The sequence below is a fragment of the Pectinatus cerevisiiphilus genome (assembly GCF_004341685.1).
Classification (GTDB): Bacteria; Bacillota; Negativicutes; order Selenomonadales; family Selenomonadaceae; genus Pectinatus; species Pectinatus cerevisiiphilus.
On record NZ_SMAA01000002.1, the window covers coordinates 115,344 to 173,014 of the forward strand.

Genomic DNA, 57,671 nt, shown 5'->3' on the forward strand with positions numbered 1-57,671 from the left:
GGCATATCTGGGAAATGAAAGACATATTTTCTGGGTCAATGTTTATTGTCCAAACTTGACATGGCAAAATACTAATAATGAATATTTAGAAAACATGGCTAAAGAGCATAGTAATGTAACAATAGTTGATTGGTATAGCCTAATTTCAAATCATCCTGAATGGCTTGTAAATGACCATATCCATCCCAATGATGAAGGAACCGTCCAATATGCAAAATTGCTTCATGATACTATGGCTCAAACATTGGCAGTGCAAACCGAATGATCAGTTGCAGTAGGTGTTTAAAGTATAGAAAGATGGATAAAATGGTTATATATAAAGAGTATTATGGGAATTGGTAACATGAATTTGTATAAGATGTTTTATGTAAGGAAATGATATGGATAAATATTGTAGGAACTGCGGGGCAAAATTATCAGATTCAAGCAAATTTTGTTCTGAGTGTGGAACTAGAGTTAACAATACAGTCGATTCCAAGAGTGACTTTATAGAGACGGATATAAGCGGTAATAAAAAACGTATGTTAATTATGGCAACAGTATTAGTGGCTATTTTAGTAATCATAGGTGTTACAGTTGGTATATTTTGGTATGAAAAGACTAATGACAGTACGCCAGCACCTCAACCAACTGTGGTTGAACAAACCACTGGAACACAAAGTACTCCAGAGTCCCAACCAGAAACTCAAGATTCTCCACCAGAAGAAAATATTCTCGATGCGACACAAAGAATTCTTTCAGGAGCATTAAGGCCAGAGCAAAAGGTAATAGCTTCTACTTTAGGGCATAATGAGAATGGATTTTTGGCATTAGTGAATGACAGTCATGGCAACTATAAGTTTATTATTTATGATAAAAATAATGATAGAATTGCCAAGGTCTATTTTTCAATGAAAACGTATAATTTTTATATTCAAAAATCATATAATACATTTGATCCGCTCATATGTTTATTAGAAATAGATGATGATGTACGTGATAATGATGAAGGTCTAGGTATTTGGAATGGTTCAAAACATACCTTTCCGATATATGCTCTTTTTAAAGTGGATCAATTGGGAAATGTAATACCAGGTATGTTATATAGTGGTTACGGCTTAAAACCAAGTCATTACCATGAAGTTTTAAAGGAACAGAAAAATGTCGATATGGTTAATTTATTATTGACTGAGATGAAAACATTACATCAGTATATTGATGAGCACAATGTTTCAATTCCAGCATCGAATTGATTGAGTAGCAAAATGGTATTTAACTGTTAGAGAAAATAATGGACGTCTTATTAGAAGTGGGTATTATATGCATTTTCATAAATTGTTTTTGGTTCTACACTATGTGTTGGGGTAAGCAAAAATTCGGTTCTATACTAAATGTTGGGGTAAGCAAAAATTCAAGCTTACTCCAACATTATTTTTTTCACTTAATTATGATATTGAATAAATAAGCATTATAGAGGAAACAAATGATTTCATTTTTCTGATATCATTCTATATTATGAGGTGAGCACAATGTCTGCTAGATTAGTGCGAATGATCGGATTGCGGATTGTATATTACAGAAAAGTGCAAGGATATATGCAGCAACAATTGGCACAAAAAATTGACATAAGTTATAGTTGTTTAGGAAAAATAGAGTGTGGCAGATTAAAAAATTGTGCATCATTACCATTATTAATAAAAATTGCTGATGGATTAGATATTAAACTAATTGATTTATTAAATGAGAATAATAAAATTTCATAAATTGAGTATGTATAAGGTTATATTAAAAGCTTTTATTTCTAAGAGTTTTTATTTAAATATTTATCAAAGGGGGACTGAATTATTATGAGTAAATTTTGTCCAAACTGTGGAAAGCCATTACAAGAAGGTAAAATATTTTGTCCAAGTTGTGGTACAAAGGTAGTAATGAATTCATCAGTAGATTCACTTCCAAATAATATTGAAAATGCGGTATCTACATCAGTAACGCATTTTCAGTCTCAAGCAGAAATGGTGTCTATTAATAATGGGGTACCAAAACAAAGTTTATTTGGAAAATTTTTATCTTGGCGTGGACGTATTAGTAGAGGCGATTGGATCATAAGAAAAATTATTATTTTAATTATTCTTATGATATCTATACTTGTTCCTATGGTTACTATTTCTAGTATAGTGTCAGATGGCAATACAGGAATAAGCAATGTACTTCCATGTGTATTAATTGTTTTAGTTCCGTTTTGTTTTCTTTCATCGATAGCATTGGATATTAAAAGATGCCATGATACCGATAAATCAGGTGATTTTTTGTGGGTAGGTTGTATACCATTCTATGGATGGATAAAAGTTCCTCTTTGTTTATGGTTTAAACATGGTACAACAGGAGCTAATAAATATGGACCTGATCCTTTAGCATAGGAGCAATTAATATGAATGCCACAAAATGTGCTGCGTGTAATAGAGAAATAAATATGAATTCTAAATTTTGCCCATACTGTGGTGCCAACCAAACTGGGGTTAGTAATAAAACAGTAATACCATCACCTACTAATACTGATGTACAAGAATCATTTGAATTTGTAAAATTAAAAAAATGGCTTGGGGTAACTCGGTATGGAAAAAGTGTGACTCAGATTGAACTAAATGGTAATATAATGAATATTTATCAATATCAAATATTGGATCCATTTATTAAATATGGTAAAAAAAATTGGCAAATACCTATATCTGATATTCAAGATATTTTTAGTGAAAAAAAAGTAAATATTATTGGGATTGTTATGGTTATCTTATTAATCTTTTTTTCACGTAGTGATTTTCGTATATTATTAGCTATAATTCTAGTAGTGCCTTTTCTTAGAAGTCGTAAAGTAAGTATAAGAACGGGGAATACAGTAATTCCTTTTAACGTGGATTTGAAAGATGATAGTTTTAAAAAATTTGTAGAAATGCTAAGATATAAAAATAGAAATTTCAAATTAAATGAAATGGCATGAAATGAAATGTTAAGTATGAAGGGCGGTTAATGTGGTCTTGATAGTTACACATAAATAAGCAAATAATAATGACCAATGGTATAGAAAATAGATTTGAAGTATACAATTGGGAATGCTTTAAAAATTTATGTTACTTTTATATTTTTATGAAAAATTATAATTATTTTTTAGTATTATAATCTGGGCGATAGATATTATAGCTAAACATTGAATTATAAGTATAATATTTGGTCATTTCTTTACTTTTACAGGCAATAGCTAAAATATAAAAAATGTAATTTTAAAGTGATTATGGATAATCACAAAGTTTATCAAAGGAAGTGTAATAATGTCGAAAAAATGTTCGAAATGCGGCGCTATATTGGAAGATAATAGTGCCTTTTGTACTGAATGCGGTGCCCAGACAGAGAAAACAGATAGTAATGAGGTTAATTTTCAGTCCAATAATAAATTAAATACTCGTAAATGTCCTAATTGTGGCGCAGCTTTACAAGATGACGACATTTTTTGTACTGAATGCGGTACGAAAATACAAGATAAAGCTAATACTAGTGATAAAATTAATCATTCTGAAACAAATAATAATCTAATAAGATGTCCTAATTGTGGTGCAGCTTTACAGAGTAATGCTGTTTTTTGCACTGCATGTGGTACAAAAATTCAAGTAGGACCAGCAAATAATAATGCAGGTCAGGCTAATAATATGAACAATTTTACATATACTAATAATACTCCACCTAAAAAATCAAACTTAAAAAAAGGTATTAGTATCATTGGGACTGCAATAGTAGTAATTTTATTTATACTGAGTAGGGCAGGCGTATTTAACGATAGTGATACTCATACCAATTCAGGTAGTAGTATAACAGTAAAAGCTGAAGATATGGCAAATGACTATATTCGCGATCAAAGTAGTGCAGAAAGTACGTATAAAGATAAAAAAGTAAAAATTACGGGTCAAGTTATTAATAAAGCTCAATTCTTAAATAATCAGGATTATGGCGTGACAATATTCTTTAAAGAAAGTGGAGGAAAAACTTATTCCATTATTGTCGCTATAGATAATAAAAATGTTGATGATGTAAATAAACTTCATGAAGGAGATTTTGTATCGGCTGAAGGTACTTGCCTGGGCATAGTAAAACAGAAAGATCCAACAGATATTACCATACAAATTATGGGAGATAAGATAAATAAATAGGGGAAAGTTATTCTGCCTGATAAAGTTAATCGAGTATATATAATGCAGAGTCACATTTATATAGTTTTATACGAAGTTAATTGTGTCAAATTGTCGGGTATAAGAAAATTTATAAAAATGTGTTCGATTTATAGCATATATAAACTATGCATAGAGAATATTATGGTAATTGGTAACATGAATTTGTTTAAAATGTTTTATATAAGGAAATAATATGAATAAATATTGTAGAAACTGTGGAGCAAAATTATTAGATTCAAGTAAATTTTGTCCTAAGTGCGGAATCGTTGTTGATAATAATACAATAGTTTCTCAGCATACTTGTTTAAAGACAGGCATGAGTGATAAAGAACGTATGACAGTTATAGTAACTGGGGTAGTGTCTATTTTAGCAATTATAGGTATTGCAGCTGGTATATTTTGGTATAAAAAAACTGGTGCCAGTATATCAACACCTCAACCGGTTGTGGCTGAACAAGCTACTGGAACACAAAGCACTCCAGCGTCCCAACCAAAAACTCAAGAGTCTCCACCAGAAGAAAATATTCTCGATGCGACACAAAGGCTTCTTTCAGGAGCATTAAAGCCAGAGCAAAAGGTAATAGCTTCTACTTTAGGGCATAATGAGAATGGATTTTTGGCATTAGTGAATGACAGTCATGGCAACTATAAGTTTATCATTTATGATAAAAATAATGATAGAATTGCTAAGGTTTATTTTTTAATGAAAACGTATAATTTTTATATTCAAAAATCATATAATACATTTGATCCACTCATATGTTTGTTAGAAATAGATGATGATGTACATGATAATGATGAAGGTCTAGGTATTTGGAACGGTTCAAAACATACCTTTCCGATATATGCCATTTTTAAAGTAGATCAATTGGGGAATGTAATACCAGGTATGTTATACAGTGGTTACGGCTTAAAACCAGGTCATTACCATGAAGTTTTAAAGGAACAAAAAAATGTTGATATGGCTAATTTATTATTGACTGAAATGAAAACATTACATCAGTATATCGATGAACACAATGTTTCAATTCCAGCATCAAATTGATTGAGTAGTATTATTACTGTTTAACTAATATACATTAGGCCAAGCGGCAGAATGGTCTTTAACTGCTGGAGAAAAGTTATGAAAAAAGTAATGTTTGTCTTATTAGGATTATGCATTATATCATTATCACAAATTGCTTTTGCTAATCCTTATCCTAAGTATTTAAATGGTGATACAAATTTTGTTATGTGTCTTGGACATAATGGTACCGGTTGGTATGTTGATAAAAGTTCATTAGAAGTAGAAAAATACGCTCCACCGCAGTATATAATAGCAGTTAATGTTGTACGAGTTGATAATGTAGATAAGGGGAATATAGATATATCTGATATACAAACATTACGGTTTTTCTATAATTATAATTTGAGAAGAATGTATGTAGATCAGGATGGTAACTCAGATTGGAGTTATATTAATCCAGATAAAGGAATAGGTGCTACAGCCGTTGATGAAGCAGGTGAAATGGCATTTGAATTAGCTTATAAAATTAAATTTTATAATAAATCTATTTATGAATAAGTTATAAAATAATAAGAAACTGGATAGAATATAATAAAGTTCGCAAAAAGGAATAGGAAAAACCATCGGTAACTCCGAAAAAGATAAGTGACCAAACAAACCTAAAAGGAGTTGAAAACCGATGGCTCATACTTATTCTAACCTACCTTTAGAAAAAATGCTACTACAATTCATGACCGAAGATGATCCAATGCTTGCTATGCTCAAGTGGCTTTGTGAAAAGCTCATGGAAACTGAAGTGAATGCAAAAATCAATGCTGCTATATTTCCTCCGGAGTATTGTAATTCAAGCTTTGATGAAGCCGCTTTTCATTGTAATAGCGGATATATTCATTGATGCCGATACGGGCTTGTCTTGGTGATTCATATTCTTTTGGATACACATTCTCGTATTTTACGGTGCGCCATAAACGTTCAATGAAAATATTATCATAGGCACGTCCACGATGATCCATACTTATTTTGCAACCAGCATCAATAAAAATATTCGTGTACCGTGGGCTGGTAAAATCACTGCCTTGATCACTGTTCATAATTGTTGGTGTTCCTATTTGTAACGCTTTTCGACTCGTTTCTAGTACGAACTCGATATCCATCGTATCATCTAACATTCAAGCAATGACATACCGTGAATACCAGTCAATAATGGCTGTCAGATACAGCCATGAAGAACGAATGGGAATATATGTTATGTCAATACTCCAGACTTGATCAGGATGCTCTATTGATAAGCCTTTTAGTAGATACGGATATATAGGATTTTGTGGATTGGTGCGGCTGGTATTCTGACGAGGATAAATAGCCTGTATGCCCATTTGCTGCATATGTCTCAATACTGCTTTATGATTAATGTGAATGCTTTCATAACGGTTTAACCATGCGCATATGCGGCGATATCCAAACTCTGGATGTGCTGTGTATATTTTATCAATATGTCGTTTAATTTCTAAATCATTGGTATCTGGTAATCTGTGTCGGTAGTATAACGTAGTTCTATTAATTGACAGCAGGCTGGCCTGCTCGACAATAGGAATATCTGCACCAGACCAATCAACCAGTGATTGCCTTGCAGCCGAAGAAAAATCACAGACCAGATTTTTTTTTTCAACCACTCATTTTGAGTAGTCAGTTTGCCAATTTGAGCATAAAGTTCGTCAATTTCGGTCTCGTGTTCTTTTTTCTCTTTACGTTTCTGGGCAGCATCGTTTTCAAAAACAGATGCGAGTCCTGCAATAGCTTCGTTTTTCCATCTTGAAAGCATATTTGGATGAATGCTATGTTCTGAAGCAATTTCGTTGAGCGTACGTTCGCCTTTTAAGACTTCAAGAACCAGTTTTGCTTTTTCGTTAGGTGTGTGTGGATTACGTTTCATAAGAATGTCTCCTTCATCTAAAATATTAGTCAATACCTAACTTAAAAACAACTGATTTTTTGTCTTAATTTATGGGTTCATTATATTTTGCACCAATAGATTTCCGTAAAATTGCCTCTACCAATATGCTTGAGCGGCTCAATCGGGAAATTCGCCGACGGACAACCGTTGTAGGAATTTTCCCCAGTATGGATTCTTATATTCGACTAGTTGTGACATATCTGATCGAATATAGTGAAGACTGGTCAATGAGCCACTGCTATATTAATCCAAATATACTACAACAGGTTAAAGAAAAAAGACAAAATCGGTTGCTTAATTGCTTCGGGGGTACCTTAGATTTTGCGAACTACTATTGACATTAGCAGAAACTGTTATTATATAGGAATAGATAATGACCGCAGACATTATTCAGTAATCAGGTATATTTTCCGGTAAAACAAAAAGGCTTCCGAAATTTCGGAAGCCTTGATTTTCTATATGGAGCTGGCAATAGGATTTGAACCTACGACCTGATCATTACGAATGACCTGCTCTACCAACTGAGCTATGCCAGCAGACAACGTATATATCATAATTGAAAGAGCGTTTTTTGTCAAGAAAATATTAAAACGACAATCCATATTCATATCAGTCTACTTTAGAAAAAGTTAGGCTGTGAAGGATTGCCGCTTGTTTAGAAAACGATAACAAAATAGGATAAAATATTAAGCCTTAAGTTTAGCAATTACATCCTGTGTTACGTCTACTGTACCATAGAATACAACGGAGCTATCGAGAACTGCATCAAGGCCTTTTTCTTTAGCTGTAGCGTCAACTGCTTTAGAGATATTATCGCGAATTGGCTGGAAAAGTTTGTTCTGTTGTTCAGTAACTTGTTGGTTTAATTTGTCGAAAAGGTCTTTTTTGCCTTTATCGTCAAGTGAAGCCGATTTTTCGTTAAATTCGTTTTGAGCCTTTTGACGTGCAAGATCAACAGCAGCGTTAGTGGTTTGCATATCAGGATAATTTGCAATGACTTCGCTCATGTTTACAGAACCAAGCCCAGCAGCTGATGCCTGTGCCGGTGAATAAGCTCCGTAAATGCATATAGCGAATACGACTGCAAAGATAATGCTGAAAAATTTGTTCATGATTCATGACCTCCATTTAGCTATTTATAGCATATTTTTATGTTAGCAGAACTATAGTTAAGTGTACGTTATCAGTTTGTATTTAGCAAGTTTTTTTTCTATTTAGGGAAATTTTCTTTGATTTGGTGCAGGTTTATATAGTAGGTTTCATAAATAAAGAAAGTAGAATTGAAAATGACACTGTAAATAAAAAATGTTATAATATTGGTATAATTTTTTGAGGATGATGAGATGAAAGCTGTAATTTTTGATATGGACGGAGTTATCGTGGATAGCGAAACCATTCACATTAAAATGAAGATACAGGCTTTAAAAGAATATGGTATAGAGTGCTCACCAAAAGAATGCATGGCATATTTTGGGCGTTCTTCCAATGCTTTTTTTAGTGATTTTATAAAAAAGGCATCTGCGGATATTCCTTTACAAGAGATTGTTGCGCGGAAACACCAGTTGTTTTTGCAATATGCGTCTGATAATGGGGCGGTAGAGCCTATCGATGGGGCATTAGACCTTATTAAAGAACTTCGTAGTAAAAATATACCTTTAGCTTTGGCTTCTTCATCTGTGCGTTATAATATAGAATGGTTTTTGAAAAAATTTGGTGTTTTTGATTGCTTTGATGTTATCTTGAGTGGTGCAGAATTGACGGAGAGCAAGCCAAATCCTGAAATATATTTATTGGCAGCGCAAAAACTTGGCATAAAACCTCAAGAATGTGTAGTTATAGAGGATGCTGAGGCTGGTATAAAAGCGGCAAAAAGCGCGGCATGTTACTGTATTGCGTACTGCAATCCGGCATATAAAGACTGTGGACAGGATGCTTCTGCGGCTGATATGCGGGTAAATTCTTTGAAGGACATTTCCATAGAAAAAATAATGAATATATAAACTTTGGAGGAGTATATTATGAAAAGTTTTGAATATTGCTGTCCTACTGAGATTATTTTTGGTAAAGATGCAGAACTAAAGGCAGGAAAAAAGATAAAAGCATGCGGAGCTAGTAAAGTGCTTGTGGTATATGGCGGCGGCAGTGTGAAAAGAAACGGTCTTTTAGATAGAATAGGTACAAATCTGACTACTGCTGGTTTGCAATATATAACCTTGGGCGGCGTGAAACCAAATCCTGTTGTGTCTTTTGTGCGTGATGGAATAAAGTTGGCTTTACGGGAAAAAGTGGATTTTATTTTGGCTGTGGGTGGCGGCAGTGTCATTGATACTGCGAAGGCTTTAGCACATGGAGTGGCTAATAGTAAATATGATATATGGGACGATATATGGCAGAAAAAAGTAGAAATTCATAAGACTACGCCATTGGCTTCTGTGCTGACTTTAGCTGCAGCGGGAAGTGAAACAAGTGATTCAGCTGTTTTAACCAATGAAGAAACAGGGCAGAAACGCGGTTTAAGTATGGTACTTAATAGACCTAGAATGGCTTTTATGAATCCGGAATTGACCTATAGCGCACCTAAATTTCAAGTGGCTTGTGGGATTGGCGATATCCTTATGCATACGCTGGAACGTTATTTCTCCAAGGATAAGGATAATTATATGACAGATTTCATAGCAGAAGGTTTGTTAAAAAATGTTATTGCTTTCAGCCATGATGCATTGGAAAAAGAAAATGATTATTTGTCCAGAAGTGAAATAATGTATTGCGGCAGCTTATCCCATTGTGATTTGACGGGCTTAGGCAGGCAAAAGGATTTTAGTGTCCATAAACTAGGACATGAATTGAGCGGTAAATTTGACGTAACACATGGTGCTTCACTCACAACTATGTGGGCATCGTGGGCACGTTATAGTTATAAAACAGACATTGCACGTTTTGCAAGACTGGCTAATGTCCTTTGGCAGATAGATGAAAAGGACGCGGAAACAGCTGCACTTAAAGGGATTGATAAAATGGAAGAATATTTTCATTCTATTGGTTTGCCGACATGCTTTAGTGAACTGGGAATTGGTGTCCAGGATGAAAAGAATATCAGCTATCTGGCTGATATGTGTACTGATGGTGGCAGTAAAACGGTGGGAAATTTTAAGCCGATTGCCAAACAAGATGCGATTAACATGTATAAAATGGCTAATCATTGATATTTAGGAGCGATTGCTATAAAAGATAGTAAATGTTTATTATGTCCGCGTCACTGTGCCGTAAACCGCAGTCAAAATGAACGAGGTTTTTGCGGGGCAGGAGCACAAGCTAAGGTGGCGCTGGTCAGTGTCCACAAATGGGAGGAACCGTGTATATCAGGCAAAAATGGAGCCGGTACGGTGTTCTTTTCTAATTGTAATCTAAAATGTGAGTTTTGCCAGAATTATACGATAAGTGCTCAGGGGTACGGTATTTCAGTAGATGTAGCACGGCTGGCAGAAATTTTTTTAGAACAGCAGCAGAAAAATGTGGAGTGTTTGGAACTTGTGACGCCGACACATTATGCACCAGTGGTAATAGAGGCCTTGAAGAGGGCACGTGCTGCTGGTTTAAAGCTGACTGTGGTTTACAATACAAATGCTTACGAATCCATTGCAGTTATTGACCAACTTAGTACATATGTAGATGTGTTTTTACCGGATTTAAAATATTTTGATGATGCTGCGGCGCAAAAATATTCTCATGCGCCAGATTATTTCCATTTCGCTGCGGCCTCTATAAAAAGGATGGTTGCGGCTGTCGGACCACTGGTGATGGAAAATAATCTTATGAAAAAGGGCGTTTTAGTAAGACATTTAATCTTACCCTGGCTGTATAAGGACAGTATAAAAATAGTGGAATGGCTTTGGTCAACGTTTGGTGACAAGATTTATATAAGCCTGATGAGTCAATATACCCCAGCGTATAATGCAGCGGCCTTTCCTAAAATTAACAGGAAACTCACCACCTTTGAGTACCAAAAGGTAGTGGATACTGCTCTTGCGTTAGGCATTAAAAATTGTTTTGTTCAGGAAAAAAGTGCTTCTTCAGTGGATTTTATTCCTGTTTTTGATGGGAGTGGAGTCCTGCGGGGTAAGATGCAAAAACAAGGAAATACAAAGTCAGTGTAATTTATCTTTAGGAAGTGAAGCTATGCCAATAAAAATACCTAATAATTTACCAGCCGCCCAGATCTTGGATAATGAAAATATATTCGTCATGGATGCTGAGCGTGCATATAAACAGGACATACGTCCTTTGCGGATTCTTATTTTAAATTTGATGCCGCTTAAGACAGTTACCGAAACACAGGTACTGCGACTTTTAAGTAACACACCACTGCAAGTCGAAGTGGATTTTATATATACACAGTCTTATACACCAGCGCATACTTCAATGGAGTACTTGACAGAATTTTACGGAACGTTTGAAGATGTGAAGGATAAAATATACGATGGTTTTATTATGACAGGTGCTCCTGTAGAACAAATGGAATATGAAGACGTGGCCTACTGGCAGGAAGTCTGCCAGATAATGGAATGGACAAAAACACACGTGTTTTCTTCTTTTTATATTTGCTGGGGTGCACAGGCAGGACTTTATTATCATTATAAAATACCCAAATATCATGTGGAACCCAAAATTTTTGGCGTTTATAAACATCATTTGCTGGTTGAAAATGAAAAACTTTTTAGGGGCTTTGATGATGAATTTTATGTGCCGCATTCACGCCATACAGAAGTTCGGCGCAGTGATATCGAAAAGGTACCAGAACTGACACTTTTGGCAGAATCAGACAGCCGGTGCGGTGTATATGCAGTTGCCAATTTACAGAAACGGCAGTTCTTTATAACGGGACATGCTGAATATGATCCGCTTACTTTAAAATGGGAATATGACCGTGACGTTAGCGCAGGGCTTGATATTCAAATTCCCTGCAATTATTATCCTAATGACGATCCATCGCAAAGGCCTGTGGTGAAATGGCGCAGTGTGGCAAATTTATTATTTGCCAATTGGCTCAATTATTATGTATATCAGGAAACGCCATACGATTTGTCTAAGTTGCAGAATGTTTCCGAGCACTGGAGTAATGGTATTCGTGAGATTTGATATATAACATATTTTATACGGCAAAGAAAAAGGCTTCCTATGTTCATTACATGGGAAGCCCTTTGTCATGTTTTATTTATGTGGTTTTATAAGTCTTTATAAAATTTCTAATTGACTAGCTATACCCATTTCAAAATCATGGATACTTTTGTAGGTGCTTTCTATTTGGCTGCGAATGGCATTATCTGTATAAAAAGCAGTATGGGGTGTCAAAATTACGTTTGGAAAAGACCGTAAAATAGCTAAATCATGATTTTTTATAATGGCGCCGATTTTATTTGAAGAGTAAAAGTCTTGTTCGTTTTCTAATACATCAAGGGCGGCACCACCAATTTTTCCGCTTTCAATTCCTTGGATTAAGGCTTTGCTATCGATCAGAGCACCGCGCGCTGTATTTACAATGATTACCTTATCCTTCATTTTTTGGATGGTCACCGCGTTGATCAGGTGATAGGTGTCTTGGGTAAATTGGGTATGGATAGAGATAATATCACATTCAGCTAAAAAAGTATCAAAGTCAACATATGTGGCATAGCGTTTTGCTTCTTCGTTTTGATGGACACTGTAAGCCAATAAACGAGAGCCAAAGCCATGTAAATGTTTCAATACTGTACAACCGATTCTCCCTGTGCCAAGTACACCAATTGTGCATTGGGACAGCTCCCGGCCTATTTTACCTCTTAGCGTATAATTTTGCAGTCTGGCCTGATCTATAATTTGGACAATATTTCTGCAGACCATGAGCATCATTAAGATGGCATAATTGGCAACGCTGTCTGGTGAATAGCGGGCGTTGCTGACTCTCATGCCAAGCTTGTGGGCGTAGGTTATATCGATATGCTCATAACCTATTGAGCGGGTAGAAATATATTTGACACCCAATGCATGGAATTTATCTAATAAGGGCGCATCCATACGGCATGGAATAATGCTGATCGCGTCACAGCCTTTAGCCAAAGCTGTATTTTCCAGAGTAGGAAACGCTGCTGTAGAGGTGTATTCGTATCCATAGGATTGGCTAAAATGGTCAAAATATTGTCTTTCGTCAAATTCTCTTAAGTTGTAAACAAATAATTTCATGCTTTTCCCCTAAAAAATTAAAATTTGCTAAAAGTAGTTTCCTAATTGAAAGGCAAAATATAATCTAATTTGAATTATGAATGCTTATGAGAGCATACCGACTACGCTGAGGATAACGGGCATTGTGACCAAGCTGGAAACAGTCGATAGGGACATAACTTCGCACGGAAAGCCAACGTCTTTATGTGCCATTTTTGAAAATAATACGGAAAAACCTGCAATCGGGCAGGCTGCCGGAATTATGCTGCAAAGGAGAAGTTCACCGCGTATGCCTATTGCATAGAGGAAAAAGAGCAAAGCAAAAGGCAGTATCACATTACGCATTATGACACCTAACCATGAATGTACGTTGGTAAATAATCTATTGAAGGATATCTGTGTCATGGTAGTGCCAATTATAATCATTGAAAGTGCTGTATTTAATTGCGCAAGATATTTAACGAATAAATAAATTGGACCGGGAAGTGTGATAGAAGAACAATAAAGAATCAAACCAACAATTGACACAATGATATTTGGATTTAAAAATGCTTTTAAGATAGATCTTTTGCTGATTTTTCCAGAAAAAAGCATGGCACCATGTGTCCAGATAAAAAAGCCATAAACGGTATTATAAGCTGAGCCGTAGAATAAGCCAGTCGTTCCAGCTAGGGCGTCTAACAAAGGGAAACCCATAAAACCGGTGTTGGAATAAGTACCGGAAAAACGCAAAACATTTCTTTGGTGCTCATCGGGGAACATTTTTTTGTTGAAGACGAGTGTTGAAACGAGAATATTAAAAATGTGGACACCAAAAGTTATAGCACACATGATGATAAAATTAATCATCATACTGCTTGTAAATTTCATCTGGAATGAGTAAAGAATGGCACAAGGTAGAATAATGTAACATAACAGCGATGTCATCTGGTAAGAAGTCTTTTGGTCAATCTTACCAGTCTTTGAGAGAATAAAACCAAGCCCCATAAGTAAAAATAATACAAAAACCTGAGTTATCATCGTTAAAATAGCCATTCATTTTCCCTGAATGCAAAAACATAAAAATAATATGTATTGTGTAGCGCAGGATGTCCCTCCTTAAAAATAGATTATGTATAGATAAATAAATAGAATAAAATACGATTATCATTATCATAGTAGCTACTTGTTTAGTCACTAGAATTATGATAATCTTTTTGTATACCTATGTCAAGTATTTGGTGTTATACTGTCTACTATATTAGAGATAGAAAAGGATTGGAAATTATGGATACTGATATTTTAGCTGTACTACAAAGACTGGATTTTACAGAGTACGAGGCGAAAGCATATTTGGCATTGCTTGAAAAAGCACCTCTTTCTGGATATGCAGTTGCATTAAATTCCGGTGTACCGCGGTCAAAAGTATATGAAGTTTTGGGTGGATTGGAAAAACGGGGAGTGGTATTGGTAAACCATGAAAATACAGCATTATATTCTCCACTGCCACCGCAGCAATTGCTTGCCAAGAAAAAACGCTATGCTGAAAAGTGCTTTAGCATAGCGGAAAAGACTTTGAAAAATTATCCTGTAGTGTTGCGGCATAGAGAAAACATATGGGACATTAAAGGATCTGGAGCGATTATAAATAAGGCTGAAGAAATTATTGATAGAGCCAGACATCGAATACTGTTGGAGATATGTCCGGAAGAGGCTGAGATTGTCAAGAAAAAGCTTAAAATGGCTGCCAATAGAGGTGTAGAAGTTACCATCGTTGCGCTTGGGGAAGTATCGTTAAATTTTGCACATGTATATTCACATGATTCCATAGATAAAATATATGCAGAATATGGCGGACGATGGCTTATACTTAGCGTTGATGATAAAGAAATATTGGCAGGTATTGTTTCCTTAGGGGCAGAAAGCCGGGCGGCTACTACCACACATCCGGGGTTAGTAATGCCAATCACGGAGGAAATTATTCACGATCTTTATATTGGTGAGATATTAAAAAAGCATCGTGATATTCTTGAAGAAAGTTTTGGCCCGGATTTGGTGAACCTGCGCAAGAAATATAATATGGGACCGGAAGCTGTAAAGCAATGGCTTTCAATTCTTTAAATTTATTGCTTACAGCTGAAGTTTAAAAGGTATAGTTTTTATGGTTGTAGCAAAGATTTGTGCTGGCAATATTATGAGAAAGCCTTTGGGTAGGGGATTAATTATAGTTTGCAGCCAACTAGGCAAGACTATTTAGTTTGTGCCCAATCTGCACCAGTATTTATATCTATGGTCAGGGGGACTTTCAAGCTAACGATATTTTGCATGGTTGCAAATAAGATTTTTTTCAATATTGGAATCTCATCTGTAGTAGCTTCAATTACCAGTTCATCGTGTACTTGCAGTAGTATGCGGCTTTTTAATTTTTGTTCACGGATTTTTCGCCATGTTGCAATCATAGCCATTTTGATAATATCGGCAGCAGTACCTTGGATTGGCGTATTCATGGCCATGCGTTCGTTTTGCATACGGATGTTGTGGTTTTTGCTTTTTATTCCGGGCAGATAGCGGCGCCGTCCAAACAATGTTGTGGTGTAGCCGTTTTGGTGTGCTTCTTCGACTATGGTATCCAGACATTTTTTTACACCGGCATATTTGGTAAAATAGTTGCTGATATAATCAGCTGCATCTTGGCGGGAAATATGCAGCTCTTGGGCAAGTCCGTAGTCACTTTTACCATAGACAAGGCCGAAATTTATAGCCTTGGCGCGGCGACGAAGCTCAGGTGTCACTTCATCAAGTGGTACACCGAATACTTCCGAGGCTGTTCTGGCATGTATATCCTGTTCAAGATTAAAAGCTTCAATAAAGTTTTTATCACCAGACATATGCGCTAAAATACGCAGTTCTATTTGGGAATAATCCGCGGACAGAAAAAGTGAGTAGTCTTCTGCTGGTTCAAATAGACTGCGAATTTTTTTCCCTGCGTCGGTTCTGACCGGAATATTTTGCAGGTTAGGATCGGAGCTGCTCAGGCGGCCGGTCGCGGTTACAGTTTGATTGAATGTAGTATGGATGCGGTGTGTATCTTTATCAATGAGTTCATACATAGCATCTAAATAAGTGCTTTTTAATTTACTCCACATGCGGTAGTCGAGAATTTTATCAATTATAGGATGGAAAGGACGTAGTATTTCTAATACTTCAGCATTTGTCGAGTAACCTGTCTTGGTCTTTTTTTGGACGGGCAGTTGCAGATGGTCAAAGAGCACTTCGCCAAGTTGTTTCGGCGAGTTGACATTAAACTCAGTTTCTGCAAGAAGATAGATGTCACTGAGTAGATCGGTAATGGTGTTGCCAATATCTGCAGACATGTTTTTTAACTTTTTGCTATTGATATAGACACCGTAATTTTCCATTGAGACAAGTACTTCTTCCAGTGGGAGCTCTGTGTCTTCATAGAGCGGATAAAGCTCTTTGTCGTGTAGTGCAGGGATGAGGATATCAGTGATTTTTGTCAAAGAAAGCATGTTAAGATAATAGGCAGCCTCTTTGGGCAGTGAAGCCGTTTCCTGTTTTGAATCATATGGTGGCAGGTCTTTATCCAGATATTTTGCCGATAGACTGCTCAGTGTGTAATTATTGGCGGCAGGGTCAAGCATATACGCGGCTAAGAGGATATCTATTGTTTTTCCGGTAGGAGAATAGCCACAATGCAGTGTGTTTTTCAGATCATATGTTATTTTGGTAATAGCAGTATCATTGAAAAGTTCTTTAATATAACTGGAATATTCGGGCAAGCAAGGAATATAGACAGCAGTCGAAGTATTTTCCGGGTGCTCAATCATTAGCCCCTGGCAGTTTATATGCGGTACTTTACCCGAAAAAACAGGCAGGTAAGCAAAGCTGCCCGTTGTTTTTATTTGTTTTATTAGAGCGGCAATTGAGGTTTGGTCGACTGTGGTATAAGCACAATTATTTTCTTGTGTACCGCTTTCATCAGTAGAGGTTTCGTTGTAAAGTTTGTTTATAAAACGCCAGATACTTTTTAACTCATATTCATCACAAAAAGATTTTAACTGCGTCATATCAGGTTTTATCATATATTTTTCTGTAGTGAAGGATAAATCCATATCACAATTGATTGTAGCTAATTTGTACGAAAGAAAGGCCATCTCTTTGTCGGTGGTGAGTTTTTCTTTTAATTTTTTAGCGGAGATTTTATCAATGTTTTTGTAGATTCCGTCTAGTGTTTTATATTCTACGAGTAGTTTTAAGGCAGTCTTTTCACCTACACCAAAAACCCCAGGAATATTATCGGATTTATCGCCCATAAGTGCCTTTAGGTCGATTAATCGTTTAGGTTCGATACCATACTTTGCTTCAAAGGCAGCATCATCAAAAATTTCTGTTTCACTGATTCCTTTTTTGGTCATAACTATTTTTAAATTCGGCCGAATGAGCTGTAAGGCATCGTGGTCTCCTGTTATTACCAATGTTTCCAATCCGTCAGAGGCAGCCTTGGTAGCAAGCGTACCAATTATATCATCGGCTTCATAGTTGTCCACTTCAATGAAATTTATGCCTAAAGCATCGGTAAAATCATGGAGTAAAGGAATTTGGCTGATAAGTTCATCAGGTGTTTTATTCCTCGTACCTTTATATTCCTTGAAAATTTCGGTACGGAATGTGTGGCGGCTTTTATCGAAAGCAACAGCTGCGTATTGCGGCTGTAATTCGTCGAGTAATTTTAACGTCATTTTACTAAATCCTAAAATGGCGTTAGTGTATTTACCAGATTCTGTTGTTAAAAGCGGCAAGGCGAAAAATGCTCTATACATCAGGCTGCTTCCGTCGATGATGACAAATCGGTTGTTTTTGTATTTCATGTGATACTCCTGTAAAAATTATTTTTTAATTGCAGCGGTAATTCCTTGCGTACTGTTTTGCGAAAAAAAGCTTTTTTGGGTACTTATATGTTAATTTTTTACATAAACATAGATCTAATATAAAATATATCATATTTAAGCGGTGATTCCAATTATTGTATAGCTGAACTGTTGAGAGAAGCCAGTAAAGCCCGCAATATCTTTTGTGTGGACAATAGAGTTTAAAAATATTATAATAAACGCAAGTTTATTATAATATTCAATGCATTTGCATTGTACGGCAGATAAGCAGCAGATTATATATAACACACAGTACTAATTCTGTTGAAAATAAATGTTAGTATTATAGATATTTTAATACTGTGCATATACCACAATTTTGGGAGGCAATCTGATGAAAAAAAGGCTGGATCCGGATTCTTTTGATTTCCCGGTAGAAAAAATTAAAAAGGGGTTTTACAGCGATATTTATTTTTTACGTACCCAAAACATACTTGAACAGGCTGGCAAAGATGCGCATGTCACAGTACAGGTCTTTCAGCGCGATTACGCAATGCTTTGTGGTATGGATGAAGTCATTGCTTTGATAAAGCAGTGCTCGTATAATCCTAAAGCATTGAAGGTAAGAGCCCTTCATGATGGGGATATGATCGCTCCGTGGGAAACAATAATGACAATTGAAGGTAATTTAGCCGATTTTATACATTTGGAAACAGTCTATCTTGGTATATTGGCCCGTCGTACTAAAATCGCTACTAACTGTCATCGGGCAGTTGAAGCAGCTAATGGCAAGCCTGTATTATTTTTCCCGTCGCGCTTTGATGATTATACGGTACAGGAAGGTGACGGTTATGCGGCTAAAGTGGGCGGCATGAGCAATGTTTCAACACCGGCCAATGCTATGTGTTGGGGTATTGAAGCTGCGGGCACTATTCCACATGCATTGATCGCTGCTTTTGGCGGAGATACTTTAGCGGCAACAAGGGCTTTCGATAAATATATGGATCCTAAAATCAGCCGTATAGCACTTGTCGATTTCAATAATGATTGTGTAAATACGAGTTTGGCTCTGGCTCGTGAACTTGGTGATAGGCTTGAAGGGGTAAGGCTGGATACTTCTGATAAAATGGTAGATGTATCACTTATTGGCCAGATGGGGCATTTTAAACCGACTGGCGTCAATGAACAGCTTGTCCGTAATGTGCGTGAAGCACTTGACCGTGAAGGATATAAACACGTAAAAATAATAGTATCAGGTGGTTTCAATCCGGAACGTATCCGTTTATTTGAACAAAATAAAGTGCCTGTCGATATTTATGCAGTTGGCAGTAATATTTTTTCCACTAATGTGGATTTTACATCGGATGTTGTTCTGCTTGACGGTAAACCGTGCGCTAAAACAGGACGTCATTATATGGATAATGCTCGTCTTGAAGATGTGGAATTGTAGGCGATAGATGTGATCGGATTTGGCGATTTTTTGCTTATTATTTTGTTAATAGCTATGGTTATATATGCATTCGGTGATGATCTTTTCACTTGAGGGGATATTTTCCTATTGACTATAAGTACAATGATTATATATAATACAATATATAAAAGTGAATATGTAATGCAGGACTGACGGATTGTGTGGAAATGACCACATGGACTGCATTATAGTGATAAGCCGACCGTCTGGGCAGGAGAAGTATCAGCTCAGGCGGTTTTTTTATGCGCTTTTGCTGTAATATTTCTCTTTGATGTTTTATAAAAAGGAGAAGATATATTATGAGGAATCGGTGGCTTATCGCTTTATCAGCAGTTGGTATACATATTTGTATTGGCAGCGTATACGCATGGAGTGTGCTTACTAAGCCGATAATGCAGCAGATGGGGCTTTCGTTAAAGGAAACTACATGGGCTTTTTCTATAGCAATTTTATTTTTGGGTATGTCTGCCGGATTTTTAGGCAGCTTTGTAGAAAAATGTGGACCGCGAAAAAGCGGGCTTATTGCAATGGTTTTCTTCGGCACTGGAATGTTCGGGACTGCCTTGGCTATTAGTATGCACAGCTTGGCGTTACTCTACCTTTTTTATGGTGTGATCGGTGGTATTGGGCTTGGCACAGGGTATATTACGCCAGTATCAACCTTAGTAAAATATTTTCCTAATAACCGTGGTTTTGCCACAGGGCTTGCCATCATGGGGTTTGGCTTTGCCAGCCTCATTGCCGGGCCACTCATGCAATATTTGGCTGCCCATTATGGTTTGGTAAATAATTTTTTATTTTTGGGTTGCGCTTATATGGTGATTATAGCAGCATCGTCACTTTATTTGAAACCGCCGGTTGAAACGGCAGCAGGAAAGAATGTAATAAAAAGAAATGAAAAAGGTTTAAAGGCAAGCCAGGCGTTTCATACATGGCAGTTCGGTGCTTTGTGGTGGATCTTTTTTGTGAATATAACTTGTGGTATAGGTCTTCTTGCGGTGGCTTCACCCATGGCGCAGGATGTGGTGAAAATGGATCCAACGGCAGCTGCATCGATGGTGGGGATAATCGGTTTACTCAATGGCTTGGGAAGAATATTTTGGTCCACTGTATCGGATTACATAGGGCGCGGTATGACGTATGCGCTGTTTTTTATCATAGAAATGATTGCTTTTTGGCAACTGGCGGCAATAACAGATGAATTCCTTTTTCAACTTGTAATTTTTATAATAATAACATGCTACGGTGGTGGGTTCTCCTGTATGCCTGCCTATTTGAGCGATATATTTGGTACACGCCAGCTTAGTGCTATCCATGGGAGAATTTTGACTGCGTGGGGAATAGCTGGAATTGTAGGTCCGGTGTTGGTTTCATGGTTGCGTGAAGTCACTAATAGCTATGCAGTGACGTTGCAATTTTTTGCTGGCTGTTTTATATTGAATTTTATAGTAGCAATGGTATTAAAATATAAAGGAACATCATTAGATAAGAGAAAAGTATAAAAGTATAAAAGCGTTCTTGTTGTAAAAATTAAAAGACTATTTCCTGGTATATTGCTGGAAATAGTCTTTTTTGTGCCTTTTCATATAAAAGAAGATTCGATTAGATATATTTACAAATAAAATAATAAAAAAATAATATTATTTAACACTATCTTCAGAAAATTGTATTGAATTAATAATAAATATGATACAATTTGTTTTTCTTATGGTAATAAATATTTTTTTTTGATTTTACAGATAATTTGTCCTGCTTTATACTCATATTTAAAGACTAGGTGAATTTTATAACGTTATATTTTATCAATTCAAATTCATAAGAATATGGAAATTTAAAAATTGACAGGAAGTTGTGGTGAGATTGTGTGAAAAAAAATTACAAATGGATAATTTTAATCACTTGTATTTTAGTGTATTCCTCAGCAAATCTTGTACGATTAAATTACACTGGAATAGCAAGTTACTTAATGACAGAATGGCAAATTGGTAAACCTGAACTTGGCGTTCTGGGGGCTGCATTTTTTTATGCATATGCATTAGGTCAAAGTTCTTGGGGAAGTCTGACTGATTTATTCGGTGGTAGAAAAATCATACCATGCGGTGTGTTTATTACTGCGATACTTATGGGAGTATTTGCTATTACGGATAATTATCATCAGGCTGTTGTAGTGCGAGCTTTATTAGGATTTGTTGGCGGAGCATCTTTTGTACCTTGTGTTGCGGTTATTGGGCGTTGGTTTGGTAAAAAACAGCGTGGCTTAGCAATGAATTTATTTTCTGGACCGGGTGGTGGACTAGGTGAAGTATGGTCTTTCTTGTTATTACCGATTATGGCGTTGTTTTTAAATCAAGGTGTAACTGTTTTTGGTATGAGTTCATGGCATGCAGCTACTTTTATTATGGGAATAATAATTTTAGTGATTGCAATAGTGGCATATGGATTGTTGCGTTCTGATCCAACCGAATTATATACGGATCAGACAGATACTCAAATAACAAAAGAGAATAAATCTGTGCACCAAAAGAATAATTATAAAACAATTATATTTTCTGCTTTAAAAAATCCGTCTTTTTGGATTTTTGTATTGATTTGGCAGGGATTTACTGTTTGCTTGCGTTTAATTCCAAGTTGGCTTCCGCTTTATGCAGCTACTTTTTATCAGGAAATGGCTAATATGAGTAAGGCAGAAGCAATGATTGCTGGTGGGGCAATAGCTTCTTTCTATGTTGCTGGTAGAATTATTGGTCCACCATTTGTAGGAAAATTATCAGATTGGTTACTGAGTAAATATAATATTTCACGTATAGTAATATTAATAGCTAGTTTTAGTATAACGCTTATTTGTTCGTTCTTTTTAACATTGCATATTACTTCTGCGGTTATTTTGGTAGTAATAGCATTTATTCTTGGAACAGGAATAAATTTACTATCAATATTAAATACTGTAATTGCTGAAACGTGGTCCGTTGAAACATCAGGAACTTTGAACGGAGTAGCCAATACTATAACACAATTCATTGGTGCAGCTTCATTGTCATACAGCGGATATATGGCAGTAAATTTCGCTATTAAAGATGGTGGATTTAACTTAGAATATCGTGGTATTTGGTTTTTAGTGATGATTTCTGTGATTATAGCGGTATTAGCATCTATTTTTGCATTTTTTTATAATAAAAAACGGGAAAAAATGCAAAAAATGATTTACTGAAGGAGTAAATGAAAATGGATTATAGTGTTGAAAAAGATCGTATCCCAGAACTTTTGGAAGGCGTTATTGACACGCATATACATACCAATCCAGATGTACGTCTTAGAAGCATCAATGATATAGAATTAGCTAGAGAGGCATTGAGAGTTAAAGCGAAAGCTGTTGTTATTAAATCACATTTAGTTCCCACAATGGATAGGGCTAAAATAGCTGAGTTTGTTGTTCCTGGGATACATGTTTTTGGTGGTATTGTGTTAAATTCTTATGTCGGAGGATTGAATGTGGCGGCCGTAAATAATGCAATTGATATGGGGGCGAAAATTATATGGCTACCAACAGCTGATTCTTTTCATGAAAGAAAATTAAAAGGTAAAAGTGATGGAATTGTAACTGTAAAAAATAATAAAATTTTACCCAAATTAGCACAAATTCTAGAAATAATCGCAAAAAAAGATGTTATATTAGCCACAGGGCATTTGTCATTTGAAGAAAATATTGTAGTAGTTGAGGCAGCAAAAAAAATAGGAGTGAAAAAGATAATAGTTAATCATCCAGAGTGGTGGTCTATAAATATGTCTATAGATGAACAAAAAGAATTATCACAATATGGAGTATTCTTTGAACGGTGTTATGCTACACGACCTCCAGGAGAAAAGTATAAAAAAAATTTTGAGAAGAATCTTGATGCTATAAATAAAGTCGGTTATGAAAGTACTATTTTGGCTACAGATGGAGGACAGGTTGAAAATCCTGCATGGAGTGAAGCTTTGGCGGAAAGTATCGGATTTATGCTTGATCATGGTATTCCTAAAAATGTTGTTGATAAAATGACTAAAGAATATTCAGCAAAGCTTTTGGGATTATTTTAAAAATGTATTGATAGGTATTAATGATAATAAAGTTTAGATGGAAGATGAACTATGGAATCATTAATAACAAGATTTTTACAGAAAATCTAAAATGGGTTTTGTAAATTGGTAGATTTTGTCAGCAAAATTTATTATACGGGGGAGAATACATATGAATATTTTTAAAAACGGTGCCTACCTAATTAATGGGGAACAATTAATTCCTGAAGAACAAATAAAAGATGATAGTAAGGTAGATGGGAAAAAAGAAACAGCATATAAAAATACAATAGCATATCACATTTTAGAAACACATAATACTAGTAATACGATGGCAGACTTGCAAATTAAATTTGATGCATTAGCATCTCATGATATAACTTTTGTGGGAATTATACAAACTGCATTGGCAAGTGGATTAAAAGAATTTCCTATTCCCTATATACTCACTAATTGCCATAATAGTTTATGCGCTGTGGGTGGAACTATAAATGAAGACGATCATATCTTTGGTTATTCAGCAGCAAAAAAATTTGGAGGTATATTTGTACCACCACACCAAGCGGTAATACATCAATTTATGCGTGAAATGTATGCCGGTTGCGGGAAAATGATTTTAGGTTCGGATAGCCATACTCGTTATGGCGCATTGGGGACAATGGCAATAGGCGAGGGTGGTGGTGAATTAGTAAAACAACTATTAAGCCACACATATAATATACAATATCCTAAGATTGTCGCAATTTACCTTAAAGGAACACCTCGTCCTGGAGTAGGACCACAGGATATTGCCTTAAGCATAATCGGTAAGGTTTTTGCATCAGGTTATGTAAAAAATAAAGTTATGGAATTTGTTGGCCCTGGTATACAAAATCTTTCTATGGATTTTAGGAATGGTATTGATGTCATGACTACGGAAACTACTTGTTTGAGTTCCATATGGTGTACAGACAGTAAGACGAAGAAATTCCTTGAAATACATGGGCGCGGAGCCGATTATAAAGAATTAAGACCAGGTAATACGGCTTATTATGATGGCGCAGTGGAAATTAATTTATCAGAAATAAAACCGATGATTGCCATGCCTTTTCATCCGAGTAATATTTATACTATTGATGAAGTTAATGAAAATACAGCTGATATTCTTAATATAGTGGAAAAGACAGCTAAAGAACAATTAGCTAATAAAAAACTTAATTTGGGTTTACAAGACAAAATTGTTAATGGTCGTTTTAAAGTAGATCAAGGTATCATTGCTGGTTGTGCAGGGGGAACATTTGAAAATATAATGAACGCAGCAAGCTCTTTAAAAGGCGCTTCAGTAAAAGATTTCCCACTGAGTGTATATCCGGCTAGCCAACCTATTTTTCTTGATTTATTGAAAAAGCATGCAATAGAAGATTTGGCTGTAGCGGGAGCTACTATTCGTACTGCTTTTTGTGGACCATGTTTTGGTGCGGGAGATGTGCCAGCTAATCAGGGATTTAGTATAAGGCATACGACAAGAAATTTTCCAAATCGAGAAGGTTCTAAGCCTAATGAAAATCAGATCGCTTCAGTTGCATTAATGGATGCTAGATCAATTGCAGAAACGGCAAAAAACGGAGGGTATCTGACAGCAGCTACAGATTCAATAGAAGAACTTCCAGAATATAATTTCGATGATACAGTATATAAACATAAAATATATAATGGATATTTACATAAACATATTGAAGAAAAATTAATTTCTGGTCCTAATATTGTCCCTTGGCCGAAAATAAGAAAGATGCCAGAAAATCTTTTGCTTAAAGTTTGTGCGGTTATCCATGACGCTGTAACCACAACTGATGAACTTATTCCATCGGGGGAAACTTCATCATATAGATCTAATCCGTTACGCCTTGCTGAGTTTACATTATCACGTAAGGTGCCCGAATATGTTAAAAATGCAAAAGCAGTACAAAAAATAGAAAATATACGGCAGAAATATTTAACTGATGATATTTCCCTAAATGAAGTACAACAATATTTTCCTAAAATATTACAAGATGGACCAGATATAAAAAACACAGGGATAGGTAGTGTTATATTTGCGATAAAACCTGGTGATGGTTCTGCTAGGGAGCAAGCTGCATCTTGTCAAAGAGTGTTAGGTGCGGATGCCAACATTGCAGTTGATTATGCAACTAAAAGATATCGTAGTAATTTGATTAATTGGGGAATAGTGCCATTTACTATTGCTGGAAAAGATATAAATAAGATAAGACTTAATGATCAGATATATGTTAAAGGTATAAAACAAGCATTAAGCCAAGGAATGGAATCAATTAATGGTATTATATGGCATGATGAAAAAGAATCGGAAAAAATTGTATTGTATTTGAGCAATCTTTCACATTCTGAACGGGAAATTTTACTATCGGGATGCCTTATAAACCATTATGCCAAACATGAATAATAATTACTAAAAGGATATTAGTAATTATTGAAGTCCGAAAATAGATTTAGAGATAATGTGTTCTAAGATATATTTTAAATAGAGCAGAGAGTTTAAAAGAATAGTAACAGCAACATAAGTCTTTATTGATATTAAATAGGTTAGGATATTAAAAGCACGACAAATGCATAGATATTAAAAATTTGTATACGTGCATTTGTCGTGAATATTAAAATTTTGCGAAAATCATTACTTAAGGACTATTGGATTTAGGGTTTAAATGTTGTTTTGGTTAGATTTTATTATTAGTAACCATCTTAATATAAATGATCTTCCAAAGTAATAAAACCATAAAATTTGAAATATTGTTTATTCTATGGAAAGAAGTGATAATTGTGATATTAATGACTATTTCAGGAATCTTAATTGTAATAGGAACGATATATTGTTTAATAAAACGATATGAAACAAGATTAGTATTATTTTGTTCAGGTCTTTTAATGACATTTATTGGTGGAAATCCAATGGGAACAATGCAGGCATTTTCTCATGCTATGTTAGAAAGTAAATTATTTGAATCAATTATTGCTGTTATGGGATTTGCCATGGTAATGAAATTGACTGAATGTGATAAACATTTGATAAATCTTTTAATAAAGCCACTGCGCAAAGCTGGAACTTTTCTTATACCGGCAGCAGTGCTTGTCACTTTTTTTATAAATATATCGATTACTAGTTCAGCAGGATGTTCTGCAGCAGTGGGAGCAATATTAATACCGCTTATGATAGCAGCGGGCATTCATCCAGCTATTGCCGGTGCTGCTATTTATGCGGGAACTTATGGTGCTATGTTTAATCCTGGTTATCCGCAGGTGGCGTTGATTGTGAGTGTATCTGATTCTAATCCAGTAGCAGTGGTAGCTAACCATTTTTATCCATTATTGTTATGTGGAGTTATTGGAGCAATGAGCCTTTGGGTAGTGGCTAAAATACATCATGAGGACAAAGGCTATAAATTACAAGGAGAGATTGTTAAGCAAACAGAAGATTTCCATGTAAAACTATCACACGCAATTGTACCGCTTGTTCCTATTGTGATACTTGTATTAGGAAGTATGAATATAGTTCCTATTTTTAAACCATTATCTATTTCACATGCAATGATAATAGGTGTCTTTTGTGCATTCTTGATAACAAGAAAAAACCCACAGGATATTTCCAAAGAATTTTGGAAAGGCGCAGGTAATTCTTTTGGTTCAGTTTTTGGTATTATTATCTGTGCGCTTGTATTTGTTAATGGATTGACTTCAATTGGACTTATTCAGCAATTAATTCAGACAATGATAAATATACCATCAGTTGCTAAAATAAGTTCGGCGATAGGCCCATTTTTATTAGGAGTTATGAGTGGTTCTGGTGATGCTGCAGCAGTTGCATTTAACAAAGCGGTAACTATCCATGCAGCAGATTTTGGTATTTTACCAATGAGTATGGGAAGTGTAGTTGCTATTACTGGTGCATTAGGTCGGACGATGTCACCGGTAGCAGGGGGGATGATAATATGTGCTACCTTAGCAGGTGTTTCACCAATGGAAACAGCAAAAAGAAATGCACCAGGGATGATAATAGCTACCTTGGCAATTATGGTAATAATGTTATTTATAGAGTGAGATAAAAGAATATGAATCATTGACGATAAAAAATAGTTATTTTATTTAATTATTATTAGAATTTATAATAATTAAAGATACATTTTTAGAATTATAGAGATGTTATATGAGGAGAAGACGCTATGACAAAAATATTAGCAAAATCTGCTAAGGCAGGATTTGAAGAAAAAAATGATCTTGTGGTCGAAGTTTCTCCACTGCAAAACGGTAGCGGAGTGGTAATTGACCTACAATCACCTGTAAAAAATCAATATGGCAGGCATATAGAAGCATTGATTAAGGATACGGTAACAGCCGAAGGCTTTTTTGATGTTCAGGTTAATGTACTAGATAAAGGGGCATGGGATTATACAATAAAGGCAAGGACAATTGCAGCACTTGAAAGGGGTATGAAGCAATGAATGATCCTAAAACGAGATTACGTCGAACAATGATGTTTGTCCCCGGGAACAGTCCTAAGATGATTAATTCAGCAGATATTTATGGAGCGGACAGTCTTATGTTCGATGTGGAAGACGCAATAGCCATAACGGAAAAAGATACGGCAAGGCATCTTGTGGCCAATGCTTTAAAAACACTTAAATTTCATTCGGAAACGGTTGTCAGAATAAACCATCCCACACAAACTCCTTTTGGCATGGACGATTTGAAAGTAATATTGCCATCAAAACCTGATATGATACGTTTACCCAAAGTGGAAGATGTATCCGAGGTTCAACTGATAACTGATGAGATAGAAAAGGTTGAAAAAGAAAATGGCTGGCCGGAAGGCACCATAAATATTATCGGCGCGATTGAAAGCGTTAAAGGCCTTTATAATGTTAGAGAAATCTGTCAGCAGCCACGTTTAATTGCGATTGCGTTAGGCGCCGAAGATTTTATAGCCAATTTAAAAACGCAACGGACGAAAACAGGCATTGAACTTTATTATGCACGTTCGCAAATATTAATGGCGGCACGGGATGCAGAAATTCAATGTATGGATACCGTTTTTTCTGATGTAAAGGATATGGAAGGTTTTGAACGTGAAGTGACAAACAGCCGTGACATGGGGTTTGACGGCAAGTCTGTTATTCATCCAAAACAAATAACGGCAGTCCATCGTATTTATACACCAAATGATAAACAACTGACACATGCACTTAAAGTCCTTGCAGCCTTTGAAGATTCGCTTAAGAACCATAAAGGGGTATTGGCTGTCGACGGTAAAATGATTGATGGGCCAATTGTTGTCAGGGCACAGCGTATTGTCGACCAAGCAAAAGCCGCGGGGATTGATGTTGAAAAGAAGAGGGAAGAAATATGAAAAATGCAATAGGACGTGATATCCCGGCTCATATTTCGGGAATAAATAATATAAGACTTTACGAAGGCGCAGGCGTTTATAAACCAGAAAAATCCGGCGCTGGTAAAAAGCTTCGTGTGGGCAAACCACATACAAATAAAATTTTACAATCAATTGATGAAGCAATAGAAAAGACCGGTCTAAAAGATGGACAGACGATTTCTTTTCATCATCATTTGCGCAATGGCGATTATGTGATGAAAATGGTAGTGGAACGCATTGCTGCCAAAGGTATAAAGAATATTACTATTGCGGCCAGTTCGCTTAGTCCCTGCCATGATTTTCTGATTGATTATATTAAGGATGGTACAGTGACGGCACTGGAATCGAGCGGACTCAGGGGACAGTTAGGTAAATATTTGACAAGGCATCCTGAAGCTTTGCAAAAACCTACCATAATACGTTCACATGGTGGCAGAGCCAGAGCTATTGAAGCAGGTGAACTGCATATTGATGTTGCTTTTATGGCTGCACCGACATGTGATAGGCAGGGAAATGCTACGGGACGTATCGGCAAGTCTGCATTTGGTTCTATGGGTTATGCGATGATTGATGCTGCATATGCGGATAATGTCGTGCTGATCACCGATAATCTTGTGGATGAACCTGTACATCCGTACAGTATTCCGCAGACACAGGTTGACTATATCGTCCCTGTCGAAGAAATCGGTGATCCTGCGGGGATTGCTTCTGGTGCTATTCGTATTACTAAAAGTCCTACACAACTGCTTATTGCTAAATATGCGGCTGAAGTTATGGAAAAAACAGGTATCCTTAAGGAAGGTTTTTCCATGCAACTGGGAAGTGGCGGAGCTTCTTTGGCAGCTGCAAAGTTCATCCGTGAAAAGATGGAAGCACAAAATATCACGGGGAGTTTCGGCATAGGTGGAGTTACAGGTATATTTTCTGAAATGCTCAAGGATGGTTTATTTAAAGCATGTTATGATGCGCAGACCTTTGATACAACGGCTGTGCAATCATTGGCGGAAAATCCTAACCATATTGAAATATCAGCTTCTTTTTATGCTAATCCGTGGAACGCGGGGCCGATTGTCAATGACCTTGATGTGGTAATATTGAGTGCGACGGAAGTGGATCTTGATTTTAATGTAAATGTTATTACTGATTCCAATGGCGTATGTATGGGCGCGTCGGGGGGACATAGTGATACGGCCGCTGGTGCAGCTTTGACGATCATTGTTATGCCGCTGATTCGGGGCAGGCTGCCAATGATTAGGGATCATGTGCAAAATGTTGTGACGCCCGGAAATGATGTCGATGTAATCATCACGGAACGGGGCATTGCCATCAATCCTAAGCGGACAGATCTCATTGAAAAATTAAGCAATAGCGGGCTGCCAATAATGAAAATTGAAAAATTGCAGCAGATGGCTTATGATTTCGTGGGTAAACCTGATGAAGTGCAGCTGAGTGATGCTGATAAAGATATTGTGGCTGTTGTAGAATATAGAGATGGCAGTATATTGGATGTGATCCGCAAACCGTTGGTTTGATGTATTGCTTTAGGTTTGCAAATTTAAGACTGGTGTGAAAAATTGACTGTTGTTTTAAACGGCTTGGATACATATTAGTAAATTAGGCAGTGCAGTATGTAACGAGATTTGTTTTGGCAACAGTCTTTTTTGTAATGCCAAGAAAGAGATAGTCCATTTTCTGGTTGGTATATGGAAAGGGAAAATATGGCTGCAATTCTCTATAGGAGTGGGTTTCGGCATGGTGGTTTAGACGGTACTTCTATACCAAAGCAGGAATTTGCCGCTATGATACCGAAAATAAAATTAAAGTAAATTATTTGAAAGCAGTTGAGTTTTAAATGGAAGATCGGGATTGGCAAATAATACAGAAGATATATAGCGAAAAAAATATAACTAAAGCTGCACAGGCTTTATATATGTCGCAGCCCGCATTGACTGCCCGGTTACAGCATATTGAACGTGAATTTAATGTCCGCATTGTCCACCGCAGTACGAGGGGAATACAATTTACACCAGAGGGCGAATACCTTGTGGAAAAAGCGGCACAGATGATAGACCAGATGCGGCATATAAAAAACGAAGTACAGGAGCTTTTTAGTGAAAATGCCGGTACACTTGAAATAGGTGCGTCGAACTATCTTACAATGTATGTATTGCCGGCGCTGCTCGAACAATTTAAAAAGAGGTATCCGGCTGTAAAATATAGTGTAGAGACAAACTGGAGCAAAAATATTTTTACCTTACTTTACAATCAGAAAATACAGATTGGTTTTACCAGTATAGATTATGGCGGCTGCAAAAATAAACACCTTATGTTTGAAGAGCCTGTCTGCATTGCTTATCGGGAACCGTTTTCTATAAGCGATTTACCTGAATTGCCGCGGATAGAATATGACAGTGATTATTTATTGAAGGGACAGCTTGATAAATGGTGGCGGGAGAATTTTAAAAAACCGCCCCAAGTAAGTATGCATGTGTCAAATTTGGAGAATTGCAAACGAATGGTAGTCCATGGCTTAGGGTATGCACCATTACCAGCGCATATTATTAAAGAGCATGATAATGTATTACATAAGTTACCTATAGTGGAAAAATCGGGTGAACCGATTACACGAAAGACATGGATGATTTATAGTGAACTTAATAATGATTTACCAATCGTTAAATTATTTGTTGACTTTGTGAAAAAATACACATTATGATCTAATAATAAAAATAAGAACTTCTGGCAGCGATTTCGTTCGCTGTTAGAAGTTCTTATTTTATATTGGGACTTATATGCTAAAAGGTCATAAGATATCTATTTTTCACCGATGAGACGTACTTCCGGATAAAGCTTTATACCATGCTTTTCATAAACCCGGCGCTGTACCTCATCAATTAATTGCAAAACATCTTGGGCAGTAGCCTTGCCGGTATTTACGACAAATCCCGCATGTTTTGTGGAGATTTGTGCGCCCCCGACACGGAAACCTTTAAGCCCTGTTTGGTCGATTAGGGTACCAGCATAGTGCCCAGGAGGTCGTTTGAAGGTAGAACCAGCACTAGGCATTTCCAAGGGTTGTTTGCTTTCCCTTTTTGCGGTAAGTTCATCCATCATGGTGATGATGTCTTCTTTTTTACCTTTTTGCAAAGTAAATTCTATTTCACAGATAGCATTGGCATTTCCCTGAAAAATACTGTGCCTGTAGCCAAAATCAAGCACATCCGCACCATAACGGATCATTTGGCCGCTTTTGTCGACAGCAGTTACGCTTGTTACTACATTTTTTATTTCGCCGCCATAAGCACCGGCATTCATATAGACTGCACCACCGGTACTACCGGGAATGCCCACGGCAAATTCCAGTCCGGTCAAAAGCTGCGCCGCGGCAAACTTTGCCACATCGTGCAAAAGGGTACCACAGCCAGCATAAACTTTTTCGCCTTTACAGTGCATAAAAGACATTTCTTTGCCGAATTTGATTACTACGCCGCGTATACCTTTATCAAGAACTAAAATGTTTGAACCGTTGCCGATTATTGTGCAGGGAACAGAATATTCTTTTATTACTAGCATAATCTTTTTTATTTCTTCCATTGAAGCGGGAAAAATCAAACAGTCAGCAGGACCGCCTATTTTAAAGGTTGTCTGTTCAGACATAGGAGCATTTGTTAAAATTCGTTCCGTAGGAAGAAAGCTTTTTAATTTTGCTATACAATTGTCAAGACGTGGCAATTAACTCATTCCTTACATTTGCAAGTCAAATTTTCTCGAGATAGTCATTGGTCTTCTTCAAGGCCGCAAATGACTGCTGCCTGAGAGCTTCATAAACTACTATGGATACAGAATTAGAGAGGTTTAAGGAGCGTGCTTCTGCGATCATTGGAATACGCACGCAAGAAGATAAATTGGCCTTTAGGATTGATTCGGGAATACCAGCATCTTCTCTGCCAAACACCAGCATGTCATCTTTTCCATAGGTAACATCTGTATATGTGTTTGGTGCTTTTGTGGAAAGATAATGATAAGAAGAATTGGCATAAAGGGAAAGTACTTCATCAAAATTTTTGTGGTAATGTACTTTTAATAGATGCCAATAATCAAGCCCAGCACGCTTTAAATGTTTATCATCTGTTGAAAAACCAAGCGGTTCAACAAGATGCAGTTCACAACCTGTGGCTGCACATAAGCGGGCAATGTTACCTGTATTGGGTGGTATTTGTGGTTCAATAAGTACTATATGCATCTTTCTGGCCTGCCTTACAATAATACCTTATGGGAAAGATTTACACGTCCGTGGCTGTCTATTTCAGTGACCTTGACTTCAAGCTCATCACCGACTTTTACAACATCTTCGACTTTGCCAACACGGTTTTTATCCAGCTGGGAAATATGGCATAAGCCTTCTTTGCCAGGAAGCACTTCGACAAAAGCGCCAAAGTTCATTATACGTGTTACTTTGCCTTTATATACAGTACCGACTTCGACTTCGCGAGTCAGATCTTTTATTATGTCGACAGCTTTCTTAGCGCTTTCCAAGCTTACTGCCGTTATGCGGACTGTACCGTCATCTTCGATGTCGATTTGTACGCCTGTTTCATCAATGATTTTTTTGATTATTTTACCGCCCGGTCCGATAACGTCGCGTATCTTGTCAACGGGAATATTGATAGTAGTGACACGCGGTGCGTAAGGAGAAAGTTCTTTTGCCGGTTCGTTTATTGCTTCCATCATTTTACTGAGGATATGGGCACGGCCGCGTTTGGCTTGTTCGAGTGCCGAAGCGAGGATATCGCGTGTTATACCGGTCAATTTGATATCCATTTGGATGGCAGTTACGCCATCTTCTGTACCGGCTACCTTAAAGTCCATATCACCAAGGGCATCTTCCATACCCTGGATGTCTGTTAAAATGGTATAAGCTTCGCCATCTTTTACCAGACCCATAGCGACACCGGATACTGGTTTTTTTATGGGAACGCCAGCGTTCATGAGTGAAAGTGTGCTGCCGCAAACGCTGCCCATGGAGCTGGAACCATTAGATTCTAAGATTTCAGAAACAAGACGGATGGTATAAGGGAAGTCGTCTACTGTCGGGATGACTGGGACGAGTGCTCTTTCTGCAAGAGCGCCATGCCCTATTTCGCGCCGTCCCGGACTTCTCATAGGACGGGCTTCACCGACGCTGTAGCCGGGGAAGTTGTAGTGGTGGATATACCGTTTAGAGGTTTCGATACCAACGCCATCAATTATTTGTTCATCGCCTAGTGGGCCGAGCGTAGTGATTGTAAGTACTTGTGTCTGGCCACGGGTGAAGAGCCCGGAACCATGCACACGCGGCAGAAGGCCGACTTCACAGCTTACAGGGCGCACTTCGTCAACTGCGCGTCCATCAGGACGTATTTTTTCGTGGGAAATCATCTTGCGGACGATTTCTTTTACTAATTTATGCAGAACGGCGCTGATTTCCATGGAAGCTTCAGGATATTCTTCCAGAAAATGTTCGAGTGCTTCAGCTTTTACCTGCGCAATGTGTTCGTCACGGCGCAGTTTGTCGCTGTCACGTACAGCAGCGTTGAGTTTATCATAAGAATATTCGCGAACCTTATCTACTAATTCTTCTGCTGGCTGGAATAATTTAACATCACGTTTTTCTTTACCGCATTCAGCCACCATATTTTGCTGGAATTCGACAAGTTTTTTTATTTCCTGATGTCCAAACATAATTGCATCGAGAATTACTTCTTCAGGCAATTCATTGGCTCCGGCTTCAACCATCATTACGGCATCATGGGAGCCGGCAATTGTAAGGTTGAGGTCAGATTTTGCTCTTTCTTCCACAGTCGGGTTGACGATAAAGCTACCGTCGATGCGACCAATGCGCACGCCTGCGATAGGCCCTTTAAAAGGAATGTCGGAAAGGGAAAGAGCTGCCGAAGCACCGATCATACCGGCTATTTCGGGTGGGTTATCCTGGTCTACGGATAAAACCGTAGCTACTATCTGGACGTCATTTCTAAAACCTTCTGGGAAAAGTGGACGTATCGGTCGGTCGATAAGACGGCTGCATAAGATAGCAGATTCCGAAGGACGTCCTTCTCTTTTAATGAAGCCACCAGGAATTTTACCAACAGCATACATCTTTTCTTCATAATCGACCGTTAACGGGAAAAAATCAATCCCCTCGCGCGGTTCAGCAGATGCTGTGGCAGTGACAATGACGACAGTATCACCGTAGCGGACGAGAACGGCACCATTAGCTTGCTTGGCCATTTTCCCGGTTTCTACGACGAATTTGCGTCCGCCGAGCGTAGTTTCAAAACTGTGCATAATATACCTCCTAAAACTTATTGCAGCAAATGTGCACAGTAAACAGTGAAATATCTGCTTGAGAAACGCACTCAGGCAAACATTTCACCATCCACTGGACACACTGCAAAATCGTGTAAAATACAAAAAACGGGACCAGTCCATTATACAAATAGACAACAGCCCCGCTTTTTTGATAATTGCTAATGTCGGCTCGTATAACTAATTTTACTTTAAAATTGCCCAAAATTAGATTTTAGATAATTATCTTTTGTTAGCTTTGCCGATATTTAATTTCTTCAAAATAGCACGGTAACGTTCAACATCTTTGTCATATAAATAAGCTAAAAGTCTGCGGCGATGACCAACCATCTTGAGAAGACCACGACGGGAATGGAAATCTTTTTTGTTAGCTTTTAAGTGTTCAGTCAAATAAAGTATACGTGCAGTTAAAAGGGCGATCTGCACTTCCGGTGATCCAGTGTCACCTTCGTGGGTGGAATTGTCTTGAATAATCTGTAATTTTTGTTCTTGTGTAAGCATTAAAATCCTCCTAAATTTTTTCATTCCTATTGACCAGGCAGCCGTTGGAGTTGACGGTAACCGCGCCAAAGGAGATATGATATTTCTTAAAAAATATATCACAAAATAGAGCGGCTGTAAACAGAAATATATTAAATTAAGTTAAATATCCCATTTTATGGACGAAGGCAGCGGCGTCGCCAAATCGATCTGGCGAAGTATCCAGGAAGCGTTGTCATGTGTTGCGCTCATTGCTTCTTCCAAGGCTTTTTTATTTTTTTCAGGCACGTCCATATATGAGAAGGCTTTTTTCATCATTTCGATGGAATCAACAGTATGGAAATTGGCAGCGGCAACCTGTGCCAAAAAACGATAACCATAATATAGATAGCTTATGTGTTTTACAGGCAGGTTGGCATAGGCGGTTATCTTGTCTTCTATTTCGTCAGCGGCAAGGTCTGTTTTCTTCTGGCGCGTTAGGATATTCCAGCGATCGGCCCAAAGCTCGCCGCGCAGAATATATTTGTATAAAAAATCATTTTCTTCGGCTAGCTCTATAGCCATATTTATGTAGTGAAGTGCTGCATCAAGATCTTTTTGGTCACGCAGAATTGTGCTCAAATGTTGCAAGGCGTACAGTTTTTCTTCTACATCTTCACTGCTGTTTTCATTTGGTTCAATATCAACGATGGAACGGAACAGTTCGATAGCTTCGGTTTCCTTGGCAAATTCTGGCATTGCAAGAAAATGGGCAAGACGTGCTCTTGCATGCCAGTCATCAAAACCGCCGGCGAATAACAGTGCTGGTGGCTTTATTTTAGAATCAACGACGAGATGTGTAAGTTCATGAAATTCATTGCTGTTCATATAAAAACTCCTTTTGAGACGCATGTTTACAATTTAGGCGGCGGCAGCTGCTTAAACTTTTAAATTATTATAGCATAGCTTAAATGATAACTAAAAGATTATCTATACTATCAATTGCAAAATCAATATATACGTTGTACAATAAAATAGTTGATTTATATGATGAAACAACGTTAATATTTTAGGAAATATTTACTCGTTTAAAATAGGGTGTCTGTTCTAGTTGAAAGGACTCTATTAGAGAACTCTATTTATAAGGTTGTGAATAAAATGCTGATGGTATTTTTAGGAACAGCTTTGATTGTGGTTTTAACCAGTATTTTTTTTATATATAAATTTTTGACATTCTGTAAAATGCATTTGGAATTAAAGGCTATATCATTGGCAGCGATAATGCCCTTCTTATTTATTTTTGCGATAAGGCCTTGGATTAGTTATCCTACCGTTCCTTATTATGCTGTTATTGTGCTTGCGGTATTTTTGACAGCTTTTGCTGCTACCTTTTATAATGGCAGGCTTTTAGAGGGAAAGCAGAATTTCACCAAAAGCCGGCATGGAACAGTAGTATACGAACAGTTTTCTCCTGTTTGGGAGAAGGCACCAGAACCGCCGGAAAGTCCACCGCAGATAACTATTGCAGAGGCACATCACAGAAAAGCTAATAAGATTGCCGAAAAACGCTTAACGAAAATTATTGGTGATTTGTCAGAGTGTTTACAGTCCGAGCAGGATTTAGCGACTATTATACAGGTTGATCCGCATATGGTTGAGCAGCTCCTGTTTTATCAACCAACCCAGTATGCTGTCGTACATGAGCATTTGCTGTCGTACGGCGATGGGCAGCTATGTTTTTATGAAAATAGATTGTGGTTAAAGTTAGTGCGAAGATACGGGCTGCCAACAGCAAAGACTTGCCAGCGTAAGTACAATTTACCAGCACAGCTTGCCAAATCAGAAGTCCAGTATGCAGAGCTGTATCTACTGAACAGGGAAAAAGTGAAGGTAGAAAAGCTGGTAGAGAAAGCACAATCTATTGAAGAAGTACTCGATTACGTGTATCGGCAAAACAGAAAAAGAAAATATGCATTTTCATTGTATGCATTGAAATGCAGTTTACCAAAATATAGAGAGAGTCCTGATGCTCCTTTCCTTTGTATTGAAATGAGCAATATTTACAAGAAATTTGGTGCGTTCAACAAGGCCGCTTTTATATTACGGTCAGCACTTTATTTATCGGTAGTATGTGAAGATACAGGCATGAGGCAGGAATTTAAAAATCAGATTTTATATCTGCAAAAGATGGGTCAGGCATTGGCTGGTTTTAAGATGGCTAAGCTGTCTTTGGCGAAGGAACGAAGAGAGCATATGCAAATAGATGAAGCGTCAGATTGAGGTTACTGTCCGTACATAATAATAGTTTTTTGGCTAACAAACGGACATGCACTTATAAATAATAATTTCCGGTTTTGGTTTAAAAGAGATTTTAGCCAAATACGGAGTTTTTTATCTTTACTTGTAATATAAACAGGAGGGCTCTATTGATGAAAAAAAGTGAAGAATTTTTGGGATTGCCTATTATCAGTATTACGGAGGGGCGTGAACTGGGGGTAAGTAAATCTCTTTTGATTGACGCTGAACATGGCAGTGTAGCGGCAATTATTATTGAAGACAAAGATTGGTATCGTGGTGTAAAGATTTTACCGTATGCTTCTGTGGTGGCAATAGGACATGATGCAGTTACTATTACCAGCAGTGAAGATATACTTACATTGGACGATGCTGTTGAATATGAACCTTTTCTTGACCAGAACATACGTGTCATAGGAACAAAAGCCATAACAAAAGGTGGTACTATCCAAGGTGTGGTTTCAAATATGTTCATTGATGACGCGGGCAAGATTGCCAAAGTGATTTTAAGCGGAGAAGATACAGATACACAAAATGAAATATCTGCTGAAGAAATATCAATTTTTGGTAAAGAAGTTACAATAATTGAAAGTCCTGTTCCTAATAAAACAAATGTTTCTACTGAAGGAAAAGCAGCTGCCGAACAGACAAAGCCTGCGGTAAAGATAAATGGGGCGGCCGCTTCGACAACCCAGCAAAATGGAGCGCAAAAAGCGGCAGAACATGTTTCTGCTGAAAAAAAGGCAACTGAAAAATCAGTAAAACCAGAAGCAAAAAATGTAACGGCTGCACCGAAGACAACAGCAAACACTACCCCGACAGGGAAAGAAACACCTTCCGTCACGACCAGTTCGGCAGAAGACAGGCATCGTCGTTTCCTCCTCGGTAAAAAAGCAACTAAACGTATTACTACGGATAATGGTATTGTGATTGTTGAAGAAGGTGCCGATATCACGGAAGAAGTATTGCAAAAGGCTAAATTGGCAAATAAATTTATAGAACTGTCCATGAATGTTAAATAAAAGGCTTATTCTTTGGACGGAAATTTACCAAGTCGTGTTGTTTTGCTGTTTGGTTTAACACATGGCAGCTTATGCATTATAGAATTATTTTACTGAAAACAAGTTGACAATGGATCTCTATTTACGAAAGCTCCTGCGAAAACAGGGGCTTTTTATAATCTGTGGAGGATTGTAGGGGGAATTTTTTTGGGCAGGCATTATAAGCTGGTAATTATGGTGGCAGCTTTATCTGTTTTGTTAGTAGCGGTATGTTCATCAGCCTTGGCTATAAAAAATGCACCAGGAATTGCTAATGGAGTTCATTCAGAAAAAATTGATTTGTCTGGGCTCGATCAACAAACAGCGCAGAAACTGATCGCCGATAATTTTGCGCAGGAGCTTGCAGATGGTGTCGTGGTGTTGGCCTATAATGGTACGGAAAAGACTATCAAGGCAAATGATATAGATCTTTCCTGCAACAGTGAAAAAACGGCTCAAGCCGCAGCAGCAATCGGTGCGAGTGGGAATTTTTTCAAGGATACTTTTGATAAAATAATTTGTTCCTATCAAGGGAAAAACGTACCACTGGAAATCACTTATGACAAAGATAAATTAAATAATATTCTCAAGACACTGGCAGCGTCTGTTCATGCAGAGCCTGTTAATGCATATGCTTATACGGCGGACGGCAGTACTGTCAAAATAGTAAAGGAAAAAACGGGAAGAAGCATTGACACAGAACAACTTGCAGGGCTTATTGCCGATAAAATAGAAACGGAAAATTATCCGCAGACGGTAACTGTTCCCATTAACACGGTAGAACCAGATATAACTGCTGATAAACTTAGTCAGATTAATACGATACTAGCAGTTTATAAGACTAATTTTAATGCCAGTGCGGCCAATAGAAGCGCAAATATTGCGCTTGCTTCTAAAAATCTATCAGGTGTGTTGGTGCCAACAGGAACCACCTTTTCTTTCAATAAGACTGTAGGGCCACGCCTTGCCGCAGATGGATATAAGGAAGCTCCTGTGATTATAGACGGGAAAGTAGTACCGGGGGTAGGCGGTGGTGTTTGTCAGGTAAGTTCTACACTTTATGATGCTATTTTACTTGCCGGGCTCACTCCTGTTGAAAGGTCAGCCCACTATATACCGGCAGAATATGTTCCACGCGCTTTTGATGCGACAGTGGCAGATGGCTTTATTGATTTTAGATTTAGAAATGACTTGCAGGACAGTGTATATATCTATAGCAAGGTCAGTGCAGGTACATTAACAGTCTTTATTATGGGCAGCAGTGCGGATAAGGCAAAAATAGGCACGGTTACCTTGAAGAATGCTTACAATAAGGATGGTTCGGTGTCTGCTTATCGGCTTTTTAACCAGAACGGCACTGTCATAAAAAAAGAATTTTTGCATACAGATGAATAAATATAAATAGCGAATATAAACAGCAGAAATAGTAAAGTACATTAGTTTAAAGAAAAAGGATGCAGTTTACTTAATGAATAGTTGAAAATTAGATATTGAAGGGAGATATTTTATGCAAACAAAACAAAACTGGAAAATAGTTTTAGCAATTTTGACATGTAATGTAGTTTTGATGTCAGCCAGTTATACTATGCTAATTCCTTTTCTGCCGCTTTATTTGATGAAGGAACTTGGCGTAGCGCAGGCAGATGTAAATATGTGGAATGGGGCTATTTTTTCCATATCGTTTTTAGTGGGAGCCGTCATGGCGCCTATATGGGGAAAGATGGCAGATAAGAAGGGGCGCAAGATAATGGCGGTGCGTTCCAGTGTAGGCCTTGCCATTACTTATTTTCTGGGCGGGATTGTGACATCGCCGGAACAGCTTTTTATGGTAAGGGTTCTTCAGGGGTTTGCAGCGGGATTATGGGCCTCAGAATTAGCCATTATTTCGGCATCGGTGCCGATGGAAAAATTGGGACTAAGCTTGGGCGTTATGCAGGCTGCCTTAACGAGTGGTGCGGTAATAGGGCCACTGCTGGGCGGTGTGCTGGCAGAAGTGTTTGGTATGAGGGCGTCCTTTATGATTGCCGGCGGAGCATTGTTTACGATATCGTTGATAACTATATTCTTTGTTCCTGAACCGCCGCGCGAAGCTGGAGATACCTCGGATAGGCCGCAGGTGAAACAGCGGGAGCTGTTGCGAAATCCTGTTATAAAACAAATGCTTATCTTAGCGGTATTAGTGCAGATGGTAATTTTGATCTTACAGCCGATTATAACCTTATATGTAGCGCAGTTGCGCGGCAGTATGGATAATATAGTATTGATTGCTGGCATAGTGTTTTCATTGGGCGGGATTGCTTCATCTCTTTCCGCACCTTTTTGGGGCAGGATGGGCCAGAAAAAATCTTTCGGCAAGACGATGTATATGGCTATGGGCGGTGCAGGTATATGTTTGTTGATACAGGCCATTCCCAATAGGCTGATGCTGTTTGCGGTAATGCAGTTTGTGACCGGTTTGTTTTTTGCTGGTATAAATCCGTCCATTAGTGCTGTGCTGGCAAATAATACGGGAAGCTCAGTTCGGGGCAGTATTTTTGGAATGCTGTTTTCGGCACAGCAGCTTGGTTCTATGGCCGGACCGTTGCTGGGCGGTGCAGTCGGTACATATTGGGGATTGAAAGAAGTGTTTATTGTGGCAGGCGTCATCATGATACTGACGAGTACTTTTGTATGCTCTACACGTGGTAATGTCTATTGATGTATTGGTTTGATTAAAAAGATAAAAAATGATAAAATGTAAAGTATATAAATTAGAAGGATGATGTTATGAGCTTAGATGAGAATAAAAATGATTCGGTTGATTTATCTGATATAAAAATAAATCATGAAGAAATGAGCAGTGAAGTAACGGCCGTAAAAAGCAAGTATGATGCAGAGCAGATTCAGGTGCTTGAAGGACTTGAAGCTGTAAGGAAACGTCCCGGTATGTACATTGGCGATCAATCGTCTCATGGGCTGCATCATCTGGTATCAGAAGTAGTGGATAATAGTATAGATGAAGCTTTGGCTGGATATTGCACGCATATTGAAGTTACTATCCACAGGGATAACAGTGTCACTGTAGCGGATAATGGCAGAGGGATTCCTATTGATATGCATGAGAGCGGCAAGCCAGCTGTTGAAGTCGTACTGACAGTCTTACATGCGGGTGGTAAGTTCGGCGGTAATGGTTACAAGGTTTCAGGCGGTCTGCATGGCGTTGGTGTATCAGTTGTTAATGCGCTGAGCAGCGAAATGGATGTGCAGGTAAAGCGTGACCATAAAATATATGAAATCTCTTTTGCCTATGGAGTAACAAAGGAACCGTTGCACGAAATCGGCACGACGGATATAACGGGAACGACTGTGCATTTTAAACCGGATGACACTATTTTTACGGAAACAACTTATGATTATGATATTTTGCGGCAGCGTTTACGTGAATTGGCATTTTTAAATTGCGGTATTCATATCACCTTGATTGATGAACGTGAAGAACCGCAAAGAAAAGAAGTGTTTTATGACGAAGGGGGAATCTCCTCGTTTGTAAAATATCTTGATCGGAATAAAGAACTTATCAGTGATGAACCCGTTTATTTTAACGGACGTAAAGACGATACAATTGTAGAGATCGCATTGCAGTATACTACGAGCTACTCTGAAAATATATACGGTTATGTAAATAATATCCATACGGAAGAAGGCGGCACTCATTTAGCCGGCTTTAAGAGTGCGCTTACACGTGCGGCAAATGATTTTGCCCGTAAACAAAATATTTTGAAAAATAATGATCCTGCGCTTAGCGGCGAGGATGTGCGTGAAGGTATAACCTGTATTATCAACTTGAAGGTAAAGGACCCTCAGTTTGAAGGACAGACCAAGACAAAGCTTGGTAATTCTGATGTGCGGGGAATCGTTGATTCTATTGTCACAGAAGGTCTTAGTGAATATTTTGAAGAAAATCCTGCTATTACCAAAAAGATAATCGAAAAGTCGATAATGGCTTCACGTGCGCGTGAAGCTGCGCGAAAAGCGCGTGATTTGACACGCCGTAAAAATGCGCTGGAAGTTAGCTCGTTACCGGGCAAGCTGGCCGACTGCTCTATAAAAGATCCGATGCAGGCAGAGATTTATCTAGTCGAAGGTGACAGTGCCGGCGGATCAGCTAAGCAAGGCCGTGACCGTCGTTTCCAGGCTATTTTACCATTGCGTGGTAAGATTCTCAATGTGGAAAAGGCACGTTTGGATAAAATCCTGAATAACGAAGAAATTCGGACGATGATAACTGCCTTTGGCAGTGGTATTGGTGAAGATTTTGATATAGCTAAGAGCCGTTATGGTAAGATCATTATCATGACAGATGCTGATGTCGATGGTGCCCATATCCGTACCTTACTGCTTACTTTCTTTTATCGCTATATGCAGCCTTTGATCAAAGAAGGTCGGGTCTTTATTGCCCAGCCGCCTTTGTACCAGATAAGAAAAGGCCGTCAGCATTGGTATACTTACAGTGATGAAGAACTTGCGCAAAAGCTCGACGAAGTAGGCCGTGATAATATGACAGTACAGCGTTATAAGGGCCTTGGTGAAATGAATCCTGAACAGCTTTGGGAAACAACTATGGACCCGGAAGGAAGAACTGTGCTGCGTGTTGATCTGACACAGGCAGAAGAAGCCGATAGTATTTTTTCCGTCTTGATGGGAGACAAAGTAGAACCACGTCGTCGTTTTATAGAAGAACATGCGGATTTAGTGCGCAATCTTGATTTGTGATAAATCCTTTTATGTGAGGTCCTGTACGGGCAATGTTTATTGTCTGTACAGGGCTTTATTACGTAATGGGGACGGATTGTTTTATATTTTTTGTTATGCTATACTTTTATTCAATAATTAATATATGGCAATATATTGCTACTAAGCTTTAATTAATAGGACACAGAAATTTTGCAGTGTAATGGCGATAACTTTGTATATAGGGGGACTGCTTTAGATGGATTTCATAAAAGAGCCGATGGCTATTGAGAATCGCAGTATGGAAATAATTGCACCTTATTTGGAAAAATTTACCTTAAATGATGAAGAAACAAAATTGTATTCACGCATGATCCACGCATCGGGAGATGTTGGTTATGCCGATATCATTAAAATAGGTGAAGGCGCTATCACAAAAATGAAAACAGCCTTAAAAAATGGCTGTAATATATATACCGATGTGGAAATGGTCAGAACCGGCATCAATAAGAAAAAGCTTGCTTCTATGGGGGGCACAGTGTTTTGTAAAATAGCGGATGAACAGGTCGCAGCCACGGCTAAAAAGGAAGGCATTACTCGTTCGATGGCGGCTATGCGTGAGTTTGGTACGGAACTTAACGGCGCGATAGTAGCGATTGGTAATGCCCCGACGGCACTTTTTGAAGTTATTCGCCTGATGCAGGAAAACCATATACGGCCGGCAGCTGTTGTAGGGACACCGGTTGGTTTTGTAGGGGCGGCTGAGTCAAAAAAGGTTTTGGCAGAGTGCTCACCGGTACCGTATGTAACAGTGGCGGGAACTAAAGGCGGCAGCCCAATTGCGGCCTCCTGCGTCAATGCGGTAATGTATATGATAGATAACAGCAGGTAAAAATGGCAGATTATAATATACCGCGTATAGTTTTGGCTGCACCACAAAGCAGTTCGGGAAAAACAACTGTTGTAATAGGAATTTTGCGGGCTTTGCAGCAAAAGGGATTTAAGGTGCAGCCTTTTAAAATTGGACCGGATTACATAGACCCTTCTTATCATTGCGTTGCTGCCGGACGGCCGGGACATAATCTTGATACATGGCTTGTACCGAAAGAAAAGATTACGGAATTGTTTATAAAAGCGACAGAAGATGCCGATATAGCCGTTATCGAAGGCGTAATGGGACTTTATGACGGCGGACGAAATGGTGTAAGTTCTACTGCTGAACTGGCAAAAAAATTGCAGGCACCTGTGGTTCTTGTGATAAATTGTCGGTCTATGGGAGAGAGTGCGGCAGCCTTGGCATTGGGGTTTAAGCAATATGATCCTGCGGTCAATTTTGCGGGAGTGATATTGAACTGTCTGGGGTCACCTACCCATGAGCAGATGATACGTGAAGCAATGGGAACTCTTGGCATCAGAGTTTTTGGTGCCATTCGGCGGGATGAGAACATGAAGATGCCGGAGCGCCATCTGGGGCTTACCCCTGCTGGCGAAAAAGATACGACTGAGAAAATACGGTATATTGCAGAAAAAATAGACGGACAGATGGACTTTTCAGAATTGCTGAAAACGGCTAAGAGTGCGCCTGTGCTTTCTTCTTCGGTGACGCAGAACATCTCATTACAAGGCGAAAAGGTAAAAATAGCAGTGGCTCGTGATGAAGCTTTTTCCTTTTATTATGCCGCTGGTTTGGATGTGCTTAAAAAATGGGGAGGGCAGATAGAATACTTCAGCCCGCTGCATGACAGCCAATTACCAGATTGTGATGCGATAATCTTAGGCGGTGGTTTTCCTGAATTGTTTGTGGCTGAATTAGCTGCCAATACGGCTATGCTGCATACCTTACGTGCGGCTGCCAAAGCTAAAATGCCCATTTATGCGGAATGCGGCGGTTATATGTACCTGATGGAAGAAATAGTGGATTTCGAGCAAAAGACATGGAAAATGGCTGGCATCATTCCGGCTAGGGCGGTTATGCAGCGTAAGCTCCAAACTGTGGGCTATGTGACGGCACAGGCCTTGGTGGATAACATTCTCATAGCTGAGGGAGAATCCCTGCACGGGCATGAGTTTCATTTTTCAATACAGGAAAATGCTGCTGGCAGTAACTTCCCTTGGGCATTCAACCTCACTAAAAATAGAAATAAAGAGCAATATAAATCCGGCTATGCCAATGAAAACATCTTGGCATCTTATCTGCATGTGCATTTCCTTGGCGCACCGGCTGCGGCACGTCAATTTATAGAAAAGGCGCATAAATATAAAACGGGCAAAAATAATGCTGCTGTGAACAGTTAAAATAATTGGGGAGAAGTTCAGCATGACAAAATACATAATGTTACAGGGGACGTCGTCCCATGTTGGTAAAAGTATCTTGACAACGGCGCTCTGCCGCATATTTTTTCAGGATGGTGTAAATATAGCACCTTTTAAAGCACAGAATATGGCGTTGAATTCCTATGTGACAGAAGACGGCAAGGAAATGGGGCGTGCCCAGATAGCGCAGGCAGAAGCAGCAGGTCTTAAACCATGCGTTGAAATGAATCCGGTCTTGCTGAAGCCTACGGGGAATTCCTGCTCACAGGTTATTCTTATGGGGCGGCCTGTGGGAAATATGTCAGCAAAGGAGTATCATCAAGGCTATTCTTTGAAAGCTTTTGCAACGGTGAAAAAAGCTTTGGCAAAGATGCAGGAAAGATTTGAAATGCTGGCCATTGAAGGGGCGGGCAGTCCTGCTGAGGTCAATTTAAAGGATAATGATATTGTCAACATGCGTATTGCCAAATATTTAAAGGCACCTGTACTGCTGATAGCTGATATAGACAGGGGTGGCGCTTTGGCTTCCCTGGTAGGAACACTGGAATTGCTCGATGATGAAGAACGCAGCTTGGTGAAAGGGCTTATAATAAATAAATTTCGTGGGGATATAAAATTGTTGGAACCGGCACTGGATTTTCTTAAACAGAAAACAGGTAAGCCGGTTTTAGGTGTAATTCCCTATTTGGAAAATATCGGCATCGATGATGAAGATTCCGTTTCACTTGATGATAAAACAGTAAAAAATACTGCGGCAGCATTGAAGATCGCTGTCATTCGTACACCTAAAATATCCAATTTTACGGATTTTGCTGCATTAACGCAGGAAGAAGACGTAAATCTTTATTATGTAACTACAGCGTCGCAGCTGGGGCAGCCAGATTTAATTATTTTGCCGGGGAGTAAAAACACCACGGAGGATTTGCTTTACCTGCGCAGCAGTGGTTTGGAAAAATGCCTGAAAGAGGCACATGCAAATAAAGTACCTATTATAGGCGTTTGCGGTGGTTATCAAATGCTTGGTAAGATGATACGCGACCCCCATCATACGGAATCAACGCATGATGAAGTGGAAGCACTTGGCTTTTTGCCGATGGTCACTACTTTTTTCCCAAAAAAAGTAACCTCGCAGGTGGAAGCGCAGACGATGCAATGGCAATTTTTAGGGAAAAAAGCCGCTTTTACAAATCTACATGGTTATGAAATTCATATGGGACTTACTGATTTTGTTGGCGAAGTGCATCATCCCTTTTTGATAAACACAAGGGGTGGGCAGAGCGTAAACAGTATTGATGGCGCAGTTAGTACCGATGGTTTTGTCATGGGTTCTTACATTCACGGGATTTTTGATAATGATGAGTATAGAAGGGCACTGCTGAATATACTGCGCGAGAGAAAGGGACTGGCACCATTGCCAGTGAGCCAAAATTATGCAGCACAGAAGCAGGCGGCCTATAATAGGCTGGCGCAGACAGTAAGGCAGTCGCTTGATATGGAAAAATTGCAGCAGATAATAAATGAATAATAAAAATATCCTAGTAGAAAATTTTAGTGGAGGAGAAATAATATGCAGACAAAGCTTACAAAGAAACAGGCATGGGAATTACTAAAAAAATATAATCAAGAAGAATTTCATTTGCGGCATGCAGCCACTGTTTCGGCAGTTATGCGTTGGTACGCTGAAAATTTAGGTTATGCCGAAGAAGCAGCTTTTTGGGAAATCGTAGGTTTGCTGCATGATGTTGATTTTGAAAAATATCCAGAGGAACACTGCAAAAAAGCACCAGAACTTTTAAAAGAAATAAATGCGGAAAATGCCGTAATACATGCGGTTTGCTCGCATGGTTATGGCATTTGCGTCGATATAAAGCCTGAACATACCATGGAAAAAGTATTATTTGCCAGTGATGAGTTGACGGGACTTATCGGTGCGGCGGCTCTTATGCGTCCGTCTAAGAGTGTACAGGACATGGAACTGAAAAGTCTTAAAAAGAAATTTAAGGACAAAAAATTTGCGGCGGGCTGTTCCCGTGACGTTATTAAGCAAGGGGCAGCTATGCTGGAATGGCCGTTGGATGAACTGCTAGAAAAAACACTTTGTGCTATGAAGGCTGAAGAAAAACCCATAAATGACGAATTAGCTGTAGAAGGATAATAAACAAAAAAAGAGAGCCATCTAGCGCTCTCTTTTTTGTGTCTATATTTATTCACCGGGGATGGGGTCACTGACAGGAGTATCCAAAGGATAGGAAGTCATTCCAAACCAGCTGGCTGCATCATCCCAGGACAGGACAAGATTTTCTTTAGGGTTGCCGCTCTCATCATAGCCTTGTAAAACAGGTAAGGCAGTAGTGTCGCTGAGCAAATGTATTTTCATACTGCTGCTGTCCCAGCCCATGTTGGTGAGATTATCCATATTAGCATAAGTAACATAATGGTCTTGGTATGGACCTACCATATAGAAATTATGTGTAGAGTCATCACCGTTTAGAGCGTTGTCTTTTAGTACCCAAAAAACCATATCAGGATCGGTTGTCTTGAATTCAAATATTTTTATTATACTTCCGGGAAGAAAACTGAAGTGGATATCATTGCTGTCACCCGAGATAAGCATATCTCCCCGTACTGTTCCGTTATAATTGTTTGGCATATAAAAGGTAAATCGCACATATTCGTTCCATTGGCCGATGGTCCGGACACTGGAAACGTCATTCCATAGTTTGTCTGTGGAAAATTCGGCGATTTCCCGGGTACTCGTAACTTGCATAGCCAAACATGATGGCTGGAAGAAACAAAATAAGGATACAAATATAATCAAAATAATTTTTTTCATGGAATCACTCCTTAAAATAAATATTCTGTCAAAATAAACCTTAGCATATAGCGCAAATGTTAGTCAAGTAAACATTTTTCTTGACTTTTTTTTCATAGCTGTATATAATATTTAAGTCGGCAAAAGTATTGGGGTATCGCCAAGTTGGTAAGGCACGGGATTCTGAATCCCGCATTCGTTGGTTCGAGTCCAGCTACCCCAGCCAATTGTAATTTTGCACCGCGTTTGCGGTGCTTTTTTTGTATAAGCCTGTATTTTTAAGACCTATCGGCTATAATTTCCCCTCTGCGGAAAAGACAAAGCTATTATATGGAATTGCTCACAAAAGGAGTTATTTTATGGCTAAGAAATTTATTGCACTCTTAATATTTATAGTCATTTTGTTTTTAGGAATTGTGTATTTTTTTTGTTCCCGCACGTATAAAGATCCCGGCAGTGAATCTGGAAATATAGTTGATGAAGTGGAAGGGAAGCCTCTTTATGTCTGGCAGACAATTTCCCCTGACGTAGCCCACGGCCGGACAATTTCCTGGATGGGGAAGATAAATGATACAGGAACATTGGAACTTTCCTATGCGGAACACGGTGTTGTGACTTATGAAGCAATGGCGGTCCCTTTCGATGAAGATACAGCCGTATATACCGTCAAGCTTCGTTCACTTGACCCGGATACGGAATATAGTTATCGGGTAAGCTCGGGGGCAGGTTATTCTGATTGGTACAAATTTTCTACTGTAGATGAGGAAAAACAAACTTGTTCAGCACTTATTTTCGGTGATTCCCAATCCAGTGATTATTCGGTTTGGTCTGGAACGGCCAATGCGGCATATGAAAGAAATCCCAATATAGACTTTTTTATAAATATGGGTGATTTGGTTGATAATGGCAGTGATCTATCACAATGGCGTGCATGGTTGGCCGGTATAGCCAAGTTTTCCTCGTCAATACCAGTGGCACCGGTTATGGGAAACCATGAAACATATGGTCTGGATTGGAAACCAACTACTCCCCAGAGTTTCCAAACATTGTTCGGTGTGCCGGAGAACAGTTCCTATGGCATTCAGAAACATGCGTATTCTTTTGACTATGGGCCAGTGCATTTTGTCGTTTTGGATACCCAGTTTGAAGAAGAACAGGTAGCTCTGCCTAACCTTCTCAAGGAACAGGCCGAATGGCTGGACAAGGACTTGGCAATGTCTGATCTACCTTGGAAAATAATATTGATGCATCGCCAGCCATGGAAAATCCCGCCTGACGGATCCTTGAATGATATCGGTAAAGCTTTTTTACCGATAATAAGCAAGCATAACGTTGATGTAGTGTTCAGTGCACACATCCATTCATATTCCCGCACAGATCCTTTGAGCTTCGGCGGTGGGTCGGCCGTGTATATTTCTACAGGCCGCAGCGGTGATCAGGTATGGGCTAAATCACCACAGAAAAACGATGATGAAAAATTTTTTAATCCCCTTGATGAACCAATGTATTTGAAGATGGATGCAGATACACATAAGCTAACGGTAACTGCCTATAAGCAGGATGGCAGCATTATTGATGAATGGCAGACACAAAAATAATAAAAAAGTATTGACAAATTTGCCTGATCTTAGTATAATATCATAGTCGGCTTGATGAGCGACACTTAAAAGGTTCACTAGCTCAGTTGGCAGAGCACCTGACTTTTAATCAGGGTGTCCCGAGTTCGAATCTCGGGTGAGCCACCATTTGTAAACAAGGCCTTCTTCCCATTGAAGAAGGCTTTTTTTGTATTTTTTTATACATAGAAAGGGGAAAGAGGATTGGAACCTTCCGCAACATCAGCTGATAACAATGGATTCTCTGCAGAAAAACATAATTATGAAGTTGCCCTTTTATCATTTGGACATTTGCTGAACGATTTCTATTGTAATTTTTTACCTATCCTTATACCAATGTTGATTGTCAGTATGGATATATCATTAGCTTTAAGCGGGGTATTGGTAATGGCACTGGCTTTTACCGCCAATGTTTTACAACCTGTATTTGGTTATTATATGGATAAATATAATTTCAGCAGATTACTTTTAGTGGTTTTACCTTTTGGTGCATTTTTTATCAGTATGACTAGTTTTGTATCCAATTTTTTCACCCTGTTTTTGTGCGTGGCATTAAGTGGGCTTGCCGTGTCTCTTTTTCATCCTATGGCTACAGGAATGGTCGGTAAAACTGCGAATAAAAAAAGTATGGGTATTTCGCTTTCTTTTTTTATTGGTGGGGGCAATCTGGGATTCGCTTTTGCGCCTATCGTATTGGTTTATTTCATTCAGGCATATTCATTGAAAATGCTTCCGGTATTGATTGTTCCAACAGTAATTTTGAGTATACTTTTTTATCAGGCAAAATTGTATAAAATTCGTACGGTAAATAAAGATGAAAAGAACAAAAGTACTTTATCATGGCGAAGTCTGGCAGAAAATACGGCTTTATTGAAACTAAACGCTGCTATGGCTATAAGGACATGGTCCCATGGAGCGATAACAACGTTTTTGCCGATGCTGTTGCTTACTTATGGATATGATAAGACTGCATCGGGTTGGCTGCTGACCGGTTTTTAGTGGGCGCAGCTGTTGGTGGTGTGTTTGGTGGTTTTTTAAACGATCGCATCGGCTATAAAAAAGTGATATGGATTTCTATGCTGGCTGCGGTTTTTCCTGCATTGTATTTTTTTATGGCTGAAAATATATCATTCGTTTCTATAGCGGCATTGTTTATGGCTGGATTCTTTTTACAGGCAGCGCATCCATGCTCTGTTGTTTGGTGTCAACGGTTTTTACCGGATAACCCCAACCTTGCCTCAGGTATGATGCTGGGACTTTCGTTCGGGCTCGGCGGTGTTGGTGCTGCTTTAACGGCAGTTGCCGCTGAATACATAGGATTATCTTTAGCGCTTGCATGCACTGTGCTGACATTAGTAGTGGGAGCTGTTATTGTTTATACAATCCCGGAATGCCCTGCTGTTGCAAGGGACGTAATTCAATCAGAGTAAACTATATTCTAAAATAAATAAAAGCAAGGCATTTTGCTGCCTTGCTTTTTTTATTTATTTTAAAGTGTAGTTAAAATGAATTCACCCATACCATTAATGCGATAGTCCCCCATTGAAGCGGGGATGAACACACTATCACCCTTTTTCAGAATCAGGCTTTCGTTAGGGGCGTCAAGACATAATTCACCATCAAGCACCAGCAATGAATGGAAAGAGCTGGTGTCAGCACAGAGAGTACAGTTTCCACCAATTTGAAAAAGATATACTGTAAATAAAGAACATTGTGAGAGTAATTTAATTTTATAGTCAGAAAAGACATCAATTGAACCAATGGCACCTGGTTTGTATACAGGCGGCTGTAAATTGGTTACGGCCAGTGCTTTTGCTATATGCAGCTGTCTAGGTTTTCCGTCCTTACCTTTTCTGCCATAGTCGTAAACACGGTAGGTGGTATTGGAACTTTGCTGTATTTCAGCAATCAATATCCCCTTACCGATGCCGTGCAGCGTCCCAGACGCTATGAAGAAGACGTCGCCTTTCTTTACGGGAACCTGGTTACAGACATCAAGCAGCGTATTGTCATGGATACGTCTTTCAAATTCATCATGGCTTATCTTATTTTTAAAACCGTAAATTAATTTAGCATCTGGTTCTGCATCCACTATATACCACATTTCAGTTTTACCGGGTTCACCTTCAACTGCTTGGGCATAATCGTCGTTCGGGTGCACCTGTATAGATAAATTGTCATGGGCATCAATTAATTTTATGAGCAAAGGAAAATAATCTACGGCAGCAGCTTTTGTGCCTACCACTTTTTTGCCGAGCTTATCGATATAAGAAGGCAGGGTTTGGTCTTTGTAGGTGCCATTTTCAATAGTACATACACCCGCTTTATGGCAGGATAGTTCCCAGCTTTCTGCAACTATAGGCAGATCAGTCCGTTTTCCGTACTCGTCTTTCAAACGAGTTCCACCCCAGATGTAATCTTTTAGGGGAGACCGTAATTTTAATGGATATAGCATATAATTCACCTCTGCTACATTATAACATAGATAGCGTTGCGGACGATATTTATGGCTTATATGAGCATTATTTTTATATTTCAGAACAAAGAAGTATGGCAAATTGCAAGATTTTTATATTTTAAGGCAATTATATTGAATATCATTTATTTATTGCAGAAAAATAAAATAAAATTCCTTTTTTTATATCTATAGACGATAACGTCTTAAAGTTTTATCTTGACTAGTGTATACTTGCAAACTATAATATATCTATCGTAATAATAGAAGTAATTACTACTAGGAGGAGCTTTTATGAAATTAAAGGGAAAGCGTTTGAGAGTTATCAGCGCACTCCTTGGTGCAGCAATGATGACAGCAGTCATTTCCGGCTGTGGCGGACAAAAAAGTGCGTCTGATGCAAACACCATTAAAATCGGTGCAAATTTTGAACTCACAGGGAATGCAGCAAATTATGGTTCGGCTGCATTAGATGGTTTAAGGCTTGCCGTCAAGGAAGTAAATGATGCAGGCGGCATCAACGGAAAGACCGTTGAATTAGAAGAAGTAGATTGTAAATCAGAAGCATCAGAAGCAGCCAATGCGACGACTAAGCTGGTTACGGATAAAGTTTCTGCGATTGTCGGACCGGCTACTACTGGTGATGTATTGGCTTCATCGCCAATTGTTACTGACAGTAAAGTTCCTCTTATCGCTCCGGCAGCAACTAGTCCTAAAGTAACGGTTGATGATAGTGGCAAAGTGAATCCTTTCATTTTCCGCAGTTGTTTTATTGATCCCCAGCAGGGTGACGTAATGGCTACCTTTGCTACTAAAACACTGAAGGTAAAGACCGCAGCTATTTATGTGGATTCCAGCACAGACTATTCAAAGAGCCTGGGCAAGGTATTCAAGGAAAAGTTTGAAGCGGCAGGCGGACAGGTCGTTGATGAAGAAGCGTTCGTACAAAAAGACCAGGATTTTAAGACTACACTCACAAAGATAAAAGCAGCTAATCCGGATGTAATTTTCATCCCTGCTTATTATGAAGAAGTCGGTAAGATTGTTAAACAGGCACGTGAATTGGGCATAACTGCTCCACTGCTTGGTACTGATGGTTGGGATGATAATAAAGTCGTAGATATCGCTGGTGCGGATTCATTGAATAATACTTTCTATAGCACACATTATTCAGATCAGGATAAAGATGTACAAAACTTTATCAAATTGTTCCAGACCGCAAATGATGGTAAATCACCTAATGTCTTTGCAGCACTGGGATATGATGCGGGCAAGATGTTGATTGAAGCCATTAAACAGGCAAATAGCAGCGATCCGCAGAAGATACGTGATGCTTTGGAAAATCTGAAAGATATTCAGGTCGGAACAGGCACCATCAGCATGGATAAGAACCATAATCCTATAAAATCGGCTGTCATAATTGAAATGAAAGACGGCAGTAAGGTTATGAGAGAAAAGATAGCTCCAGAAAGCTGATTGCCAGAAGTAGTCAATTCCGGTCAAAATAACCGGAATTGACTTATTTTAAAGGATAAATAACTGATATTGACAATAATACGATTGATAATTTATAATATCAATATATTTGGTATTTTGTCTGCTGAAGTTAATATGTGCTCAACGGTGAGCTGTTTATGGTTGATGCACGGACTGGTATTGGAACCTTTGGCTGGTCGGCTGAAGGTTTTTATTTTTGCCTGCGGGATGACACGTGGGCAGTGCAGGCAAAATATTTTATCGGCGTGAAAGGCAAAGCGTTTTATTGTGCTGAGGTTTTCGGCTAATAATATTTTGTACACGGCTAAATTATTGAAAAATAAAATGTAATGGGGGCTTTCTGATGGGAATTATGGATCAGTTTTTACAGCAGCTGATCAACGGAATATCGTTGGGAAGTATATATGCGCTGATTGCTTTAGGCTATACCATGGTATATGGTATTATTAAATTAATAAATTTTGCGCATGGCGATATTTATATGGTTGGCGCGTATATTGGCTTTTTTTGTATCACTGTGATGAATTGGCCGGTGCTGCCAGCTTTGTTGGTATCAATGCTGCTGACAGGGATATTGGGTATGCTTATAGAACGGTTTGCGTACAGACCTTTGCGGTCGGCACCACGCATATCTGTCCTGATAACAGCGATAGGTGTTTCTTTTTTCCTCGAATATACAATGATGTATTTTGTTACACCACAGCCGAGAACTTTTCCCAGTATTTTAGATGATGCGGCATATCATATAGGGCCGTTTGTAATCAATAACCAACAAATTATGATTTTTGCTATTACTATAATACTCATGGCTATCTTGACTTATATAGTGCAGTATACAAAGGTTGGTAAAGCAATGCGTGCCGTTTCTTTTGATAATGAAACAGCGCAACTGATGGGGATTAACTCCAACCGCATAATTTCTGTTACCTTTGGCATAGGTTCGGCATTGGCGGCCGCAGCCGGTGTGCTGGTTGGGATTTACTATAATTCAATTGATCCGCTTATGGGGATAATGCCAGGGCTAAAAGCTTTCGTAGCAGCGGTGCTTGGCGGTATAGGTATTTTGCCGGGAGCAGCAGCCGGTGGTATTATTTTGGGGATTATAGAAGCGTTGGTCAGCGGTTTTATTTCTTCTACTTTTCGTGACGCAGCAGCTTTTGCCATATTGATATTGGTTTTATTATTTAAACCAACAGGTCTTTTGGGCAAAAATACGAACGAGAAAGTGTAGGTGTGATAAATGAATTCATTGCGTAAAAGAGATCTAAAAGCAATTGTTATCAGCCTAATTGTTTTTGCGATAATACAGGGGTTGATTTCTTCCGAATTTCTGGATCCTTTTTGGCAGTTAAATATAATTGTAATATGCATAAATATAATTATGTCAGTGAGCCTTAATCTCATAAATGGTTACACTGGGCAATTTTCGTTGGGACATGCAGGTTTTATGGCGATAGGCGCATATACGGGTGCTGTTTTGTCGGTAAATTTCCATATGCCGTTTATTATCGGCTTGATTGTAGCTTTTGCTGTTGCCGCTATTATAGGCTGCCTTATCGGTCTGCCGACAATGCGGCTCAGGGGCGATTACCTTGCTATCGCGACATTGGGCTTGGGTGAAATAATCCGCATTGTTATAATGAACGTCAACTATGTAGGCGGGGCAGCCGGTTTTATGGGCATACCGAAAACTACAAATTTTGCATGGGCATTCTTTGTAATGCTTTTTGTAGTATTTTTTATAAAAAATTATGTAAACTCGTCGTATGGCCGTGCTTGTGTAGCAATTCGTGAAAATGAAATTGCTGCGGAAGCTATGGGCGTGAATACGACAAAGTATAAGGTTCTTGCTTTTACGATAGGTGCGGGCTTTGCCGGCGTGGCAGGCTGTCTTTTCGCACATACGTTCTATATCATACACCCTTCGTCGTTTACTTTTTTGGCATCATTCAATTATTTGATAATGATTGTTATGGGCGGGATGGGTTCCATTACTGGTTCTATAGCCGGTGCCTTTATCCTTACGACGATATCAGCATTGCTCTCTAATTGGCCGGAACTGCGCATGAGCATCTATGCATTGTTGCTTATTGGTCTCATGTTTTACCGTCCGCAAGGTTTGTTTGGTAATATAGAACTTACCAGTTTACCCATTTTTAGACATTTTAAGGGGGGTAAATAAGCATGAGCGTATTATTAGAAGCAAAAAACGTATCGAAATTGTTTGGTGGTTTAAAAGCTGTCAGCAATTTTAATATGACAATAAATAAAGGTGAATTAGTGGGACTTATAGGCCCTAACGGCGCAGGTAAGACGACGGCGTTTAACTTGTTCACCGGTGTTTATCAACCGACAACGGGCACTATTTCTTTAGACGGGAAAAGCTTGCTGGGCATGAAACCTTCGCAGATAACACAAAGAGGTATTGCGCGTACATTTCAAAACATACGTTTATTTTCTGAACTGAGTGTTCTCGATAACGTTAAAATAGCTTATCATACCCATTTGAATTACAATTTGTTGGAAGCAGCATTTCGTGTCGGCCGTTACATGCAGCAAGAACGGCAAGTTGAAGAAACAGGCAAGGAATTGCTGAAAATATTTAAGCTTGATGATAAAGTTAATGAGATTGCAAAGAACCTGCCATATGGTGCGCAAAGACGGTTGGAAATCGCCCGTGCCCTGGCTACAAGACCTAAACTTTTGCTTTTGGATGAACCGGCCGCCGGTATGAATCCACAGGAAACCAAGGAACTCATGGAAATGATCCGCTGGATTAAAAAAGAATTTGCCCTTTCTATTTTGCTCATAGAACATGATATGAGTCTGGTCATGGGCATCTGCGAACGCATATATGTATTGGAATACGGCTCCATTATAGCCCAAGGAGTACCTGATGAGATAAAGAAAGATCCGGAAGTTATCCGTGCTTATCTTGGTGAGGAGGCTTAATAATGGCAATAATGT

At 38.5% G+C, this 57,671-nt stretch carries 55 protein-coding genes, 3 tRNA genes, 3 pseudogenes and 1 riboswitch (2 of these 62 cut by a window edge); of the genes and pseudogenes, 45 read left to right on the top strand and 16 right to left on the bottom strand.

All coding sequences use genetic code 11. The annotated features are described in order from the left end of the window. The 9 genes and pseudogenes from EDC37_RS12490 to EDC37_RS12495 all read left to right on the top strand — a co-directional run. On the top strand, window positions 1–265 hold the 3' portion of the coding sequence (locus tag EDC37_RS12490; protein WP_231040151.1) for an SGNH/GDSL hydrolase family protein. 206 nt of this gene lie to the left of the window's left edge; 265 of the gene's 471 nt are visible here — the last part of the coding sequence; its start codon lies beyond the left edge, outside the window; its stop codon occupies window positions 263–265. A gap of 115 nt (window positions 266–380) precedes the next feature. Then, window positions 381–1,232, top strand: a complete 852-nt coding sequence (locus EDC37_RS01670; RefSeq protein ID WP_132547274.1) for a zinc ribbon domain-containing protein — start codon at window positions 381–383, stop codon at window positions 1,230–1,232. Window positions 1,233–1,508: 276 nt separating this feature from the next. Next, window positions 1,509–1,742 carry a helix-turn-helix domain-containing protein gene (locus EDC37_RS01675; protein ID WP_132547276.1) on the top strand — a complete coding sequence of 78 codons (234 nt, stop codon included), beginning with the start codon at window positions 1,509–1,511 and terminating at the stop codon, window positions 1,740–1,742. An 84-nt stretch (window positions 1,743–1,826) separates the two neighbouring features. Then, window positions 1,827–2,396, top strand: coding sequence for a DUF805 domain-containing protein (locus tag EDC37_RS01680; protein WP_132547460.1), 570 nt, complete (start codon window positions 1,827–1,829; stop codon window positions 2,394–2,396). A gap of 11 nt (window positions 2,397–2,407) precedes the next feature. Next, window positions 2,408–2,974 (top strand): zinc ribbon domain-containing protein, encoded by a 567-nt coding sequence (locus EDC37_RS01685; protein WP_132547278.1) that lies wholly within the window; start codon window positions 2,408–2,410, stop codon window positions 2,972–2,974. 328 nt (window positions 2,975–3,302) lie between these two features. Then, complete coding sequence (locus EDC37_RS01690) at window positions 3,303–4,175, top strand: zinc-ribbon domain-containing protein (protein ID WP_132547280.1); 873 nt, start codon at window positions 3,303–3,305, stop codon at window positions 4,173–4,175. Between the two features lie 214 nt (window positions 4,176–4,389). Continuing rightward, window positions 4,390–5,241, top strand: a complete 852-nt coding sequence (locus tag EDC37_RS01695) for a zinc ribbon domain-containing protein (RefSeq protein ID WP_132547282.1) — start codon at window positions 4,390–4,392, stop codon at window positions 5,239–5,241. Between the two features lie 78 nt (window positions 5,242–5,319). After that, the gene (locus EDC37_RS01700) at window positions 5,320–5,760 is read left to right on the top strand and encodes a hypothetical protein (RefSeq protein WP_132547284.1); all 441 of its coding nucleotides are present in this window, start codon (window positions 5,320–5,322) and stop codon (window positions 5,758–5,760) included. Window positions 5,761–5,881: 121 nt separating this feature from the next. After that, window positions 5,882–6,019, top strand: a pseudogene (locus EDC37_RS12495) (IS256 family transposase); the annotation flags it as partial. Window position 6,020: 1 nt separating this feature from the next. Here the strand turns inward: EDC37_RS12495 and EDC37_RS12345 are convergent. The 4 genes and pseudogenes from EDC37_RS12345 to EDC37_RS12355 all read right to left on the bottom strand — a co-directional run bounded on the left by EDC37_RS12345 (window position 6,021) and on the right by EDC37_RS12355 (window position 7,132). Beyond that, window positions 6,021–6,356, bottom strand: coding sequence for an integrase core domain-containing protein (locus EDC37_RS12345; RefSeq protein ID WP_207900814.1), 336 nt, complete (start codon window positions 6,354–6,356; stop codon window positions 6,021–6,023). A 15-nt stretch (window positions 6,357–6,371) separates the two neighbouring features. Beyond that, a complete protein-coding gene (locus EDC37_RS12350; RefSeq protein ID WP_207900817.1) occupies window positions 6,372–6,584 on the bottom strand; it encodes a DDE-type integrase/transposase/recombinase in 213 nt (70 codons plus the stop codon). 21 nt (window positions 6,585–6,605) lie between these two features. Next, window positions 6,606–6,794: pseudogene (locus EDC37_RS12645) on the bottom strand (IS3 family transposase); the annotation flags it as partial. Further along, a complete protein-coding gene (locus tag EDC37_RS12355) occupies window positions 6,707–7,132 on the bottom strand; it encodes a transposase (RefSeq protein ID WP_207900815.1) in 426 nt (141 codons plus the stop codon). The pseudogene EDC37_RS12645 and the gene EDC37_RS12355, both read right to left, overlap by 88 nt. Window positions 7,133–7,218: 86 nt before the next feature. Between EDC37_RS12355 and EDC37_RS01710 the strand changes: the two are divergent. Continuing rightward, window positions 7,219–7,491 (top strand): annotated as a pseudogene (locus EDC37_RS01710) (transposase); the annotation flags it as partial. A 122-nt stretch (window positions 7,492–7,613) separates the two neighbouring features. Here EDC37_RS01710 and EDC37_RS01715 read toward each other — a convergent pair. After that, a tRNA-Thr gene (locus tag EDC37_RS01715) sits at window positions 7,614–7,689 on the bottom strand. A 150-nt stretch (window positions 7,690–7,839) separates the two neighbouring features. After that, window positions 7,840–8,265: an OmpH/Skp family outer membrane protein gene (locus EDC37_RS01720; RefSeq protein WP_132547286.1), complete on the bottom strand. Its 426-nt coding sequence runs from the start codon at window positions 8,263–8,265 to the stop codon at window positions 7,840–7,842. A gap of 231 nt (window positions 8,266–8,496) precedes the next feature. Between EDC37_RS01720 and EDC37_RS01725 the strand changes: the two genes are divergently transcribed. From EDC37_RS01725 to metA, 4 genes are all read left to right on the top strand, one after another. Then, window positions 8,497–9,153 carry an HAD family hydrolase gene (locus EDC37_RS01725; protein ID WP_132547288.1) on the top strand — a complete coding sequence of 219 codons (657 nt, stop codon included), beginning with the start codon at window positions 8,497–8,499 and terminating at the stop codon, window positions 9,151–9,153. 18 nt (window positions 9,154–9,171) lie between these two features. Next, the gene (locus tag EDC37_RS01730) at window positions 9,172–10,356 is read left to right on the top strand and encodes an iron-containing alcohol dehydrogenase (RefSeq protein ID WP_132547290.1); all 1,185 of its coding nucleotides are present in this window, start codon (window positions 9,172–9,174) and stop codon (window positions 10,354–10,356) included. A gap of 114 nt (window positions 10,357–10,470) precedes the next feature. Continuing rightward, complete coding sequence (locus EDC37_RS01735) at window positions 10,471–11,307, top strand: radical SAM protein (RefSeq protein ID WP_243642153.1); 837 nt, start codon at window positions 10,471–10,473, stop codon at window positions 11,305–11,307. Between the two features lie 22 nt (window positions 11,308–11,329). Beyond that, window positions 11,330–12,289 carry a homoserine O-acetyltransferase MetA gene (gene metA / locus EDC37_RS01740; protein WP_132547294.1) on the top strand — a complete coding sequence of 320 codons (960 nt, stop codon included), beginning with the start codon at window positions 11,330–11,332 and terminating at the stop codon, window positions 12,287–12,289. 96 nt (window positions 12,290–12,385) lie between these two features. On the opposite strand, the gene EDC37_RS01745 is transcribed toward metA, so the two are convergent. After that, entirely contained in the window at window positions 12,386–13,369 is a 984-nt protein-coding gene (locus tag EDC37_RS01745; RefSeq protein ID WP_132547296.1) for a D-isomer specific 2-hydroxyacid dehydrogenase family protein, read from the bottom strand. Between the two features lie 84 nt (window positions 13,370–13,453). Beyond that, window positions 13,454–14,383: an AEC family transporter gene (locus EDC37_RS01750; protein ID WP_132547298.1), complete on the bottom strand. Its 930-nt coding sequence runs from the start codon at window positions 14,381–14,383 to the stop codon at window positions 13,454–13,456. A gap of 231 nt (window positions 14,384–14,614) precedes the next feature. On the opposite strand from EDC37_RS01750, the gene EDC37_RS01755 reads away from it, so the two are divergent. Next, window positions 14,615–15,448 (top strand): TrmB family transcriptional regulator, encoded by an 834-nt coding sequence (locus tag EDC37_RS01755; protein WP_132547300.1) that lies wholly within the window; start codon window positions 14,615–14,617, stop codon window positions 15,446–15,448. A gap of 128 nt (window positions 15,449–15,576) precedes the next feature. Here EDC37_RS01755 and polA read toward each other — a convergent pair whose 3' ends face one another. After that, a complete protein-coding gene (gene polA, locus EDC37_RS01760; protein WP_132547302.1) occupies window positions 15,577–18,216 on the bottom strand; it encodes a DNA polymerase I in 2,640 nt (879 codons plus the stop codon). A 394-nt stretch (window positions 18,217–18,610) separates the two neighbouring features. On the opposite strand from polA, the gene EDC37_RS01765 reads away from it, so the two are divergent. From EDC37_RS01765 to EDC37_RS01810, 10 genes are all read left to right on the top strand, one after another. Further along, window positions 18,611–19,666, top strand: a complete 1,056-nt coding sequence (locus EDC37_RS01765; RefSeq protein WP_132547304.1) for a nicotinate phosphoribosyltransferase — start codon at window positions 18,611–18,613, stop codon at window positions 19,664–19,666. A gap of 156 nt (window positions 19,667–19,822) precedes the next feature. Then, window positions 19,823–19,906, top strand: a riboswitch (ZMP/ZTP riboswitch). 80 nt (window positions 19,907–19,986) lie between these two features. Continuing rightward, the gene (locus tag EDC37_RS01770; RefSeq protein ID WP_132547306.1) at window positions 19,987–21,189 is read left to right on the top strand and encodes an L-lactate MFS transporter; all 1,203 of its coding nucleotides are present in this window, start codon (window positions 19,987–19,989) and stop codon (window positions 21,187–21,189) included. Window positions 21,190–21,596: 407 nt separating this feature from the next. Further along, on the top strand, window positions 21,597–22,895 hold the full coding sequence (locus EDC37_RS01775; RefSeq protein ID WP_243642156.1) for an MFS transporter: 1,299 nt from the start codon (window positions 21,597–21,599) through the stop codon (window positions 22,893–22,895). Between the two features lie 14 nt (window positions 22,896–22,909). Next, entirely contained in the window at window positions 22,910–23,764 is an 855-nt protein-coding gene (locus EDC37_RS01780) for a DUF6282 family protein (RefSeq protein WP_132547310.1), read from the top strand. Between the two features lie 151 nt (window positions 23,765–23,915). Further along, window positions 23,916–26,183, top strand: coding sequence for a hydratase (locus EDC37_RS01785; RefSeq protein WP_132547312.1), 2,268 nt, complete (start codon window positions 23,916–23,918; stop codon window positions 26,181–26,183). Window positions 26,184–26,662: 479 nt separating this feature from the next. Beyond that, window positions 26,663–27,832 carry a C4-dicarboxylate transporter DcuC gene (gene dcuC, locus EDC37_RS01790; protein ID WP_424449979.1) on the top strand — a complete coding sequence of 390 codons (1,170 nt, stop codon included), beginning with the start codon at window positions 26,663–26,665 and terminating at the stop codon, window positions 27,830–27,832. Window positions 27,833–27,954: 122 nt separating this feature from the next. Further along, complete coding sequence (gene citD, locus EDC37_RS01795; protein ID WP_132547316.1) at window positions 27,955–28,233, top strand: citrate lyase acyl carrier protein; 279 nt, start codon at window positions 27,955–27,957, stop codon at window positions 28,231–28,233. Further along, window positions 28,230–29,138 carry an aldolase/citrate lyase family protein gene (locus EDC37_RS01800; protein WP_132547318.1) on the top strand — a complete coding sequence of 303 codons (909 nt, stop codon included), beginning with the start codon at window positions 28,230–28,232 and terminating at the stop codon, window positions 29,136–29,138. The genes citD and EDC37_RS01800 overlap by 4 nt, the downstream gene beginning before the upstream one ends. Beyond that, on the top strand, window positions 29,135–30,691 hold the full coding sequence (citF, locus tag EDC37_RS01805; RefSeq protein WP_132547320.1) for a citrate lyase subunit alpha: 1,557 nt from the start codon (window positions 29,135–29,137) through the stop codon (window positions 30,689–30,691). The genes EDC37_RS01800 and citF overlap by 4 nt, the downstream gene beginning before the upstream one ends. A gap of 320 nt (window positions 30,692–31,011) precedes the next feature. Next, window positions 31,012–31,875 carry a LysR family transcriptional regulator gene (locus tag EDC37_RS01810; protein ID WP_132547322.1) on the top strand — a complete coding sequence of 288 codons (864 nt, stop codon included), beginning with the start codon at window positions 31,012–31,014 and terminating at the stop codon, window positions 31,873–31,875. A gap of 98 nt (window positions 31,876–31,973) precedes the next feature. On the opposite strand, the gene murB is transcribed toward EDC37_RS01810, so the two are convergent. The 5 genes from murB to EDC37_RS01835 form a co-directional block, all read right to left on the bottom strand. Next, window positions 31,974–32,891 carry a UDP-N-acetylmuramate dehydrogenase gene (murB, locus tag EDC37_RS01815; protein ID WP_132547324.1) on the bottom strand — a complete coding sequence of 306 codons (918 nt, stop codon included), beginning with the start codon at window positions 32,889–32,891 and terminating at the stop codon, window positions 31,974–31,976. Between the two features lie 25 nt (window positions 32,892–32,916). Then, window positions 32,917–33,402: a tRNA (uridine(34)/cytosine(34)/5-carboxymethylaminomethyluridine(34)-2'-O)-methyltransferase TrmL gene (gene trmL / locus EDC37_RS01820; protein ID WP_132547326.1), complete on the bottom strand. Its 486-nt coding sequence runs from the start codon at window positions 33,400–33,402 to the stop codon at window positions 32,917–32,919. Between the two features lie 14 nt (window positions 33,403–33,416). Further along, window positions 33,417–35,486, bottom strand: coding sequence for a polyribonucleotide nucleotidyltransferase (locus EDC37_RS01825; RefSeq protein WP_132547328.1), 2,070 nt, complete (start codon window positions 35,484–35,486; stop codon window positions 33,417–33,419). Between the two features lie 243 nt (window positions 35,487–35,729). Beyond that, entirely contained in the window at window positions 35,730–36,008 is a 279-nt protein-coding gene (gene rpsO, locus EDC37_RS01830; RefSeq protein ID WP_132547330.1) for a 30S ribosomal protein S15, read from the bottom strand. Window positions 36,009–36,149: 141 nt separating this feature from the next. Beyond that, window positions 36,150–36,854, bottom strand: coding sequence for a tetratricopeptide repeat protein (locus EDC37_RS01835; RefSeq protein WP_132547332.1), 705 nt, complete (start codon window positions 36,852–36,854; stop codon window positions 36,150–36,152). A gap of 270 nt (window positions 36,855–37,124) precedes the next feature. Between EDC37_RS01835 and EDC37_RS01840 the strand changes: the two genes are divergently transcribed. From EDC37_RS01840 to EDC37_RS01880, 9 genes are all read left to right on the top strand, one after another. Continuing rightward, on the top strand, window positions 37,125–38,246 hold the full coding sequence (locus tag EDC37_RS01840; RefSeq protein WP_132547333.1) for a hypothetical protein: 1,122 nt from the start codon (window positions 37,125–37,127) through the stop codon (window positions 38,244–38,246). A gap of 149 nt (window positions 38,247–38,395) precedes the next feature. Continuing rightward, window positions 38,396–39,283: a PRC-barrel domain-containing protein gene (locus EDC37_RS01845; RefSeq protein ID WP_132547335.1), complete on the top strand. Its 888-nt coding sequence runs from the start codon at window positions 38,396–38,398 to the stop codon at window positions 39,281–39,283. Window positions 39,284–39,469: 186 nt separating this feature from the next. Next, window positions 39,470–40,696: a VanW family protein gene (locus EDC37_RS01850; RefSeq protein ID WP_132547337.1), complete on the top strand. Its 1,227-nt coding sequence runs from the start codon at window positions 39,470–39,472 to the stop codon at window positions 40,694–40,696. Window positions 40,697–40,808: 112 nt separating this feature from the next. Beyond that, window positions 40,809–41,999: an MFS transporter gene (locus EDC37_RS01855; protein WP_132547339.1), complete on the top strand. Its 1,191-nt coding sequence runs from the start codon at window positions 40,809–40,811 to the stop codon at window positions 41,997–41,999. A 134-nt stretch (window positions 42,000–42,133) separates the two neighbouring features. Then, entirely contained in the window at window positions 42,134–44,053 is a 1,920-nt protein-coding gene (gyrB, locus tag EDC37_RS01860) for a DNA topoisomerase (ATP-hydrolyzing) subunit B (protein WP_231040163.1), read from the top strand. 217 nt (window positions 44,054–44,270) lie between these two features. After that, the gene (locus EDC37_RS01865; protein WP_132547343.1) at window positions 44,271–44,903 is read left to right on the top strand and encodes a precorrin-8X methylmutase; all 633 of its coding nucleotides are present in this window, start codon (window positions 44,271–44,273) and stop codon (window positions 44,901–44,903) included. A 2-nt stretch (window positions 44,904–44,905) separates the two neighbouring features. Next, window positions 44,906–46,306 carry a cobyrinic acid a,c-diamide synthase CobB gene (locus tag EDC37_RS01870; protein WP_132547345.1) on the top strand — a complete coding sequence of 467 codons (1,401 nt, stop codon included), beginning with the start codon at window positions 44,906–44,908 and terminating at the stop codon, window positions 46,304–46,306. Between the two features lie 22 nt (window positions 46,307–46,328). After that, a complete protein-coding gene (locus EDC37_RS01875) occupies window positions 46,329–47,849 on the top strand; it encodes a cobyric acid synthase (protein WP_132547347.1) in 1,521 nt (506 codons plus the stop codon). Between the two features lie 42 nt (window positions 47,850–47,891). Further along, window positions 47,892–48,479 carry a hydrolase gene (locus EDC37_RS01880; RefSeq protein WP_132547349.1) on the top strand — a complete coding sequence of 196 codons (588 nt, stop codon included), beginning with the start codon at window positions 47,892–47,894 and terminating at the stop codon, window positions 48,477–48,479. A 48-nt stretch (window positions 48,480–48,527) separates the two neighbouring features. Here the strand turns inward: EDC37_RS01880 and EDC37_RS01885 are convergent, their stop codons facing one another. Then, entirely contained in the window at window positions 48,528–49,157 is a 630-nt protein-coding gene (locus tag EDC37_RS01885) for a hypothetical protein (protein WP_132547351.1), read from the bottom strand. Between the two features lie 129 nt (window positions 49,158–49,286). Here EDC37_RS01885 and EDC37_RS01890 point away from each other — a divergent pair. The 5 genes from EDC37_RS01890 (at window position 49,287) to EDC37_RS12505 (ending at window position 52,182) form a co-directional block, all read left to right on the top strand. Beyond that, window positions 49,287–49,362: transfer RNA gene (locus tag EDC37_RS01890), tRNA-Gln, on the top strand. 133 nt (window positions 49,363–49,495) lie between these two features. Further along, window positions 49,496–50,734, top strand: a complete 1,239-nt coding sequence (locus EDC37_RS01895; RefSeq protein WP_132547353.1) for a purple acid phosphatase family protein — start codon at window positions 49,496–49,498, stop codon at window positions 50,732–50,734. Between the two features lie 71 nt (window positions 50,735–50,805). Next, a tRNA-Lys gene (locus EDC37_RS01900) sits at window positions 50,806–50,881 on the top strand. Between the two features lie 75 nt (window positions 50,882–50,956). Then, the gene (locus EDC37_RS12500; protein WP_243642154.1) at window positions 50,957–51,751 is read left to right on the top strand and encodes an MFS transporter; all 795 of its coding nucleotides are present in this window, start codon (window positions 50,957–50,959) and stop codon (window positions 51,749–51,751) included. After that, window positions 51,730–52,182: an MFS transporter gene (locus tag EDC37_RS12505; protein ID WP_243642155.1), complete on the top strand. Its 453-nt coding sequence runs from the start codon at window positions 51,730–51,732 to the stop codon at window positions 52,180–52,182. The genes EDC37_RS12500 and EDC37_RS12505 overlap by 22 nt, the downstream gene beginning before the upstream one ends. Window positions 52,183–52,241: 59 nt before the next feature. Here EDC37_RS12505 and EDC37_RS01910 read toward each other — a convergent pair whose 3' ends face one another. Further along, entirely contained in the window at window positions 52,242–53,207 is a 966-nt protein-coding gene (locus EDC37_RS01910; protein ID WP_132547355.1) for a type I phosphomannose isomerase catalytic subunit, read from the bottom strand. Between the two features lie 294 nt (window positions 53,208–53,501). Between EDC37_RS01910 and EDC37_RS01915 the strand changes: the two genes are divergently transcribed. The 6 genes from EDC37_RS01915 to EDC37_RS01935 all read left to right on the top strand — a co-directional run. Next, window positions 53,502–54,683, top strand: coding sequence for an ABC transporter substrate-binding protein (locus tag EDC37_RS01915; protein ID WP_132547357.1), 1,182 nt, complete (start codon window positions 53,502–53,504; stop codon window positions 54,681–54,683). Between the two features lie 158 nt (window positions 54,684–54,841). Further along, entirely contained in the window at window positions 54,842–54,991 is a 150-nt protein-coding gene (locus EDC37_RS12255; protein WP_165874435.1) for a hypothetical protein, read from the top strand. Between the two features lie 56 nt (window positions 54,992–55,047). Beyond that, window positions 55,048–55,935: a branched-chain amino acid ABC transporter permease gene (locus EDC37_RS01920; RefSeq protein ID WP_132547359.1), complete on the top strand. Its 888-nt coding sequence runs from the start codon at window positions 55,048–55,050 to the stop codon at window positions 55,933–55,935. 9 nt (window positions 55,936–55,944) lie between these two features. Then, complete coding sequence (locus tag EDC37_RS01925; RefSeq protein WP_132547361.1) at window positions 55,945–56,886, top strand: branched-chain amino acid ABC transporter permease; 942 nt, start codon at window positions 55,945–55,947, stop codon at window positions 56,884–56,886. Between the two features lie 2 nt (window positions 56,887–56,888). Further along, window positions 56,889–57,656 carry an ABC transporter ATP-binding protein gene (locus tag EDC37_RS01930; protein WP_132547363.1) on the top strand — a complete coding sequence of 256 codons (768 nt, stop codon included), beginning with the start codon at window positions 56,889–56,891 and terminating at the stop codon, window positions 57,654–57,656. Between the two features lie 11 nt (window positions 57,657–57,667). Beyond that, a protein-coding gene (locus EDC37_RS01935; RefSeq protein WP_132547462.1) for an ABC transporter ATP-binding protein crosses the window boundary here: on the top strand, window positions 57,668–57,671 show its 5' end (the start). Its footprint extends 701 nt past the window's final position; the window shows 4 of its 705 coding nt (coding positions 1–4); it begins with the start codon at window positions 57,668–57,670; its stop codon lies beyond the right edge, outside the window.

What these genes read in the sequence shown, in the direction of transcription:
- EDC37_RS01800 (WP_132547318.1), top strand. Translation starts at nt 28,230, where the DNA reads ATGAATGATCCTAAAACGAGATTACGTCGAACAATGATGTTTGTCCCC.
- citF (WP_132547320.1), top strand. Translation starts at nt 29,135, where the DNA reads ATGAAAAATGCAATAGGACGTGATATCCCGGCTCATATTTCGGGAATA.
- EDC37_RS01885 (WP_132547351.1), bottom strand. Translation starts at nt 49,157, where the DNA reads ATGAAAAAAATTATTTTGATTATATTTGTATCCTTATTTTGTTTCTTC.
- EDC37_RS01680 (WP_132547460.1), top strand. Translation starts at nt 1,827, where the DNA reads ATGAGTAAATTTTGTCCAAACTGTGGAAAGCCATTACAAGAAGGTAAA.
- citD (WP_132547316.1), top strand. Translation starts at nt 27,955, where the DNA reads ATGACAAAAATATTAGCAAAATCTGCTAAGGCAGGATTTGAAGAAAAA.
- EDC37_RS12345 (WP_207900814.1), bottom strand. Translation starts at nt 6,356, where the DNA reads ATGGATATCGAGTTCGTACTAGAAACGAGTCGAAAAGCGTTACAAATA.
- EDC37_RS01910 (WP_132547355.1), bottom strand. Translation starts at nt 53,207, where the DNA reads ATGCTATATCCATTAAAATTACGGTCTCCCCTAAAAGATTACATCTGG.
- EDC37_RS01825 (WP_132547328.1), bottom strand. Translation starts at nt 35,486, where the DNA reads ATGCACAGTTTTGAAACTACGCTCGGCGGACGCAAATTCGTCGTAGAA.
- gyrB (WP_231040163.1), top strand. Translation starts at nt 42,134, where the DNA reads ATGAGCAGTGAAGTAACGGCCGTAAAAAGCAAGTATGATGCAGAGCAG.
- EDC37_RS01675 (WP_132547276.1), top strand. Translation starts at nt 1,509, where the DNA reads ATGTCTGCTAGATTAGTGCGAATGATCGGATTGCGGATTGTATATTAC.
- EDC37_RS01840 (WP_132547333.1), top strand. Translation starts at nt 37,125, where the DNA reads ATGCTGATGGTATTTTTAGGAACAGCTTTGATTGTGGTTTTAACCAGT.
- EDC37_RS12355 (WP_207900815.1), bottom strand. Translation starts at nt 7,132, where the DNA reads ATGAAACGTAATCCACACACACCTAACGAAAAAGCAAAACTGGTTCTT.
- EDC37_RS01930 (WP_132547363.1), top strand. Translation starts at nt 56,889, where the DNA reads ATGAGCGTATTATTAGAAGCAAAAAACGTATCGAAATTGTTTGGTGGT.
- rpsO (WP_132547330.1), bottom strand. Translation starts at nt 36,008, where the DNA reads ATGCTTACACAAGAACAAAAATTACAGATTATTCAAGACAATTCCACC.
- EDC37_RS01685 (WP_132547278.1), top strand. Translation starts at nt 2,408, where the DNA reads ATGAATGCCACAAAATGTGCTGCGTGTAATAGAGAAATAAATATGAAT.
- polA (WP_132547302.1), bottom strand. Translation starts at nt 18,216, where the DNA reads ATGAAATACAAAAACAACCGATTTGTCATCATCGACGGAAGCAGCCTG.
- EDC37_RS01770 (WP_132547306.1), top strand. Translation starts at nt 19,987, where the DNA reads ATGAGGAATCGGTGGCTTATCGCTTTATCAGCAGTTGGTATACATATT.
- EDC37_RS01865 (WP_132547343.1), top strand. Translation starts at nt 44,271, where the DNA reads ATGGATTTCATAAAAGAGCCGATGGCTATTGAGAATCGCAGTATGGAA.
- EDC37_RS01845 (WP_132547335.1), top strand. Translation starts at nt 38,396, where the DNA reads ATGAAAAAAAGTGAAGAATTTTTGGGATTGCCTATTATCAGTATTACG.
- EDC37_RS01925 (WP_132547361.1), top strand. Translation starts at nt 55,945, where the DNA reads ATGAATTCATTGCGTAAAAGAGATCTAAAAGCAATTGTTATCAGCCTA.
- EDC37_RS01700 (WP_132547284.1), top strand. Translation starts at nt 5,320, where the DNA reads ATGAAAAAAGTAATGTTTGTCTTATTAGGATTATGCATTATATCATTA.
- EDC37_RS01750 (WP_132547298.1), bottom strand. Translation starts at nt 14,383, where the DNA reads ATGGCTATTTTAACGATGATAACTCAGGTTTTTGTATTATTTTTACTT.
- EDC37_RS01920 (WP_132547359.1), top strand. Translation starts at nt 55,048, where the DNA reads ATGGGAATTATGGATCAGTTTTTACAGCAGCTGATCAACGGAATATCG.
- EDC37_RS01915 (WP_132547357.1), top strand. Translation starts at nt 53,502, where the DNA reads ATGAAATTAAAGGGAAAGCGTTTGAGAGTTATCAGCGCACTCCTTGGT.
- EDC37_RS12350 (WP_207900817.1), bottom strand. Translation starts at nt 6,584, where the DNA reads ATGCAGCAAATGGGCATACAGGCTATTTATCCTCGTCAGAATACCAGC.
- EDC37_RS01725 (WP_132547288.1), top strand. Translation starts at nt 8,497, where the DNA reads ATGAAAGCTGTAATTTTTGATATGGACGGAGTTATCGTGGATAGCGAA.
- EDC37_RS01720 (WP_132547286.1), bottom strand. Translation starts at nt 8,265, where the DNA reads ATGAACAAATTTTTCAGCATTATCTTTGCAGTCGTATTCGCTATATGC.
- metA (WP_132547294.1), top strand. Translation starts at nt 11,330, where the DNA reads ATGCCAATAAAAATACCTAATAATTTACCAGCCGCCCAGATCTTGGAT.
- EDC37_RS01695 (WP_132547282.1), top strand. Translation starts at nt 4,390, where the DNA reads ATGAATAAATATTGTAGAAACTGTGGAGCAAAATTATTAGATTCAAGT.
- EDC37_RS01835 (WP_132547332.1), bottom strand. Translation starts at nt 36,854, where the DNA reads ATGAACAGCAATGAATTTCATGAACTTACACATCTCGTCGTTGATTCT.
- EDC37_RS01855 (WP_132547339.1), top strand. Translation starts at nt 40,809, where the DNA reads ATGCAAACAAAACAAAACTGGAAAATAGTTTTAGCAATTTTGACATGT.
- EDC37_RS01745 (WP_132547296.1), bottom strand. Translation starts at nt 13,369, where the DNA reads ATGAAATTATTTGTTTACAACTTAAGAGAATTTGACGAAAGACAATAT.
- EDC37_RS01780 (WP_132547310.1), top strand. Translation starts at nt 22,910, where the DNA reads ATGGATTATAGTGTTGAAAAAGATCGTATCCCAGAACTTTTGGAAGGC.
- EDC37_RS01690 (WP_132547280.1), top strand. Translation starts at nt 3,303, where the DNA reads ATGTCGAAAAAATGTTCGAAATGCGGCGCTATATTGGAAGATAATAGT.
- EDC37_RS01730 (WP_132547290.1), top strand. Translation starts at nt 9,172, where the DNA reads ATGAAAAGTTTTGAATATTGCTGTCCTACTGAGATTATTTTTGGTAAA.
- EDC37_RS01785 (WP_132547312.1), top strand. Translation starts at nt 23,916, where the DNA reads ATGAATATTTTTAAAAACGGTGCCTACCTAATTAATGGGGAACAATTA.
- dcuC (WP_424449979.1), top strand. Translation starts at nt 26,663, where the DNA reads ATGACATTTATTGGTGGAAATCCAATGGGAACAATGCAGGCATTTTCT.
- EDC37_RS12255 (WP_165874435.1), top strand. Translation starts at nt 54,842, where the DNA reads ATGGTTGATGCACGGACTGGTATTGGAACCTTTGGCTGGTCGGCTGAA.
- EDC37_RS01670 (WP_132547274.1), top strand. Translation starts at nt 381, where the DNA reads ATGGATAAATATTGTAGGAACTGCGGGGCAAAATTATCAGATTCAAGC.
- EDC37_RS01880 (WP_132547349.1), top strand. Translation starts at nt 47,892, where the DNA reads ATGCAGACAAAGCTTACAAAGAAACAGGCATGGGAATTACTAAAAAAA.
- EDC37_RS01875 (WP_132547347.1), top strand. Translation starts at nt 46,329, where the DNA reads ATGACAAAATACATAATGTTACAGGGGACGTCGTCCCATGTTGGTAAA.
- EDC37_RS01870 (WP_132547345.1), top strand. Translation starts at nt 44,906, where the DNA reads ATGGCAGATTATAATATACCGCGTATAGTTTTGGCTGCACCACAAAGC.
- EDC37_RS01895 (WP_132547353.1), top strand. Translation starts at nt 49,496, where the DNA reads ATGGCTAAGAAATTTATTGCACTCTTAATATTTATAGTCATTTTGTTT.
- EDC37_RS01755 (WP_132547300.1), top strand. Translation starts at nt 14,615, where the DNA reads ATGGATACTGATATTTTAGCTGTACTACAAAGACTGGATTTTACAGAG.
- EDC37_RS01765 (WP_132547304.1), top strand. Translation starts at nt 18,611, where the DNA reads ATGAAAAAAAGGCTGGATCCGGATTCTTTTGATTTCCCGGTAGAAAAA.
- trmL (WP_132547326.1), bottom strand. Translation starts at nt 33,402, where the DNA reads ATGCATATAGTACTTATTGAACCACAAATACCACCCAATACAGGTAAC.
- EDC37_RS01810 (WP_132547322.1), top strand. Translation starts at nt 31,012, where the DNA reads ATGGAAGATCGGGATTGGCAAATAATACAGAAGATATATAGCGAAAAA.